Here is a 57,671-nt window from a genome sequence, read left to right on the forward strand (position 1 = left end):
GAGAGCAACTCCACGCAGGTCACCGACGCCTCGGAAGCCCTGGAGCGCGCCTCCGCGAACTTCCAGGCGACCGTCCGCGCCCCCGGTCTGCTGGCGGCGGCGTTCCCGGAGGCACCCGAGGAAGCCCAGGTGCGCCAGGCCATCGCCGAGACGCCCGACCGTCGCGGCGGCACCGAGGCGACCGTGATCGCCAAGCTGCAGGCGTTGCAGACCGCGCTCGCCGGCAGCCACGACATCGCCGCCGAGCAGCACGCGGGCCTGCTGACCGTGACGGTGACCGGCGAGGAGGGCGCGAAGCCCGTCGCCGTCGCCGCCCGCCAGGTGACGACGAAGCTGGCCGAGCAGCGCGGGTTCCTGGACGAGCAGTACCAGAGCGTCTTCGCCGACTACCTCATCCGCGACCTGGCCGAGTGGCTGCGCGGCCAGATCTCCGTCGCCGAGAGCCTCACCAAGCGCATGAACGAGGTGCTCGGCCAGGCCCGTTCCAGCCAGGGCGTGCACGTCAAGCTCGCCTGGAAGTCGTCCAGCGCCCTCGACGACTCGACGCGGCAAGCGCTTGCGCTCGTGCGGCTGCCGTTCGGCGAACGCACGCCCGAGCAGGACGCCACCCTGCGCCGCGTCTTCACCGAACGCATCGAGAACGAGCGGGACGCGCACACCGGCGGTTACGCCGAGATCCTGTCGCGCGCCCTCGACTACCGCACCTGGCACCAGTTCACGGTGACCGTCGCGGACACGGGCCCGGACGGCGGCCCGCGCGAACGGCGGCTGCGCCAGCTCTCGTCCGGCGAGACCCGGCTGATCTCGTACGTGACGCTGTTCGCGGCCGCGGCGAGCTTCTACGACGCCGTCAGCGACGAGTTCGACCCGCTGCGCCTGGTCCTGCTGGACGAGGCCTTCGAACGCCTCGACGACCCGACCATCGCGCGGATGCTGGGCCTGCTGGTCGACCTCGACATGGACTGGGTGATCACCTGGCCGAGCGGCTGGGGCGTGTCGGACAAGATCCCGCGCATGCACATCTTCGACGTGCTGCGGCCCAAGAACGGCCGGGGCGTCGCGTGCACGCAGACCACGTGGGACGGCGCGGCGCTGGACCGGATCGACCCCTAGAAGGGCACTTCGGTGTCCAGCGGGGCGGTCCCGCGGCCGGAGAGCGCGCGGCAGAACTCGACCGCGTCGAACTCCAGTTCCGGACCGCCCTGCCCCCAGGTGCCACCCGCGGGCCCGGTCAGGCGCAGCGCGACCGGCCTGGCCAGCCTCTCGTGCCACTCGCTGACCACGTCGGCGACCAGCACGCCGTCGTGCTCGGCCGTCAGCACCAGCGGCGCGCCCGTGGCACGCGCGATGTCGGTCCGGTGCATCCACGGGTCCCGGGTCATGATCACGTCGGACAGGAACCCGAGCGTCCACGTCTCCTCACGGGCGTTGACCACCTGTGCGGCCGGCATCTTCTGCCTGCGCACGAACCACGGCATGCGCCGCCGTGCCTTCACCGCCTTCGGAGCCACCTCGGCGTAGCGGGCGACGATGGCGGCGGGAGCCATCCCCGCCCGTTCGGCCACCTGCAGGTCCGTCAGCCCGTCGATGAACACCCCGCCGCGTGCCTGAGCCGCCTTGACCTGCCGCATGCTCTCGCGGATCGACGCGGACATCTCGGCCATCCCGAGCAGATGTGCCGCCATCGCGCGGACGTCCCAGGCGGGGCAGTCGGTGGGTTTGGCCCAGTCCTGGGGCGCGAGCCCTTCCAGCAGGGCGACGATCCGTTCGTACTCGGTGGCGGCCAGCCGCATCGCGGTGTCGCGGTCGAGTGCGGACGTGCGGGGTCTGGCGGTGAGCGCGGCGGTCATCGTGAGCTCCTCAGGGACGGTCCGGGCAGGCCGACTTCGTCGGCGAACATGTCGATCACGCGGGGCAGCTGCTTCAGCCAGCGGTCGCCACCGGGCTCGTTCGCGAGTTGCCGGTCGAGCAGGCCGCCGCACAGGGCTAGGAACAGGTCGGCGTCGGCGGACTCTGGGACGCCGAGCCCGCGCAGGCTGTCCTGCAGCAGGCCGATGACCTCGACGGATGGCGCGTAGGCAGCCTCCGACGGCGTGAAGCCGGGGATGGCGTGCTGGTTGAGCAGCTGGTAGCGGGCGGGGTCGGCGAGCGAGAACGCGAAGAAGTGCTCGGCGATCGCGAGCACCGCCTCCCGCGGCCGCGCGGGCAGCGGGCGCTCGCGCATCTCGGCGAGGTAGAGCGTCCAGGCCTGCCCGAACATCGCGTCGTAGATCGCGTTCTTCGAGTCGAAGTGCGAGTACAGCGACGGCGACCGCATCCCGATCATGGCCGCCACCTCCCGCAACGTGACGGCGGCCAGCCCGTCGCGGCGCGCGATCTCCCACGCGGCGTCGACGATCTCCCGCCGAGTTGCCTCACGCCGTTCGGCTTGCCTATCACGATTAGGCAGAACGCTCATGGTTAGGAAGAGTCCGCTTCGGGACTCCCCCTGTCAAGGCCGGCCTCGCCCCTAGGCGAACTTCGGTGTGCCGCGGTGTTCAGGCTCAGCTCACCGGCGCGGCGGAGCAGCCACACGACCTCGTGGGTGAAGTGCAGCACCGCGTCTCCGGGAACCTCGTCGAGCAGCGCGACGGTCCGCCGGACCACGTCGTCGAGCCGCGCGGCGGTGTCGTTCTCCTTGTCCAGCCGGAACGCGACCCAGACCGTCGACGCGAACCCGAGGTCGGACTCCACGACGTTCCACGGACGGGGCTCGGTCCGGCCGACCCGCACCCACGTGCCCTGGCCGACCGCCACACCCTCCAGCAGCTGCCCCAGCGTGACCTCCGGATCGCCCGGCAACGCGGGCAGCCGGCGCGCGACCTGCTCCGGCGGCAGTGTGGTCGGACCTCCTCGTCACCGACGGTGCCCAGAACCGGCATCGGCGCAGAGCGAATCAGGAAACTAGGGTGGTGCCGTGAACATGGACTCTCCCGAGCTCGCCGAGTTCTGGCGTCTCGCCCGCGAGACGATGGAGGGCGGCGGCCGCTCCGCGTTCAGCTTCCGCGTGGAGGACGCCGGCACCGCCACCGTGCTGGGCGAGCTGTTGCGCAAGCCCGTCGCTCATCCGGCGCGCCGGCAGATCTCGCTGGCACGTCTGGACGAGCACGTTCGCGCGCACGGCAGCTCGTTGCCAGAGGTGCTGGAATCCGTGCACGGCAAGCCGATCGGCCTGTCGACGTCCCAGGAGTCCTCGACCGCGGACGCGGTGCTGAGGTTCGCGTTGCGCGAGCACGGGTTGTTGCAGGCTTCCTGGGCCACCGAGTGGATCGAGCACGTCCGCAGGTACGGCAAGATCCCGCAGCCCGCGCTGCCGATGATCGCGAACCAGGCCGCGTCGATCCTCGCGAAGCTGCACCCCGAACCGCGTCGCTGGACCACCCGGTTCGCCTTGGCGGGCAACGATCTCGACGACGGCCGCCCGCTCGCCCGCATCGTGCGGAAGGCGCTGGCGCTGGCCGGCACCGACTGGGAACGGTCCGGCGTGTTGCCCGACGCGTTCAGCAACCCCGTTCTCACCTCGCAGGGTTATCTGACGCTCAACGACTCGTTGGCGGCGCAGGAGATCACGGTCGTGCGCAGTCCGCGACTGCTCGAATCCGGTGTGCCCGGACCGTTGATGGTGCTCCCGGACGGCCTCACCTCGCAGGCTCGGCACCACCTCGACGGCAGGACCGTCCGGTGCCACAACGACTTCACGCCCGACGGCATCCGAGCCACCAACGAGATCCTCGCCTGGACCGGCGGCACCGCGTGGCGGATGTCGGCGGCCGACTACCGCGAGGCCGTCGCCACGCTGATCGCGCGCGGCGTGGAGCTGCCGACGTTGAACAGCAGGCCGGAGACCGCGAGCTGGGACCCCGACCTCGCCGAGACCATGGCCACCACGGGTCTGATGGTCACCGAGGAGCACGTCCTGCCGTCACTCCTCTGAGGGCGCGAACCGCTTCACGTCCCACCGCCCGTGGCCTTCCATCAGCTTGCGGCCGATCCGGCGCAGGTCGGCGAGGTCGCGCTCGCTCAGCAGCTCGGTGAACTCCTCGGCCAGCGTCTCCCGGTACACCCGCGCGGTCGTTCCCACGCAGGCCTCCTCGCCTTCGGGCGTGAGCACGGCGAGGACGAGCCGCCGGTTGTCCGCGGGCTGTTCCCTGACCACCCAGCCGCGCTTGACCAGCCGTTCGATCAGCCGCGTGACCCCGGACGGGCTGACGTCCAACAGCTCGACGAGCTCGGACATCTGCAGCCGCCCGCCGTTGTGGTGCAGCTGGTAGAGCGCCACGTGCTCCAGCAGCGAACACGCGGCCTCGGCCTCCATGCGCCGCCCGATCGCGGCCTTCACGGCGTCCACGCCCTGCTGCACGTACAGCCACGAGTAGATCGGCTCTGTCACCGCGTCAGTCTAAAACAAGTTTGACGACGTTACGTTTTCACGCTCAAATGTTGAGCATGAAAGCTTCAGACGTCACCGTCGTCGGCGCCGGACCGGTCGGCCTCCTGCTGGCGTGCGAACTGGCCCTGCAAGGCGTCCGCACCACCGTGCTGGAACGCCTGACCGCCCAGTCCGGCACCATCAAGGCCGGGATGATCAGCGGCCGCACCCACGAGATGCTCGCCATGCGCGGCTTCGGTCCCGCGATCGACGCCGCGAGCGCCGAGGAGGCCACCCGTCTCGCGTGGCCCGTCCGCCGCTCCACCGGTCACTTCGCCGGACTGTTCAAACTGGACGGTCTGCCGCTCGTGATGCTGTCCCAGCAAGCGTTGGAGCGCGTCCTCGAAGCCCGGGCCCTCGACCTGGACGTGCAGATCCGCCGCGGTGTCGAGGTGACCGGCCTGGACCTCGGTTCGGAGTACGTGATCGGCTGCGACGGCGGCCGCAGCACCGTTCGCAGGCTCGCCGGATTCGACTTCCCCGGCACCGGCCCGACCCTGACCGGCCACCAGGCGATCGTCGACCTCGACGGCGACCTGCCGAACGGCTGGCACCGCACAGCGACCGGCGTGTACGCGTCCGGCCCGCTCGAGGGCCGGATCATGCTCATCGAGTACGACGGCCCACCGGCGACCCGCGAGGTCAGCCGCGACACCCTGGAAGCCGCGCTGCGCCGGGTGAGCGGCCACGACGTCCGGATCAGGCACGTCCACACCGCCACCGTCTGGACCGACAACACCCGCCAGGCCACGACCTACCGCCGCGGCGACGTCCTGCTGGCAGGCGACGCCGCGCACGTCCACTCGCCGTTCGGCGGCCAGGGCCTCAACCTGGGCCTGCAGGACGCCTTCAACCTGGGCTGGAAACTCGCCACCGGCGACTCGGCCCTGATCGACACCTACACCGCCGAACGCCACCCGGTCGCCGACCGCGTCCTGCGCAACACCCTGACCCAGGTCGCCCTGACCCGCCCGGACCCGCGGTCGCGCGAACTCCACTCGCTCGTCAGCGACCTGCTCGACCTGCCGGAGGTCAAAGCCCGGATCTCCGCGATGGTCCAGGGCACCGACATCCGCTACGAGACCGGTTGCGACCACCCGCTGGCAGGCACGTTCGTCCCGGGCCTGGACCTGTCCGCGGGCAAGGGAATCACCACCGTGCTGGACGGCCTGGACACCACCGTCCGCCCGGACAGCCACATCTCCTGGATCGGCCCCCGATGAGGATCACCGTCACCGGAGCCACCGGCACCCAGGGCGGCGCGGTGGCCCGCCTGCTGACCGAGCGCGGCCACGAAGTGCGCCGCATGACCCGCGAACCCAGCCGCCCCAACGACGTCCGCGGCGACTTCGACGACCCGGACTCGCTGCACGCGGCGTTCGCGGACTCCGACGGTGTCTTCCTGATGACCCCGTTGAGCGGCCCGGCCGAAGTGGCGCAAGGCAAAGCCGCCGTCGACGCCGCGAAGCACGTCCCGCACGTCGTCTTCACCTCGGCCACCAACGCCGATCGCGGCACCGGCATCCCGCACTTCGACACGAAAGCGGAGATCGAACGCCACCTGGCCGCCCACCATCCACACTGGACGGTCCTGGGCCCGGCCGCGTTCATGGGCGCGGACGGGCAGGTCGCCCTGCCGATCCCCGCCTGGCTGAAGTTGCACGTGGTCGCACCGGAGGACATCGCCGCGATGGCCGCGATGGCGTTCGAACAACCGGCCCGCTTCCACAACCGTCGCATCGACATCGCGAGCGACCACCTCACGGGCCCCGAAATGGCCGCGTTGCGGGGCACCGAGTTCGTCGAGGTCCCGATGGCCAGGGCGGAGAAGTACTCCACCGATCTCGCCGCGATGTTCCGCCACTTCACCGAGATCGGCCTCGACCTGGACGTGCCCGCGCTGCACGCCGAGTTCCCCGAGGTCGGCTGGCACTCCTACGCGGCCTGGCTCACCCGCGCGAGGACACCTCAGCTGCCAAGATGAGGCCCATGAAGCCGCACCACTGGCCATTCGTCGCGCTGGGCGTGTCAGCGGTCGCCGCGATCACGTTCGTGATCGTCCTGGGCAGCAAGTCGCCGGCGATCAACATGCCGATCATGGTCGGGGTCCCGTTCGTCGCGACCTGGCTCACGCATCTGGTGTCGAAGCGCGCGCCGGGCATGGTGCGGTTCGAGTTCCGCGTCGAGCAGAAGCCCAGCTGGTACGCCGACGCCGTCGACGTCACGAGCAACGGCCTGGAGATCATGGCGGTGTCCGGCGGCGGACGGCTGGACTCCTCCGGACCGGCGAAGGTGTCCTACGCGTTCAACGACCTCCTCGGCATCAGCACCAGAGCCGCGGTGCCCGGCGAGCGGCCGTGGATCACGCTGACCGACGGCCGCAGCCTGCCCGTGCCACAAGGCGAGGTCGTGGTGCTGCGGACCACGAGGGGCGAACAGGTGCTGCCGGTCGAAGAGCCGCAGAAGTTCGTCTCCCTGGTGCGGTCCAAGGTCTCGGGCCTGGCCGAGGTCCACTCCGGCGCCACCGTCGTCTCCGAGACCACCGAGGTCGGAGAAGCTCCCCCTGTTCCCGGCCCCCGGACCACCCCGGTGCAGGGACCTCCCGTGGCGCTCACCGGACCGTCGCTCGCGGTGCGGTGGCTGGCCGGTGCGGCGCTCGCACTGGCCGGAACCGTGGTGCTGCCGGTGGTCGTGCTGTTCCTGACGCCCGGCGAGACGTGGCCGGCGATGGCGTTCGCGGGCGTCGCGGGCGTGGTGTGGGTGCTGAACCGGAACGTGCCTCGGGTGTGGGGACGGGTCGCGTTCCTCGCTGTGCCGATCAGCGTGTTCTGGTTGATCGGCCGCGGCGGTTTCGGGTGGATTCCCGTGCTGCTGGTGCTGTGCCCGCTGCTGGGTCACCTCGGCGCGCGGCTGTTCCGGCTGGGGGCCGATCTCGGTCGCGGTGTCGAGGTGTGCGTGCCGCTGCGCAACGGCGCGTCGTTGTACGTGCAGCGGGATCGTCTGGTGCACAAGCTGAACAAGTCGCACGACGGCGGCGTCCACCCGCAGGCGCTGTGGCTGGGCGACCTCACCCTGGTGCAACCGGGCACGTCGCCCGGCCTGCAACAGTGGCCGGTGCCCGGCGGCATCACGCTGGCCGTCGGCAGGAGTCCGATGCTGCGGCTGGTGGCGGGACCGCAGCAGTGGATCCTGCCGGTGGAGCAGGCCGGTGAGCTCGCCGAACTGATCAGGTCACGTCAGTCCGCACCGGCACCGCCGACGCGTCTGTCCCTCGAGGAGTGGCGTGCACTGCGCCAGTGGGCCGTGCGGCGGACGACCGGGACGGACAGGGGCAACTACAAGACCGTCGGCATCGGGTGGCGGCTGCTCCTCGCTTCCGTCACCGGCAGCTTCGCCTGGATGTTCCTCGGCATCGGCCGCGTGGTGTGGGTCGGCAGCCTGATCGCGGGGCTGCTGACCGCAGGACTGCTGGCCGACTGGTGGCGAGTGCGCGGGCGGATGCGGCTGGCCGAGCACAACGTGCTGCCGCCGGGCAGCCCGGCCTGGGGCGAGATCCGTGCGGATCACGCCCCGTTCCCCGGCTGGCAGCCCTGGCGGTAGCTACTTCTTCGGCGGTGGAGGCGGCGGGTCCGGCAGGTCGAGGTGCCCGACCATCCGCGGCGGGTTCGCCGAGGACTTGACCCGGTAGTCGCTGTCGTGCGGGTCGTTGACGTTGTTCGGCCCGATCTCACTGGGGACCGTGGTCCACCTGCCTGCCCGTTCGGACCTGAACCCCGGCTCGTACGGGTTCCCCGGGATGTTGGCCTGTGCGGTCGACCCGTCGGGCGTCGTGTGGGTGTGCCCCTGGGTGTTCGACCCGGAGGTGTACTGGCCGTCCGGCGACGTGCCGGTGCCCCAGGTCTGGTGGAGCCCGTCGTGCCTCGTCTTCATCCCGCCGACCGCGCCGCCGACGCTGCCGGAGACAGCGCCGGACACGGCCCCGCTCACGAAGTCGCCAGGGCTGACCTTGCCGTGCGCGACGTTGTTCAGGATGTTGCCGGCCGCGCCCGAGACGGCCCCTTCGACCGCGCCACGTCCGGCAGCCTGAGCGAAGTTGCTGGTCGTGGTGCCGAGCGCGCTGCTGCCGACACCGACCGCTCCCGACGCGACACCGGCGGCGACGCCCGCGATGCCCGCGTCGACCGTCTTGCCGACGTCCCACGACTTCCGGTCACCCTTGGCGAACTGGACGCCCTGGATGAACGCGTCGACACCGACGTTGATCGCGACGTTGATGAGGATCTGCTTGACCAGCTGCTGGAAGACCATCTGGACCGTGATCCGGGTCGCCGCCTGCGCGATCGGGATGCCCGCGGTCGACGTGCCGAACGTGGCCACCGCCGAGGCGATCATCGCGGCGATCTGGATGGCCAGGATGATCAGAGCCAGGATGATGCTGTACTTGGTGTACTCGATGCCGAGCGCCGCCTTGTCGCAGCCCGCGGCGAGATCCGTGCAGATCTGCTGCAGGTTGACCAGGTAGGCATCGCCCTCGGTGTACTTCTTCCAGTACTCCTCGAACTTCTCCGCGGTCTGGCCGCTCATGCAGCCCAGTGCGGCCGTCGACGCGTTGTTGCCGTCGCCGAGCACTTCCTCGACGGACTTCGCGGCGGCCGTCCACGCGTCCCGCATGACGCGCAGCTTCTCCTCGTCGCCCTCTGGCCAGTTCGCGCCGACCACGATCGGCATGAGCCACTGAACGGACTCCGGCATCTCCATTCCCACGGCTCACCTACCCCCTAGCGACTTGCGGTTGGCCTGGTCAGCGGCTTCCCAGGTGTCAGCGGAGGCGTCGAGGCCGTCGCGGATCGAGTGGATGCCCTCGGTGAGCGCCGGGAACGCCTGGCGGGCCTGGTCGGCGATGGGCAGGTAGGAGCCGGCGAACTCCTTGCCCGCGTCGTCGCCGCCCCAGCAGCCGTTGTTGGCGTCGAGGACGCCCCGCAGCGTCTCCCAGGCGGTCTGCAGCTTGTCACCCGCCGCCGAGAACTTCGGCGACTGCGAGCGCAGCGCCGTCGGGTCCACCTCGAAGCCGGTCACCAGTTGCTCCCGCGGCGGTCCATGAAGGACTCCGGCGGCTCGTCGTCGTTCCGCGGTGCCTGCGGTGCCGGCGGCACGACCGGCGGCGGAGCCGGGATGAGGTCCTTGATCGACGGCATGCCGGGGAAGAAGTCGGGCAGGTCGGGAAGGCCCTCGGTGAACGGGGTGAGCACGGCGTCGGCCTGCGCTCGGGCGTTGAGGGCGGCCTGCTGGATCGTCGCAACGACGCTCTGGCCGAGCTTCTCCGGTGTGCTGCGGTCGAACGCGGCCGGGGCGAAGGTGACGCCGGTGACGATGCCACCGGCGTTGACCGTCACCTCGACCAGGCCGTCGGGCGAACTCGCGCGGCCGACCTTGGACATCGCCTCGGCCTGCGCCTGCTTCAGTTGGGCGGTCTGCTGTTCGAGGCTTGCCAGCATCGAGTCGACCTGGCCGCGCAGAGCGGCGTTGCGCGCCTCGAGCTCCGGATTGGTCATGCGTAGACCGAACCGGAACAGGCCGATCGGCGCAACCCCACTACACCGAGCGCGACCAGCTCTGCAGCATCCGGAACGCGATCGACGCGCCACCGGCGAGCCCGAGGCCGGGAACGCTGCCCGGTTCGTCGATCGCCTTGCGCACGTCGGACCGCGAGACCCACTTGGCCTCGGCGATCTCGCCTTCGGCCAGCCGCAGCGGTTCGGCGGGGTCTGCCACGGCCTCGAACCCGATCATCAACGACCGGGGGAACGGCCACGGCTGCGACCCGAGGTACCGGATGTCGCGGACCGCGACGCCGACCTCCTCGGAGATCTCCCGCGCCACACAGGCTTCGAGCGACTCGCCGGCCTCGACGAACCCGGCCAGCACGGAGAACCGGCCTTCCGGCCACTCCGGACCGCGGGCGACGAGCACCTGGTCCGCGCCGTCGTGCACGAGACAGATCACCGCGGCGTCGGTGCGCGGGTACTCCTCCCGCTCACAACCGGAGCAGACCGAGGTCCAGCCGGACTTCTCCAGCACCGTCCTGGCGCCGCACTTGGCGCAGTACTTGCCGAGCCGGTGCCACTGGAACAACGCGGCGGCCGTCGTGAAGAGACCGGCCGACGTGTCGTCCAGGGTGGCGCCGGCCTGCCTGAGGTCCAGCCACTGCGGCTCGTCCGTGAGCTCCGGCGGGCCCCAGACACGGGTGGCGGGGACCTCGCCCTCCTCCACGGCGGGCATCAGCACGGCGAACCAGGCCACGCCGTCCTGCTGACCCAGCAGGACGGCGTTCACGGGCGGCTGGTCGCCGAACTCGAGAGCCGGGCGGTCGACCACCCGCGTGCCGCGATCGGCGACCAGCGTGCGGCCGCGCGTGTCCACGACGAGCATCCGTGCCTTGGGCCAGAGCGCGGCGAGCTTCTCCTCGTCGCCGCGCAACGGCTCGCACCGGTCGACCCCGAACCGCGACAGCGCGGGCAGACCGACTAGTTCGAAACTCACTGGAACGAGACCCCACCCAGTGCGGAGAGCTTCGGCTTGAGCTGGTCGGCGTCACCGACGAGCACGCCGGTGAAGTTGCCCGGCGCGAAGAACTCCAGCGCGGCCGCGGCCACCTGCTCCGGCGTGACGGCCGCGAGGCGCTGCGGGTGCGCGACCAGCCAGTCGAGGCCGAGGCCCAGGCCGACGAGGTTCACCAGGAACGACGCCAGGCCGGACTGCGAGGACGTCGACGTCAGCAGCGTGCCGACGGCGTAGCTGCGCGCGGTGTCCACTTCGGACTCCGACGGCGGCACGAGGCCCAGCCGCGCCAGTTCGTACCGGGTCTCCAGCAGCGCCGCGGCCGTGACGTCGGACGCCGTGTCGGCGTCGATCAGCAGCGTCGCGCCGTGCACGGTGAACTCGGGGTGCGAACGGGCGCTGTAGGTGTAGCCCTTGTCCTCGCGGATGTTCTCGACCAGCCGCGACGAGAAGAACCCGCCGTAGACCAGGTTCGCGAGCTGCAGCGCCGGGTAGCGCTCGTCAGTGCGCGGGATCGCCTGTGCGGCAAGGCGGATCTGCGACTGCACGGCACCGGCGCGGTGCACGAGCACCACGTCGCCACCGGACACCGCGGGCAGCGGCGGCAGCTGGACGGCCTCGCCGTCGCCCTGCCACGCCTCCAGGGCCTCGCCGATCTGGGCCACGGCGGCAGCCGGGTCGACGTCGCCGACGACGACCAGCACGGAACCGCGCGGCAGCAGACCCTTGCCGTGCAACGCCACCACGTCTTCGCGGGAGACGGTGGCGACCTCGTCGGCCTCCGGCATCTCCTTGGCGTACGGGTGGTCGCCGTACAGGATCTTCTGCAACGCCTCACGCGCGATGACGCTCGGCTGCGACCGGGCGATCGAGATGCGCTCGACGAGACGGGCGCGCTCGCGCTCCACCTCGTCCGCCGGGTACGAGGCGTTCGTCAGGACGTCCGCCAGCACCTCCAGCACGGTGCCGAGGCCGCTGGCCAGCGCGTTGCCGGTGAAGCTCAGGCGCTCCGGGTCGACCACGGCGTCGAGCTCGCCGCCGACCAGCGCCAGCTCGGTGTCGATCTGCACGCGCGAACGCTTCTCGGTGCCCGTCAGCACGGTGTTCGCGAGGATCTCGGCCACGGCGGAGTGCTGGGAACCGACGCTCGTGCCGGCCGGGTCCGCGAACGGGACGCGCAGCCGCACCTCGACCATCGGCACCGTGGCGCGCTGAACGGCGATGACCCGCAGGCCGTTCGGCAGCGTGGTGTCCACAGTGGACAGCTCGGCGGACACCTTCTGCGAGCCCAGTTCCGGCAGCGGACGCGGGCCGGTGGCGGTGCGTCCGATCTCCTCGGCGGTTCGGTGGGTCTTGGCCGAGGTCACTGGGCTCCTCCGGTGGGCTTGACGAAGAGAAGGGCGCGGGAGTCGGGACGCAGCGCCTTGGCGGCGGCCGACACCTCGTCCACGGTCACCGAGGCGATCCGCTCGGGCAGTTCGTAGATCAGCTCGGCGCGGCCGAACAGCAGCTCCGCGGAGCCGAGGCCCAGCGTGCGGTTCGTGAGCCGGTCGTGCTCCTTGTGCATGGTCGACGCCCAGCGGGCGGTGACCTTCGCGAGCTCCTCGGCCGACGGCGGTTCCTGCGCGAGCTTCTGCAGTTCCTCGTCGATGGCCGCGACGACCTGGTCGGCGGAGACCTCGGCGGCGTGGATCGCGGTGATGCTGAACGTGTCCGGGTCGCGGGCTTCGAGCGGCCCGAACAGGCCGCAGCCGGCGTTCAGGTCGATCACGATGCCCTCGCGGTGCACGAGACGCTGCTGCAGGCGCGAGCCGTCGCCGTCCGCCAGCACGCCGGCGAGCACGAGGTAGGAGAGGTAGCCGTCGATGTCGGTGACCGGGTCCGGCACGCGGTAGCCGATCGCGATCGCGGGCAGCGGGGCCAGCGCGTCGCCGTGCTCGTGCCGCACCTCACCCTGCGGGCCGGGCTCCGCGAACGAGGGACGCTCCGGGCGCGGCCGCGCGGGCACGTCGCCGAAGTGCTTCTCCACCAACGTCTTCGTGGTCTCGACGTCGAGGTCGCCCGCCACCGTCAGCACCGCGTTCGCCGGGCTGTAGTAGGTGTCGAAGAACTCCGCGCAGTCGTCGACCGTCGCGCTCTCCAGGTCGACGAAGTCGCCGTAGCCGTTGTGCGCGTTGGCGAACGTGGTGAACAGCACCGCGGGCAGGAGGATCCAGGGGAACCCGCCGTACGGGCGGTTCAGCACGTTGAGCCGGATCTCCTCCTTCACCACGTCGATCTGGTTGCGGAGGTTCTCGTCGGTGAGCTTCGGGGCGCGCATGCGGTCCGCTTCGAGGAACAGCGCCCGCTCCAGCGCCGCGCTCGGCAGCACCTGGTAGTAGTCGGTGTAGTCGGGGTGCGTGGACCCGTTGAACGTGCCGCCCGACGACTGCACGTGCCGGAAGTGGGCCAGCTTCTCCAGGCTCTCGCTGCCCTGGAACATCAGATGCTCGAAGAGGTGCGCGAACCCGGTGCGCCCCTCGGGCTCGGAGCGGAAGCCGACGTCGTAGTGCACGCTGACGCCAACGACCGGTGCGCTGGCGTCGGGGGCGAGCACCACCCGCAGGCCGTTGGGCAACGTGAACCTGTGCAGTTCGGGTGAGGCCATGGCGCAAGACTACGGGTTCGGCGTCCGGAGCGATCGCAGGTGGCCCGCCTGGGCGAGCACGCCGTCGAGGGCCCCCAGGAACGCGGGGAAGCTGCGCCTGAAGTCGGAGGCGTTGCCGTACCAATAGAGGTCCTGCTGGCCGAACGTCGTGAGCCAGCGCTCGGTCTCGCCGAGCACCACCGCGTACGGCAGGGACCGGGAGAACACCAGTTCGCGGTCGGCCTCGGGCACGTCCTCCGGCCTCACGCCGTGGAGGTAGCCGCGCAGGCCGCGGACGTGCTCCAGCAACTCGCTGCCGCGCTTGGTGCGGGCGGGCATCGACCGGGCGCCGAACGCCAGCGCGACACCACCCACGGCGACGACGAGCCCGAACAGCGCGTTGCCGATCGTCAGCGCCAGCACGACCGTGGCCGCCACGCCCAGCACGGCGATCACGATCCCGGCCCACCAGAACAGGTTCCGCTCGGCGTCCGGGCGGCGCACGAACCAGCGCTTCTCCACGACGTCCGCGTAGAGCCGGTCGCGAACCAGTGCGAGATCGATCTGCCGGCCGCGCAGCTCCGACACGCTCACCGCGTCCACGCCCTGTGGCAGAAGGGCTTCGCAGACGGCCTTCTCGTAACCGGACAACGAGTCGTCGACCGGGTTGCGGCGCACGATCTGCCAGTCGTGGCCTTCTACTTCGGTGATCCACAGGTAGTTGCGGACGGCGAGGTCGATGACCGTGGCGGTCACGTCGACCACGTCCACGTGCTCGTCGACGACCGTGCCGACCTGGCCGGGCAGCACGCCGTCGGGCGAGGCGAACGCGACCCTGCCGCCCTGGTCGCGGACCAGCACGGTGACCGCGCCGACCTCGCTCGCGAGCGCCGCGGCGTCCCGGCCGCGCAGGTACCAGAGCAGGGCGACACCGCCGAGCAGCAACACGAGCAGGCCGCCGAGCGCGGCGCCGCTGACCGGCGTCAGCGCGAACGCGGCCGCCAGGCCGGACTGCTCGACCACGACGGCGTTGGGCGGCACGACCCCCGCGGACAGTCCGATCGCGACGTCGACGCGTTCGCCGGCGCCGAGCTTGATCTCCTGCGCGCGCACGCCCTTGCCGTCCGCGAGGTCGGCGCTGGTGCACGGCTGGGACGAGCCGACGGGGCCCGCGAGGCAGTTGACCGACGTCGGGGAGTCGGGTGCGGAGAAGGAGACGGCGACCTTGTCCAGTTCGGTGTCCCAGCCGCCCGCGACCTGCCAGCGGACCTCCAGCGCGTCACCGACGGGGGCGACCGCGCCGACGACCGTGTAGGTCAGGACGGACTGGCCGCCTTCGAGCGTGACGGAGAAGCTGTCGTCGTCGGTGGAGGTGCTGCCCTTGCCGTCGATCTTGGCGTCGGTGACCTGGTACTGGCGCTCCAGGTCGTTGCCGACCGCGAGTCGCAAGGGGACGGTCCGCTTGACGGTCTTGCCGTCGGGCACCTGGACGGTCTCGGTGACGGAGAGCCTGGCGTCGCGCTCCAGCTTCATCCGCACCTCGGTGCTGACGGTGCCGGGAAGCGGCTGCGCGAGCGCGCCGGCAGCCGTGGTGGACGTCAGCGCGACGGCGACGAAGATCGCCGCTCCCCAGTTCTTCAACACGGCTGCGGACAATAGCGGAGTCCTCATATGCTCCGGCGGACTTTCGTACAGACGCCATCTGGGGGATCTTCGGCGATGACGCAACCACCGCCACCGGGCACTTGGCCGCCGCCACGCCCGGTGGGCCCACCTCCCGTGCCCGCCCCACCGCCGTACGGGCCGCCGATGCCTCCTCGCCCAGTTCACGGACCTCCGCACGGCATGCGCCCGCCCCCGCCGTACAGCCCGCCTCCCGGACGCGCACCACTCCCGCCGCCCCGCCCGATGATGCCGCCGCGTCCGGTCATGCCAGGGCCGCAACCGGGCTGGGGCCCGCCTCCTCCCGGCTACGGGCCGTACCCGGGAATGCCGCCGCGCAAGAACAACGGCCCCGTCGTGGCGCTCGTGCTGGGCGGTGTGGTGATCCTCGGCCTCGGCGCGATCGGCGTCTTCGCGGCGACCCTGAACAACAAGGCGAAGGACACGGGCTACTCGGCGTACACGACGTACAGCCCGACCTACTCCTACACAAGGACGACCACGACAGAGACCACCACGACGACGACAGCGTCCACACGGACATCGTCGACGCGGACGTCGAGCACGCAGCAGACCCCGGTCGGCCCGAAGGCGATCTACAAGCTCGCCGACCACCCGATCTTCGCCACCGGGATCGGCGCGAACGACTTCGCCTCGTGCCCGTTGCCGCAGATGAACTACAACCCCGCGGGCGAGGAGCGGTTCCTCTCGGCCGCGCTGCCGTGCATCGAGAAGGCCTGGCAGCCGGCGTTGAAGGCGGCCAACCTGCCGTACCAGCCGGCCGAGCTCCAGGTGTTCACGGGAAGCGTGCAGACGCCGTGCGGTTCGCGCCAGGCCAACTCGACGGCGATGTTCTGCCGCGGGGTCATCTACTGGCCCGGCGACTTCTACTCGAACGAGGGCGGCTCGACGGTCCGGCACCCCGGCGTCTACCTGGGCCAGCTCAGTCACGAGTACGGCCACCACATCCAGTGGCTGACCGGCATGATGCGCGCCTCCGACCAGGCCCAGTACGACGTGGGCGGGTTCGACACGCCGAAGGGCCTCGAGCTCAACCGGAGGCTGGAACTGCAGGCCACCTGCCTGGGCGGCATGACGCTCGCGCCGTTCTCGCACAAGAACGTCGTGCCGATCGAGGTCGTGAACACCGGCTTGAGCGATTCCAGCAAGCGCGGCGACTACGACCGCAGGCCTGATCACGGCAGCGCGCCCAACAACGAGCGTTGGGTGATGCACGGCCACAAGCAGAACGACATCAAGGCGTGCAACACCTGGGCGGCGAGCTCAGGGGACGTCTCATGAACCGATCCCCCCGCCCACGCGTCTCAAGTACGTGGGTGGGCCGTGTTAGCCCGGTCGGGGGACGCGCGATCTCGGTCCGCCTATGCTCGTACCCGACCCAGGATGACCATTGGGGGGACCTCAGGCGATGACGCAACCACCGCCGGGCACCTGGCCGCCACCGCGCCCGGTCGGCCCGCCGCCGATGCCCGCACCGCTCGGACAGCGTCCGCCGCAAGGCCCACCGCCGCCCTACGGCCCGCCACCACCGCAGGGCCCGCCGCCCGGCTACTACGGCCCGCCGCCACCCGGCCCGGTCATGCCGCCGCCGCAGCCGTCGTGGGGCCCGCCGCCGCCCGGCTACGGGCCGTATCCGGGGATGCCGCCGCGCCGCAAGAGCAACGGCCCGATGATCGCCCTGATCCTGGGCGGCGTCGTGATCCTCGGCCTGGGCGCGATCGGCGTCTTCGCGGCGACCCTGAACAACAAGGTGAAGGACACGGGCTACTCGGCGTACACGACGCAGAGCCCGACGTTCACCGTCCCGACCACGACGGACACACCGACGGAGACGTCCGCCCCGACGCGCTCGTCCACGTCCCGCACGCCTTCGGCCCCAGCGACCCCGGCGGGTCCGAAGGCCGTCTACGCGCTGGCGGACCACCCGTTCCTCAAGCCGGGCTTCGGCGCGAACACCATCTCGGGCTGCAACCTCCCCGCGATGGACTACTCGCCGGCGGGCCAGGACCGGTTCCTGCGCGCGGCACTCCCGTGCATCGAGAGCATGTGGAAGCCGGCGCTGCAGGCCGCGAACCTGCCGTACCAGCCCGTTGAGCTGCACATCGTCACCGAGTCCGTGCAGTACCCGTGCGGCACCGTCCGCCCGGACCAGACGGCGCGGTACTGCCAGGGCGGCATCTACTGGACGGCGAACGCCTACGCCGCCGAACGCAACCCGAACAACCCGAACCACCCCGGCAAGTACCTGGGCCAGCTCGCCCACGAGTACGGCCACCACATCCAGTGGCTCACCGGAATGCTGAAAGCCTCGGACCGCGCGCAGTACGACGCGGGCGGATGGGATACTCCGAAGGGCCTCGACCTGAACCGCCGGATGGAGCTGCAAGCCACCTGCTTCGGCGGCATGTCGCTGGCCCCTTTGTCCCACGGCGCGATACCGATAGACGTGATCCGGGTGGCCCTGACCGACGCGGGCAACCGGGGCGACTACGACATCTACCCGACGAAGGACCACGGCACACCGGAGAACAACGCGTCCTGGGTCGACCGGGGCTACAAGTCCAACAAGGCTTCAGAGTGCAACACCTGGGCAGCCGACCCGGGTTCTGTCTCCTAGGAAGGGGAGAACGTGACCCAACCAGCCAAGAACAACCCGGTCGTGCTCGCGGGAGTGTTCGTGCTGGTGGTCGCGTTCGTCCTGGGAATCGGTCAACTGAGTCGCCCGAGACTGGTGACGGGCCACGCCCTGGCGGGTTCGCGCCCGGCCACGTCGCCGTCGACAGAACCGTCGACCCCGATCCGGCCGCGGGCGGTCTACCGCCTGGCCGACCACCCGTTCCTGGTCAAGCCGGTCGCGCTCCCCCAGGTGACCTGCACGATGCCACCCTTCGGCGTCGCGGACGGGGAACTGGCCGCCTACTACGCGGCGGGCGTCGCGTGCCTGGACACCGCCTGGGGCCCGCTGCTCACGACGGCGAACCTGCCGTTCGACAAGCCGGCCCTCGACGCCTCACCAGAACTGAAGGACGGCCCGTGCGGCGCCGCCCCGGAATCGGACCACGCGGTGGCCTACTACTGCGGCCGCAACCGCACGATCTACATGCCCACGGCCCGCCTGCGCGACAACGGCGGCGGCGACGCCCCAGCCACCCACCTGGCCACGCTCGCACACGAGTACGGCCACCACGTCCAGGCACTGACGGGCCTGCTGCGGGCGGCGGACCTGAAGATCACCGACGCGGGCGAGAAGTCCCCGGCGGGCCTGGAGATGTCCCGCCGAATCGAACTGCAGGCGAACTGCTTCGCGGGCATGTTCCTGACCTCGGCCGCCGGACGGGGCTCCGTAACGGCGAGCCTCGCGCGTCAGGCGCAGGAGGACTTCCAGTTCGCCGTCGAGGAGAAGCCCGAGAACAACGCACACGGCTCCGCCAAGAACCAGGCGCAGTGGGCGGCCGCGGGCTTCAAGGCGAACTCGACGGACGCCTGCAACACCTTCGCGGCGCCCGCGACCGAGGTCGGCTAACTCAGGTAGGTCTGCTCGTCGACGTGACGCGTGGGCGTTCCCAGGAACACCTTCGCGTCGCTCGGCGATCCGTAGACGAGGTTCAACGTGGTCAGCTCGTAGCTCCACTCGCCGCAACAGCCGCCCGACCACCGGTGGTTGATCTGCCAGCGGACCCACTCACCGCGCGCCAGCCGGACCGGTGAGGGCCTGATCCACCGTCGTGGTGCCGCGCGCAGGGTGTCCTGCAGCTGCACGGACAGCACTTCGTCGTCCTCGCGAAGGGTGAGCGCGATCCGGTCGATCTCGCTGCTCTCCTTCGACCAGTGAGGCTCGAAGTCGTACCGCTCCCCCAGCCGCACCTCGTGCACGGCGGGCATCAGGTGCGGCAACGCGAACCCGACCGGCGCGGCGTTGCGCCGGGTCGCCCCGGGCTGACCACGGGACTTCTTGGTCCACTCGGTCTTCACCCACTGCACCACCACGTCGACGTCCACGCGCCGATGGAATCAAACGTGGCTCGGCTGGGCGACTGGATTAACCGCGGGCAGCGTCACGCGGAAGACCGCTCCCTGCGCGGACGGCTCGCAGGTCAGGTCCCCGCCGTGCGCCCGGATCACCCCTCGGGCGATGGCCAGCCCCAGCCCGGATCCACCCGACCGCCGATCCCGCGCATCGTCAAGCCGAACAAGCCGATCAAAGATCCGCTCCCGCTCGGCCTCAGGGACACCAGGCCCGTTGTCGGACACGGTGAACCCGGTCAGGTCAACACGGATCCGAACGGTCCCCTGTGGCCCAGTCGCCTGCCGAGCGTTGTCCACCAGGTTCGCCAACACCTGCGCCAACCGCTGCCCATCCCCAACAACAGCAACCGGCACCCCTTCAACCGCAATGTCGAAGTCAGGCGCCACAAACCGAGTCCGAGCCACCTCAGCCTCGGCAAGCCCCAGCAAATCCACCGACTCCCGCTGCATCTCGTACCCAGCGTCCAACTGAGCCAGCGCGAGCAAGTCGTCAACCAGCCGCCCGGCCCGACGAGCCTCCCGAACCAGCAGGAACGACATCTGATCCCGATCAGGCGAGTCGACGGGAGCCTGCACCAAGGCCTCAGCCACAGCCTGCACCCCGGTGATCGGCGTCCGCAGCTCGTGAGCGGCGTCAGCGACGAACCGCCGAGTCCGCTGCTCAGACCCCTCCAAGGAATCCAGCATCCCGTCGAACGCGGCCGCCGTCCGCCCCAGCTCGGTGTCGGTCCGGGACGGATTCAACCGCCCACCCCGATGCCCGGCAGCAATGGCCTGGGCCAGCGAGGTCATGGCATCGAGCGGCGCCAACGCCCGCCGCACCACCACGATGATCAGCAGACCGGTGACGGCGATCGCCCCGAGACCCAGCAGCACCAGCAGCTTCCGCAACCGGTGCTGCGCCTGCGAGATCGCCTCGGTGTCGGCGTAGAGGGTGACCTTGTTGCGGCCGACGGTGCGGACCTGGCGGGTGAACTGCCCCTCGTCGGGCGCGCTGCCGACGGTCGTGCCGTTGGGCAGCTCGATGGTGACGTGGACGTTGCGCTTGGTCAGCACGCCGACGACCTCGGACGGACGCTTGCCGTTCTTCAGCATCTCCACCGCGCGCGACTCGGTGCTGTTCAGCACCCCGTCGACGTCCTTGGAGGACTGCCCGGCGAACGTCCGGTCGACCGAGATCACCAGTGCCACCAGCACGAGGAACAGCACCAGCAGCACCGACACCGCTACCCGCCTGCGCAGCGAGACCGTGCGGAGGTTCATTCCTCGGCCCGCAGCACGTACCCAAGGCCGCGCACGGTGTGCACGAGCCGTGTGCCGTGTTCCTCGATCTTGCGGCGCACAGCGCTGACGTGGACCTCGACCAGGTTGGGGTCGTAGTCCTCGTAGCCCCACACGGCCGTGAGGATCTGCGTCTTGGACACGACGCGTCCACGTTGGGCGGCCAGGTACACCAGCAGCCGCAGTTCGGTCGCGGTCAGTTCGATCGGCTGGTCGGCGCGCATGACGACACCCGCGTCGGCGTCCACGACCAGGTCGCCGACCTGCACGGTCGACGGTGTCCTGCCCAGTCGCCGCAGCACCGCCGACACCCGTGCCACGAGCTCTGCCAGCACGAACGGCTTGCCCACGTAGTCGTCGGCGCCGCCGGAGAGCCCGCGCAGCCGGTCGGGGACGCCGTCGCGCGCGGTCAGCATGACCACGCCGGCGCCGGACGAGCGGCGAATGACCTCCAGCAACTGGAAGCCGTCGCGGCCGGGCAACATCACGTCGAGCACGACCAGGTCAGGACGGAACCGGCCGAGGTCGGTCTCCAGCTGACGCCCGTCCAGCCGGTGCTGCACCTCGTACCCGGACTCACGCAGCGCGGAAGACACTGCGGCGCCGATCGCCTCGGCGTCCTCGATCACCAACACCCTGGCGGACACCCCACCATTCTGCTGATCATCGGGACTTCGGGCGACTCGCCTTCAGCTTGCGCTCAGATTGCGCGTGCACTCTGGGGCGCATGTCGAAGAAATCAGCGTGGGCCGGCGCCATCGTCGCGGCCGTCGGCCTGACCGTCGGCGGCATTGCTGTCGCGACGGCCGCCGAGGGCCCGGACGGCCCGGCCGCGGCGTTCGCGGAGCGCCACCCCGGCGGTCCCGGCAAGGGCGGCCGCGCGGACAAGGCCAAGCTCAAGGACAGCACTCTGGTCGTCGGACGGGTCAAGTCGGTCGAGACCGGCAAGCTCACGATCACCAAGGACGACGGCAGCGAGGTGTCGTTGACCACTGACAGCGCGACGAAGCTGCGCGGTGGCGACCTCGCCGGACTCAAGGCCGACCAGCGCGTGACCGTGCGCGTGAAGGACGGCAAGGCGCTGAACGTGGCGCTGGCCAAGGCGCAGGTGCGGGGCACCGTCAAGGACGTCAACGGCAACAACGCCACGTTGGTGCAGGTCGACGGCCTCCAGACGCCGCTCGACCTGTCGTCGGTGAGCGAGAAGCCGAAGAACGGTGACCTCGTCGCCGTCACCGGGACCGTGTCCGACGGCAAGACCGTCAAGGTCGACCAGCTGCGTCAGCTGCCGAAGTAAACCTGGGCTCCACGCGGACCGCCGCGTCTGCGAACATCGCAGTGTGGCGGTTCCGCGAAGCCCGGACAGATGGGTGTTCATCCTGCTGGTCGTCGGACTGGTCGGGATCGGGGTCGCGATCGCCCTTTTGGCGCCGGCCAAGGTGCTGGGCGCCGAGGAACCCCCTAGACCCGTGACCGCGACCGTTGTCGAAAGCGGCTCGTGCGGCCAGGGCATGGACACGGTCGAGTGGGATGCCGATGGCCAGAAGAAGCAGGCCAAGCTCGACGGCTGCGGCCACACCAAGGGCGAGACAGTCGAGATCATCAACACCGGCGGCGAGATGGTGTCCTCCGCCGCCTCCGTCCCGGCCGGACTTCCGGTCGGGCGCCGCCTCACCGCGCTGCTGCTGTGCATGGCCGCGCTGGCGGGCGGCTTCTACGCGTTCCTCTTCCGTTACGCGCCCCTGCGAGCGCCTGCGGTGCTGTCTGTTCCGCGCCAGGCGAAACAGACTTCTTGACAATTAGATCGTTTGGGCTATTTCACGCTTTGAAATTTCACAATAACGTGAGCTGCGGACCTGGCCTGGGGGCACCAGGGTCCGCTGGGGTTGAGAGCAGTTCGTAACGCAGCGAAGACTGCGCCCCCTGATGTTCGTGAGCTGCCGTCACTGTTTTCGATCACTTCTTTTGTCACGCCTTTTTCAGTCTGGGGGACTCTTTGAAGCGTGCAAGGATTCGGATCGCGACCGTGTTTTTCGGAGTACTTCTCGCGTTGGTCGGCACCTTTCAGCCGGCCAACGCGGAACCACTGAGTTCGTTGTCGGAGAAGGCCGGTGCGACCAAGGCCCTCACCGTCTTCTGGCTGTTGAACAAGAACAGCGGCAAGTGCGCACTGGTCAGGGGCGGGGCCGACAACACGTCCGTCGTCCAGAACCAGTGCCTGGACTTCGCCGACCAGAAGTGGTTCCTCGTCAGCAAGGGCGGGAATCTGTACCAGATCCGCAACGTGAACAGTGGCAAGTGTCTGCTCGTCCGAGGTTCGGACAACAACGCCCCGGTCGTCCAGAACCAGTGCCTGGACTTCGCTGACCAGTACTGGTATTTCCCGTCGTACCCCGGTGACCCCAACTGGTCTCACGTGAAGAACCTCAACAGCGGCAAGTGCCTGGTTGTTCGCGGAAACAGCGACAACGCCCCGTTGGTGCAGTTCGACTGCGCGCAATTCGCGGACCAGGCCTGGGTGGCCGTGATCGAGTGAGTCACGTACCCCGCCTCGGCGACGCCGAGGCGGGGTACCGGTGCGTGCTCGCTACTCCTCGACCGGGTGAGCCGGTTTCCTGACGTCCACGAGCAGATCGACCACGTCGCACGCCATGGCGGCCACGTCGTCGATCTGCTCGGCGAGGTCCATGTCGGTGAAGGTGAAACAGGCGACGCCGTCGGCGATGTCCACGGCGGGTGGCTCGTACGACCTCAGCTGGGCGAGGACCTTCCGCTCGGTGTCTCCCGACACGAGAGGCGCCAAGCTCCCCAGGACCCCGTAGCGCCTGGGGCTCTGGAGCGGGTTCATCTGCAGGTCTCCCGGCAGTTCCGGCGCGTCCACCGCCACCACGAGGCCCGGGACGACGGCCCACCTGGTCGGGACGCCCTGATAGGTCCCAGCGACCCTCGACGAGGCGAAGACGGCGACCCGCACGGCCCGCCCGTCGTGCGTTCCCGCCACCGCCGCGTGCCGCGCCAGGTCCGCCTCGCCCATCCGCCCCGCTGGCACGTCCTCGTCGTCGGCGAGCCGTCGCCAACGGGAACCGCCCGCCTGGCGCCGGAGTGCGCCCGCGCCGGCCGAGAGCGATCGGGCCTGCGCGTTCTCCTGCCCGACGTTGACGATCGACGCCACGATGATCGCGATCAACACGAGGGTCCCGATCACCATCAGGACCTGCGGCAGACCCATGCGTCCTCCGAGGAGCGTTCGCCGGCACGGCTCCCCGGTCGCGGGGAGCCCCTCATTGGACTACGCGCGCGGAGTGGTTTCACTCTTCTCCGGGCGGGGTCACCTTCTTGACGTAGAGCAGCCGGTCCCCCGGCTCGATCGCGTCCGCCTCGGGTGCGTCCACCCGGAACAACGTCTTGCCCCGCACCACACCGAGCACGATGTCGGACAGGTGCCTCGGCGACCCGCCGATCTCGCTCTTCTCAACGTCGCGCTCGGCGATCGCGAGGCCCGCGTCGGGCGTGAGCAGGTCCTCGACCATCGCCACGACGGACGGCGTCGCGGTGGCCATGCCGAGCAGGCGACCGGCCGTCTCCGACGACACGACCACCGAGTCGGCGCCGGACTGCCTGAGCAGGTGCTCGTTCTCCCGTTCCCGCACCGACGCGACGATCTGCGCCTTGGGGGCGAGTTCGCGGGCCGTCAACGTCACCAGCACCGCCGTGTCGTCCCGGTTCGGGGCGACGACGATCGCACGCGCACGGGCCGCACCGGCGACCCTCAGCACGTCGTTGCGGGTACCGGACCCATGCACGGTCACGAGCCCGATGGCGGACGCCGCGTCGAGCGACTCCTGCACGGTGTCGACGACGACGATCGAGCCGGGCTCGGTCCCGTCGCCGAGCAGCGCGGCGACCGCTGAGCGTCCCTTCGTGCCGTAACCGACGACCACCACGTGGTCCCGCACAACCCGCCTCCACTTTTGAATGCGCAACGCCTGACGGGAGCGCTCGGTGAGAACTTCGAGTGTCGTGCCGACCAGCACGATCAGGAACAGGACCCGCAACGGCGTGATGACCAGGACGTTGACCAGCCGCGCCGACGACGACGCGGGCGTGATGTCGCCGTAGCCGGTCGTCGAGAGAGACACCGTCGCGTAGTAGAACGAGTCGAGCAACGAGACGCCGTCCTCGTTGACGTCGCGGTAGCCGTCGCGGTCCAAGTAGACGATCAGCACCGCGAGCAGCAACGCCGCCATCGCTCCGACGACGCGCTTGAGGATCGCGCGGGCAGGACTCTGCGCCTGGTCCGGCATCCTGATCACGCCGACGAGCGAGTGCGACGCTTCCTCAGACAGGCTCATCGGGACAACCTCTTCGCGATTTCTGCTTTCGCAAGCATCCGCCACAGGTGAGCGGCCGCCTCCGCGCCTTTGAGGAGCAACGGCACCACTACGCGCTCGTTCGGCGCGTGGACGCGATCATCCGGCAAGGTCGCACCGAGGTAGACGAGGGGCACCCCGAGGCGCTCCCGCAGCACCGCGGCGGGCCCCGATCCGCCGGCCCGCGCGAATCTCACGGGCTGGTCGAAGGCGAGTTCCATCGCCTCCTTGACCGCCGCGTTCGCCGGGTCGTCCGGACTGATCGCGTACGGCGGGACGCCCTCGCCCCGGAAGGTGACCTCGGCGGTGATGCCGTTCGGTGTGTGCAGGGCGACGAACTGCTCGAGCTGTTCCGCGACCCTGTCCGGCTGCTGGTCGGGCACGAGCCGGAAGCTGATCTTCGCCGTGGCGGACGCCGGGATGATCGTCTTCAGGCCGGGGCCGGTGTAGCCGCCGCTGATGCCGTTGATCTCGGCGGTGGGCCGCACCCAGATCCGTTCGAACGTGCTGTAGCCGGTCTCGCCGTGCGTCGCCTGGGCGCCGCCTCCGTTGTGCGCCAGCCACTTCCGCTCGTCGAACGGCAGCGCCGCGTAGTCCTCGCGTTCGCGGTCGGTCGGTTCCCGGACGTCGTCGTAGAAGCCGTCGAGCTGGATCCGGTTGTCGTCGTCGTGCAGCGCGGCGATGAGTTTCGCGAGCGCCGTCGCCGGGTTCGGAATCGCGCCGCCCGCACGTCCGGAATGGACGTCATCGGTGCCGCCGAAGAACGTGATCTCACCGCCGAGAACACCCCGTTGCCCGGTGTTGACCGTCGGTGCGTCGCGTTCGTGCAATGCGGTGTCGGTGAACACCACAAGATCGCAACCGAGTTCGTCGTGGTGATCTTCGAGCAGCTTTCGCAGATGCGGAGAACCCGATTCCTCCTCACCCTCGACGAAGAGTTTCAGCGTGACGCTCGGCGCATTCTGTCCGGTGGCGGCCAGATGTGCTTTCACCGCGAGCAGGTGCATCGCGACCTGTCCCTTGTCGTCGCTCGCGCCCCGCCCCCTGATCTCGTCGCCGCTGATCACGGGCTCGAACGGCGGATGCTCCCATCGCTCGATCGGATCGACCGGCTGCACGTCGTGGTGCCCGTAGACGAGCACGGTCGGTGCGTCCGGATCGGCTGCGGGCCAGCACGCGAACACGGCGGGAAGCGCGGGCCCGTCACCCCAGACCGCGACCTCCGGCCACCCGTCGCCGCGAAGCTGATCTGCGAGCCATTCGGCAGATCTCCGCACGTCAACGTGATGCCGGGGATCCACCCCGATGCTCGGAATCGTGATCCAGTCGCAGAGCCCGGCGACGAAGGAATCGGTCAGCGCGGCGACAGCGGCGCGTTCGGAATGACGAGAATCACCTGCCACGCCCGTGGAGAATAGGCCAGCCCCACCTCGCCTACGCGGCGTAGGCATGACAGGGTGACGCCATGGAACCAACCCGTTCCCGAGCGCGGTCGGCGCTGGCGCTCGCCGCACTGCTCGGTCTGGCTGGAGCAACCCACTTCACCAGGCCGAAGTACTACGACGCGATCGTCCCCCGCTCGTTGCCCGGCACCCCGCGGCAGTGGACGTACGCGTCCGGCGTGGCCGAACTGGCCGTCGCAGCCGCCGTGGCCACTCCCCGAACGCGCCGTCTGGGCGGCTTCGCGGCCACCGTGCTGTTCGTGGCCGTGTTTCCGGCGAACGTGAAAATGGCTCTGGATTTCCGGGACAAATCCCCCAAAGCCCGTGCCATCGCCTACGGTCGCCTGCCGCTGCAGATCCCGCTCGTCGCATGGGCGTGGAAAGTCGCGAAACGCTCTCCATGACCACCCTGGGTAATCCTTAACCAAGTGTCCCGCAAACGCTGTCATTTTCCGCGCGAGGAACCTTAGGATGCGCCCTGTGCAATCGCTCCTTGAACGCGCCGCAACCGCGCTCGGCTGGGACGGAGTCGTCGTACCCGACGTCGCCGTCCTGGGCCAGCAGGTGTCCGCGGTGGTGCGCTTGCTGCCCGAAGTGCACGAGTGGAGAACCGCGAACGGCTGGCCCCCGAGAGCCGACCCGTCGTGGTTCCGCTCGTGGTTCGAGCCGGACGCGCACGACCGCCTACCGGTGGCCGCGGTCGAACTGGTCGGCGTCCTGGTGAGCGAGTCCACCACGGACCGCGCCCTCCAGTCGTGCGGCACCCTCCTGACCCTGGCCCCGTGCGCGGTGATGCTCCCCCGCACCGAAGAGTCCCAGGCCTGGTCGTACATCGAACTCGACTACTACGGCATCGGCGTTGTGGTCGGCGACGACACCACCGCCGACCTCATGGTGCCGCCGGAGGACCGCTCACCGGAGTTCGGGCCGTCGCTGTTCGGGCGGTGGCTGCTCGAGGTGCTCTACGAGCGGGTGCTGAAGGCCTCGCACGCTCCCGCCAGCAGCAGCCCTCAGGCCTGATCACGACTCCACGGACCTGATCAGGTCCTTCAGTCCCTGCTCCTCCAGCAGGTCCGCAGGCCGCACCGTGTGGTCGTGCCGCACGTAGTGGAAAGCGGCCCGCACCTGTTCCAACGGCGCGCCGACCAGAGCCGCCCAGGCCAGCCGGTACGCGGCGAGCTGCACCGACAGCGCGGGCAGGGCGTCCGAGTCCGGGACGGCGCCGGTCTTCCAGTCGACGACGGTCCAGCCGTCCGGGTCGCGGTACACGGCGTCCATGCGGCCGCGCACCGAGATGCCGTCGAACTCCGCCTCGAACGGCACCTCCACGTCGTGCGGGGTGCGATCGGCCCAGGCGCTGGCCAGGAACGACTCCTTCAGACGGTCCAGGTCGGCGTCCGGAGCCGCGTCGGCGTCGCCGGCTCCCGGGAGTTCGTCGATGTCGAGCAGGCGGGTGGCTCCGAAGCGGTTCTCCAGCCACGTGTGGAAGGCGGTGCCCCGGCGGGCCAGCGGGTTCGGCGGGAACGGCAGCGGGCGGCGCAGGCGGCGGGCCAGCAGGTCCGGGTCCTTGGCCAGCTCCACGAGCTGGGAGACCGAGAGGTGGTCCGGCAGGGCCACCTGTTCGCGGCGGTTCTGCGAGGCCGCGCGTTCGGCCAGCAGCACGTCGACGTCGCGGGCCCAGCCTTCCGGGTCCTCGTCGAGAGGCATTTCCGGGTCGTCCGGGACCACGTCGTCGGGGAGCGGTTCCGGCTCCGGCGGGAAGTCGTCGTCCGGGGGCTCGTCGGTGGGAGGCGGGTAGTCCTCGTCGACGAGTTCGGCGGCGGGCTCGTCGAAGATCAGCGGCAGGGGTGCCGGTGGGGCGTTGCGCAGGGCGTCCAGAGCCGCCAGGACCATCGTCGCGCCTTCGACCACGGCGTCGCGGCGCTTGCCCAGCGGGTCGGCCGGCCATTGCGAGGTCTTGACGTCCTCGGCCAGCGGGTTCGGGGTGTCGGCGTCGGGTTCCGGGGTCCAGACGGAGATGTCGCCTGGCGCGGTGTCGCGTTGCAGGACCTCGTGCATCTCCTGCAGGAACACCGACGGGCCCTTCGGCTTGTCGCCGGCCTCCGCCCACCAGTGGCCCGACATCAGCAGGCTGTGTTCGGCCCGGGTCACGCCCACGTAGAAGAGCCGGCGTTCCTCGACCAGGCGGCGCTCCTCGAACTCCTCCGCGTGGATCGTCAGCGCCTCGTCGACCTCCTTGCGGTTGTAGCCGGCGGACAGCTTCAACTTCGGCAGGTCGGCCGAGTCGCCGCGCAGTGGAGCCGGGAGCTCGGTCACGGACTTGAGCCAGCACGAGGACTTCTTGCGGCCCGGGAACACGTCGCGGACCAGATGCGGCAACGCCACGATCCGCCACTCCAGGCCCTTCGCCGAGTGGACGGTCAGGATCTGCACGCGGTCCTCGGAGACCTCCACCTCGCCGGGTTCCAGACCGTCTTCCGCGTGCTCGGCCGTGTAGAGGTAGTCGAGCAACGACGGGAGCGTCGCGGACGGAGAGGCGGCGGCGAAGTCCGTCACGACGTCGGAGAACGCGTCGAGGTGCGCGCGGCCGACCATGCCGGGGCGGGACATCGACTCGATGTCGAGCAGCAGCGTGCGTTCGACGTCGGCGACCAGTTCGGACAGCGGCTGGTCGAGCCTGCGCCGCAACGTCGCCAGCTCGCCGCCGAGCCGCCGGATCCGCCGGTAGCCGTCGGTGGAGTAGGTGTCGGGGTCGCCGGGATCGTCCAGAGCGTCGGCGAGACCGGCCTGTTCGGCGTGTTCGCCGGGCAGCGCGTCCGCCAGGACCAGCAGCGGATCGTCCACAACGGACTGTCGCGGTGCGACGCCCGCCAGTTCGCGGGCCCGCGACCACAGCGCGGCCAGGTCGACGGCGGCCAGCCGCCAGCGCGACCCCGTCAGCAGGCGGGCGGCGGCGGTGCCGGCCAGGGGATCGACGAGCACTCGCAGCGCCGACACCAGGTCGCGCACCTCGGGTTCGTCCAGCAGGCCACCGAGGCCGACGACCTCGACCGGCAGGCCGCGTTCGCGCAGGGCCGCGGCGATGGCGGCCATGTCCGAACGGCGGCGTACCAGCACGGCCGCGGTCGGCGGGACGCCCTCGGCGTCGAGGTGCGCCTCCCACTGCGCGGCGACGTTGTCCGCCATCCAGTCGAGCTCCGCGCGGATGTCGGTGTGCAGGGCGAGCCGGACGTCACCAGGGCCAGCACCCGGCCGGGCCCGCAGCTCGTCGACGTCCAGACCGGCCTCGCGCAACGGCAGTGACACGGCGTTCGCCAGTTCCAGGACCTCGGGCGGGTTGCGGAAACTGGTCAGCAGCCCGAACTTCCGCGTCGGAGGGAAGTCGTCGGCGAAGCGCGGCAGGTTCGCCGCGGACGCCCCGCGCCAGCCGTAGATGGCCTGCGCCGGGTCGCCCACCGACGTCACCGGCATCGGCTCGCCCTCACCGAACAACGACCGCAGCAGCACGCGCTGCGCGTGCCCGGTGTCCTGGTACTCGTCCAGCAGCACGGCGCCGTACCGCTCGCGTTCCCCGGCGGACACCTCCTCGAACGAGGCCAGCTGCGCCGCCAGCGACATCTGGTCCGCGAAGTCCAACGCGGCCTCTTTGCGCTTGCGCTGCTGGTACGCGTCCAGCAATGGCAGCATCGCGACCCGCAACCGTTGCGCCGCAACGATTTCCTTCAGCTTCTCCGGCAACGCGTCCCGCTGGCGAGGCGCGCGCGGAGCGTTCTCGATCAACGCGCACAGCTCGAGGGCGTGCGCCTCCAGCGCCTCGGGCGTCACCAGGTGCTCACCCAGCTCACCGGCCAGCGACAACAGGTACCCGGTGACCGTCGCCGGCACCTTGTCCGTGTCCAGGTCCTTCGCCCACGTCGACACCACCCGGTGCGCGAGCTGCCACGACGCCGTCTGCGTCAGCAGCCGCACGCCGGGCTCCACCGGTAGCCGGAGCCCGTGCTCGGTCACCAGACGCCCCGCGTAGGCGTGGTACGTCAGCACGACGGGCTCACCGGTCAGCACGGCCATCTTGCGTTCGCCGCTGGGATCGAGTTCGTCCAACAGGGACGATCCCGCGAGCCTGCGCAGCCGGGCCCGCACGCGGTCCGCGAGCTGGCGCGCGGCCTTGCGCGTGAACGTCAGGCCGAGCACGCGGTCGGGCAGCACGAGACCGTTCGCGACCAGCCAGACGACCCGCGCGGCCATGGTCTCGGTCTTGCCCGCTCCGGCGCCCGCGATCACCAGCGCGGGCTGCGCGGGTGCGGCGATCACCTCGGCCTGCTCGGGTGTCGGCTTGTTCAGCCCGAGCGCCTCCGCGATCTCAAACGGGCTGACGGTCACCAGTACATCTTCCTACCCGGGCCGGACGGGGCCGCACCACCCGGGACGGTGTGTTCGCCGACAGTTCGAGAACGAGAAACGCGCAGGTCAACAGTACTTACTCACTGACCTGCCGCCCGGACGGGTGCACCGGGCACGTCGTGCGCGCCGGGCAACGATCGCAGTCCGCGTTCTCCCGAGCCGTGTACAGCGGGCCCAGCACCGACTCCGCGGCACCCTGCACGACCTCCAGCCACGCCCGCACACCCTGTTCGTCCAGCGGCGCCTGGCTGCGTTCGACAGCTCCTGTCTTCTTGTCCTCCTTCGCCACGTAGAGCAGGCGGGCACCGCCTGGCTCGGTTCCCAGTCCGATGTGGGTGAAGCCGCCCAGCGACGACGCCAGCTGGTAGACGGCCAGCTGCGGGTGTTCCTGCGACGCCTCCCGCGACACCGGGCTCTTGCCGGTCTTGAGGTCGATCACGACGGGGCGGCCGTCCTCGTCGTGTTCGAGACGGTCGACCCGGCCCCTGACCTGCAACCACGGCCCGCCGTCGCGCTTGGGCACCTCGACGACCATCTCCTCCTCGACCGCGACCTGCGTGAGCTGGCCGCGGCTCATGGTCAGCCACGCGAGGAACGTGTCGAGCATCTTCTCCACCCGCAGGCGTTCGCGGCGGGAGAACCACGGGGCACCGGCGTCCACCGCGGCCCACGCCTCGTCCAGCTTCACCCTCAGCTGCGCGGAGTCCGCTCCCGAGGCCGCGGCCTGCGCCAGCGCGTGGACCAGCGTGCCCGTGACCGAGGCGAGCTCGGCCGGGTCCTGGCCGCCGTGCCGCTCCACGACCCAGCGCAGCGGGCACTTCGTGATCACCTCGATGGTCGACGGCGTCACGCTGACCTTCTGGTCCTCCGTCCACAGTGGAGCGTCGATCGACACCTCCGCCAACCCGTACCAGGACTCCGGGTGCGCACCGGGCACACCGGCCTCGGCCAGCCGCGCCAATTGCTCGGCGGCGCGGAAACGGCGATCGACGTCCTCGGTGTCCGAACACACCACCCGGCGCAGCTCGCCGACCAGTTCGCCCAGCACCAGACCGCGCTGCGGGCGGTGCAGCTTCCGTTCGTCCTCAGCGGACGACTCGATCTCGTCCAGGAACCGCGACGGCTGCTCGTCCTCACCCCGCACGGCGCTGATCAACAGCTTCGACCGGGCCCGCGAGGCCGCGACCAGCAGCAACCGGCGTTCCTCCGCCAGGATCGGCGCCACCGCCGACACCGAGGGCTCCAGGCCCGCCAGCACGTCCACCATGCGTTCGACGCCCAGCACGGTGCCGCGCAGCCGCAGGTCCGGCCAGCTGCCCTCCTGCACGCCGGGCACCGCGACGACCTCCCACTCGCGCCCCGCCGCCGAGTGCGCCGTCAGCACGGACACCGCCTCCCCGGTCGGGGCGGAGGCGGCCAGCGTGTCGCCCACGATCCGTTGCGACTCCAGGTAGTCCGCGAACCCGGCGACCCCCGAACCCGGCAGCCGGTCGACGTACTTCGCGGCCGCCTCGAACAACGCCACGATCGCGTCGAGGTCGCGGTCCGCCTGCATGCCCGGCATGCCGCGCCGGGACGACTGCGCCACCCACCGGTCCTGCAGACCGGTCGCCGTCCACAGGTCCCACAGCACGACCTCGACGGACTTCCCCGCCCCGATCGCCTTGCGCGCCAACGCCAGCAGGTGCCCGATCCGCCGCGCGGGCAACGACTCCGCGTCCTCCAGGGCCGCCAGCCGGTCCGCGGTCTCCACGACCTCGACCAGCAGTTCACCGCTCGGCCGGTCGCCGCCCGCCGCCATCTCCAGCCGCCGCAGACCACGCCGCAACCGCCTCAGCGCCAACGGATCCGCACCGCCGTAGGACGACGACAGCAACATGGCCGCCGTGTCCTCGTCCAACGTTCCCGGCGCAGCCGCGGCACGGACCAAAGCCAGCAACGGACGCACGGAAGGCTGCTGCGCCAACGGCAACTCGTCCGACGCCACGGACACCGGCACACCCGCGGCGAGCAAAGCCCGTTGCAGCACCGGCAACGACAACGTCGCCGACCGCACCACCACGGCCATCTGCGACCACGGCACCTCGTCGGCCAGGTGCGAGCGCCGCAGCTGGTCCGCCACCCACGTCGCCTCCTGCGCGGACGACGCGAGCAACCGCACCTGCACGGACCCCTCGCCCTCGACCGGCTCCACCAGGCGCGACGGAGAGGCACCGGGCAACCGGGCGGCCAGCCGGGCCACCGCGTCCCGGACCTCGGGCATCATCCGGTGCGACTGCCGCAGCACCACGGTCTCGCCGTCGACGTCCCGCAGGATCTCCGGGTCGGCGCCGCGGAACGTGAAGATCGCCTGGTCCGGATCACCGGCCAGCACGAACCGCGCGGCCCCCGACCCGAGCGAGCGGATCAGCGAGTACTGCATCGGATCGAGGTGCTGCGCGTCGTCGACCAGCAGGTACCGCACGCGCCGCCGTTCGCCGAACAGCAGGTCCTCGTCGTTCACGAACGCCGCGTAGGCCGACGACACCAGCTCCGCCGCGTCGTAGGCCGGGGCGTACGCCGTCGCGGAGTCCATGCCGGACAACAGGTTCACCGCCTCGTACTGCGCCCCGAACCGCCCGGCGGCCACCCACTCGTCCCGCCCGTGCTGCTCGCCGAGCTCGATCAGGTCCTCCGGCCCGAGACCGCGTTCCGCCGCCCGCAGCAGCAGATCCCGCAGCTCGTGCGCGAACCCAGGCAGTTCGAGAGCCGGCCGCAACCGCTCCGGCCACTTCAGCGCGCCCAGCTCGACGTCGCCGGCGAGCAGTTCGCGCACCATCGCGTCCTGGTCCGGCCCGGACAGCAACCGCGGCGGCGGCTCGTCGAGCAGCACCGCCTGGTTGCGCAGCACCGCGAACGCGTAGGAGTGCACGGTCCGCACCAACGGCTCGCGAATCGCCGACAGGTGCCCCGTCAGCAACTGCGTGATCTGCGCGCGCAATGCCACCGAAGCGCGCCTGTTCGCCGTCAGCACGAGCACGTTCTCGGGGTCGGCCCCGTGCTCCAGCACGACGTGCGCGGCCAGTTCGGCGAGCAGCGTCGTCTTGCCGGTGCCGGGGCCGCCGAGCACCCGGACGAAGCCCTCGTGCTCGAAGACCCGCTGGGCAGCGGCGTCCCACCGGGGACGCGGGCGCGTCTCCGGCTTCCGGCGGACCAGCTGGGGTGGAAGTGCCACGACCCGATTGCACCACGCGGCACCGACAAGATCGTCAAAGCCTGCCGGACAGGCCTCGGCCGATTTCGTCTACCTTCTTGACAGATAGTGGTGGTCTAGTCCATTTTTGAAGACGTTGTGAGCCCCCTCACTGCCAGCTCCGCCGCCCTGGACCGAGCAGTCTTTGGAGGACTGATGAAGCGGTTCCTCGTCGGCGCTGTCGCTGCCACGTGCGCGGCGATCATGCTGCCCACGACCGCACAGGCGGCCGTCAACCCCGTGCTCGCGGCCCCCTACCTCTATCAATGGGGCGGTCAGCCCAACCCCGCCACGGTGATGCAGCAGACGGGCATCAAGTCGTTCACGCTCGCGTTCATCCTGAGCAACGGCACGTGCAACCCGCAGTGGGACGGCAACCGCTCGCTGACCGGGTCGGACAAGACCCTGATCAACAACATCCGCGCGGCCGGCGGTGACGCGGTGCCGTCGATCGGCGGCTGGTCCGGCAACAAGCTCGGCCAGTCCTGCACCTCCGTGAGCGCACTCGCGGGCGCCTACCAGAAGGTGATCGACGCCTACGCGCTCAAGGCGATCGACATCGACATCGAGGCGGCCGAGTTCGAGAACAACACCACGCAGGACCGGGTGCTCGGCGCGCTGAAGATCATCAAGCAGAACAACCCCGGCGTGAAGACGGTCATCACCATGCCGACCGACCGCACCGGCCCGAACTCGTGGGGCAAGCGCCTGGTCACCCGCGCCAAGGAACTCGGCACGCCGATCGACACGTGGGCCGTCATGCCGTTCGACTGGGGCACCGGCGGTGACATGTTCGCGTACACCAAGAGCGCCGTCGACGGCCTGAAGAACCACGTCAAGTCGACGTTCGGCCTCACGGACGACGCGGCCTACCGGCGCAGCGGCCTGTCGTCGATGAACGGCAAGACCGACACCGGCGAGACCGTCACCCCGCAGAACTTCCGCGACATCGTGGGCTGGGCGAACTCCAAGCACCTGTCGCGCGTCTCGTTCTGGGCCGTGAACCGGGACCGCGGTAACTGCGGGGCAATGAGCTCCTCATGCAGCGGCATCAACCAGCAGACCTACGAATTCACCAAGGCGCTGGCCGGTTTCACTGGTTAGACCACGAACTCCTCCGGTGGCCGGACGTGACCCCGCCCCCGTCCGGTCACCGGAGATCCAGCTTCTCCAGGAACTCACCGGGCTCCCGGGCCACCCCGAAGTGGTCGCCGGTCGCGAAGTCCGCACCGGCGTCACGCCACCACGCGGCCAGCTCGGCGCTGTCGATCCCCTCCACGGCGACCGCCACGCCCCGCTCCCGCAGCAACGGCAGGAGCGCGGCGACGTACTCGGACCGGCTCTCCACCAGTCCACGCGCCACCCGGACGGCGCGCAGCGGGACGTCGGCGGCGAGCAGGCCGAAGTCCAGCGGCCCCATGCCGAAGTCGTCGATCGCCGTCAGGACGCCCATGCGCGCCAGCACCGAGACGTTGTCCGCGGCGTCGGCCCCGGCCAGCACCGCGCCGGGCACGCTGATCATCAGCTTCTCGCCGGGCATCCCGATCTGGTCGAGCGCGTCCACCACCCGTGAGACCAGGTCCGCGTCGGACGCCTGGTGCGCGGTGAGCCGCACGGCCAGCGGCTTGTCGAACTGCCCGCGCTGCCGCCACCACGTCGACTGACCGCCGGCGACCTGCAGCAGCCACCCGCCGATCGGCAGGATCAGCCCGGTTTGCTCGGCGAGCTCAGCACATCGGTCGTGGCCCAGCACGCCGGATCCCGGCCTGTCCCAGCACAACTCCGCTTCGACGCCGACGACCGAACCGTCCGTCAGCCGGACGATCGGCTGGTACCGCACGGTGATCTCACCGTTCTCCCACGCGGCCGGCATCTCCACGGCCAGCGCGTCGTCGCGGCGTTCCTCGGCGTCCTGACCGGCGTGGAACAGCTCCCACTGTCCGCGCCTGCCCTTCTTGGCCCTGCGCAACGACCTTTCCGCCGCGCGCAGCACGTCGAGCGGTTCCACGTCGCTGCCCGGCCGGTGCACGACGCCCGCGCTGACCGACGCCGACACCCCGTGGCCTTCCACGAAGGTCGGTTCGAGCGCCAGGTCGTCGTTGATGCTCCTCATGATCGCGTCGATGCCCGGCGTGGTCGCGGTGTTCTCCACGAGGACGCCGAACTCGTCGCCGCCGAACCTGGCGATCATGACCTTCTCGCCCGCCAGCAACGCCTGCAACCGTTGCGCCACGTGCTGCAGGTACCGTTCGACGACCCGGCCGCCGAAGGTGTCGCGCAGCATGCCGAACGCGTCGAGGTCGATGTGGAAGACCGTGATGCCGTGCTCGGAATCGCTCTTGCGCAGCGCGATCTCCAGCTGCGTGGTGAAGAACTGGCGGTTCGGCAGACCGGTCAGCGCGTCGTGCAGCGACTGCCGCTTGAGCTCGTTCTGCAGCAACGCCAGCTCGGTGCCGTCCTCGACCACCACGACGAAGTGGCTCGGTTTGTTGTCGGCGCCGCGCAGCAGGGACGCGGTGAGCGTCACCCGCGCGGACTCGCCGTCGTTGCGCAGCAACCGCTGCGACTGCCGGACGCGGTCGGTGCTGCCGGCGGCGAGAGCGGTCATCGCGTCGCGCAGCATCTCGGTGAAGGCGGGCTCGATCAGGTCGAGCAGCGGAGTGCCGGTGAGCTCCTCCGAGGTGCGCCCGAGGATCTGACCGATGGCCTCGTTCACCTGGAGCAGCCTGCCCTCGAGGTCGACGATCAGCACGCCGTTCGTGGACGACGTGACGACCTCGTTGAAGCGGGCCTGGCTCTCCTTGAGGTTCCAGTTCGCGTCGCGGACCGCCTTGAGCAACGAGCGCTGCATGCTCTCCTGCTGCGCGAGCACCGACTCGGCGTTGGCCGCGGTGAAGCCGGCGCCGAGCGCGCCCATCGCGAGCGCGATCCGTTCCGCGTAGAGCTGCACCGGCTGGAACTCCGGCAGCGCGAGCAGCCCCTTGCCGAGCACCTCGCTCGTGCACCGCAGCCCGAACTTCCCGAGGTGACCGAGCGTCGCCAATTCGGCGCCGGCTGCCTCGATCGAGGTAGTCACGAACGGCTCTTCGTGCAGCATCGAGCACAACGCGTCCAGGCGGATGCGCAGTTCCTCGTCCAGATCTTCTCGCCCCAGCGGAATCGCCACCGCACCAAGCAGGCGATACGACCATTTCCGGGCAAGCGTCATCCGCGCCCGCGCATTGTCCTGCGACGAGGGCGTTACACCAGATATTCGACCCGGGTTGGACATTCGAGGACAGCCTCGCAATGACTCAGAAGGTCCCGGCAGTTTACCCACGCACAGTCGGTCACGCCTCAACCGGCCGCGTGAATCAACTTCACACCATCGATAATCGTTATGGCTTCCGTCCGACGCCGGCGAACGCGATCCTGTTGACCGCCGGATCGTCCGAGATGTCACCGGGTCCGGAGGGTCGCCATTCGGCGTACTTGACCAGTCCGGGCTCGACCAGGTCGAAATCACCGAAGAAGGACTCGATCTCGGCGCGGTCGCGATAGGTGACGTCGCCGCCGCCCGACTTGCTCATCCTGTCGGTCACGGCCCTGGCCTCGTCGTTGACGTGGTCGCCCGCCATGTGCGAGATCGCCAGGTAGCTCCCGCTGGGCAGGGCCTCCCGGTAGCGCTTGAGCAGGCTCTGCGGATCGGCCTCGTTCGGCACCCAGTGCACCATGAACAGCATCAGCAGGCCGACCGGCTGGTCGAGGTCGAGCAACCGGTTCAGCTCACCGCTGTTCAGGATGCTCTCCGGGTCGCGCATGTCGGCCTGCAGCACGCCGACCCGGTCGTTGCCCGCGACGATCAGCTCGCCGTGCGCGACGGCGACGGGATCGCGGTCCACGTACAGGACGCGGCACTCGGGCGCCTCCTCCTGCGCGACCTCGTGCACGTTGGCCACGGTCGGGATGCCGGAGCCGATGTCCAGGAACTGGCGCACGCCCTGGTCGGTCATGAAGCGCACCGCGCGGCGCAGGAAGGCCCGGTTGAGCCTGGCCGCGCTGCGGGAGTGCGGCATCATCTGCTCTGCCTTGTCCCCCATGACGCGGTCCACCGCGAAGTTGTGCGCGCCCCCGAGCAGGTAGTCGTAGACCCGTGCCGCACTGGGCACGGAAACATCCACGCTCTGTGGAATCCAGTTCTGCTCGCTGGACACGCTGACCACCTCTTCAGGTTGCGGACGCACTAGCTTAGTCATGCACAAAGCGCACTCGACTACGCCGCAAGTGTGAACGCACGCCACCCGATCGGGCACTGTCACTCTGCCCCGAACGACTCATAGGGTGGCTCGATCTCTTTCCACCTCGCGAGGAGCGATGATGTCCGTCCCGGTGGCACCCGGCAGGCTGCCATTTCTCGGCCATTCGTTGCCCATGCTCAGGAAAAGATTCGCATTCACCGGGAATCTGCGAGGTCAGGGTGATCTCGTCGAAGTCCACTTAGGCCCGATGCGGACCTATTTCGTCGCCAGCCCGAAGTTGACGCATCAGGTGCTGGTCACCGACGCGCCGAAGTTCCACAAAGGGCGGATGTACGACAAGTTCCGCGCGTTCGTCGGGAACGGGCTGGCGGTGTCGAGCGGCGCGTTCCACCTGCGCCAGCGCCGGATGATGCAGCCCGCGTTCCACCGCGACCGGATCGCGGGCTACGCGAAGATCATGTCCCGCGCGGCGCTCGACCTGCTGGACGGCTGGCGGCCCGGCGAGGTGCGGCAGCTGGAGGCCGACATGCAGGGCCTCGCCGTCACGATCGTCGGCGAGTCGCTGTTCTCCGCCGAGATCGACCGCAAGGCGATCGACGAGGCCCGCCGGTCGGTCTTCGTGATCATCAAGAACGGCATCCTGCGCGCGCTCTCGCCGGGGTTCGTCGAGAAGCTGCCCATCCCGGCCAACCGCGAGTTCGACGAGGCCATCGCCCGGATGCGCGCCATCGTGCACGAGGTCATCGAGAGCCGTCGCGACGACGAGACCGACCACGGCGACCTGCTGACGATGTTGCTGGCCGCCAGGGATCCCGAGTCCGGCGAACCGATGACCGACGAGCAGGTCTTCGACGAGGTCGTCACGCTGCTGACCGCGGGGATCGAGACCACCGCGCTGGCACTGGCCTGGATCTTCCACGAGATCGCCGCCAACCCCGAGGTCGAGAAGCGGGTCGTCGCGGAGATCGACGAGGTGCTGGCCGGGCGTCCGGTGACGATCGACGACGTGCCGAAGCTGACCTACCTCAGTCAGGTGGCGCACGAGGTCCTGCGCAAGTACCCGCTCTGGCTCGTCATGCGCCGCACGGCCGAGGAGGTCGAACTCGGCGGCGCTGTTCTTCCTCCGGGCACCGAGGTGATCCTCAGCCCGTACACGATGCACCACGACCCCACGCACTTCCCGGACCCCGAGCGCTTCGACCCGGACCGCTGGACGCCCGAACACGCCGCGCTGCTGCCGAAGGGCGCGTACGTCCCGTTCGGCGGCGGTGTCCACCAGTGCATCGGAAACCACTTCGCCCTGACCGAGATCGCCATCGTGGTGGCGACGGTCTGCTCGCGCTACCGGCTGGTCCCCGACCGGCCCGTGCGCACCAAGTTCACCAATGCGGCCTACCCCAACGACCTGATGATGAAGGTCGTCCCCCGCTAGCTGGAGGTTGTTCCCCCATGCGTTTCCGTCGGCTCTGTGCCGCCGTGCTGCTCGCCGCGTTCATACCGGTACCCACGCCGGCGAGCGCTGCGCAGACCACTTGCGAGGACGTGTACACGCCCGTTCAGTTCGGGCTCATCCGGCAGACGATGTACGGCAGGCTCTGCGTTCCGCAGGGAGCGAAGACGGTTCAGGTGCTCGTCCCCGGCGGCACGTACACCGGCGGGTACTGGGACATCCCGGTCGGCGGCGAGACCCGTTCGGTCACGCGGGCGATGAACGGCGCGGGCGTCGCGACCATGGTCGTGGACCGGATCGGCTCCGGTAAGAGCACCAAGCCGCTCAGCATCCTCGTGGACGTCCCGAACCAGGCCGACGCGGTGCACCAGGTCATCCAGAACCTGCGGCCGCGCTTCACCAAGGTGCTCGTGGGCGGGCACTCGATCGGCTCGGCCATCGCGATGGCGGAGGCGGGCAAGTACCGCGACGTCGACGGCGTCCTGATCACCGGCATGACGCACCAGTGGGACTACGTCAGGGCCGTGCCCGCGCTGACCAACCTGATCCCCGCCCCGCTCGACGCGAAGCTGAGCCTGCGCGGTCTCGACGTCGGCTACCTGACGACGGTGCCGGGAAGCCGCTACACCATGTTCCACGCGCCGGGCCCGAACGTGCCCGCGGTGGTGGACCTCGACGAGGCCACGAAGGACGTCGTGTCGGCCGGTGAGTTCGTCACCACCGCCCTGATGTCCAACCTCGTGCTGCCCGTCAGCGCCCTCATCAACGTGCCGGTGATGACCATCCAGACGTCGGCCGACTACTTCTGCGGCACCCCGCCGCTGGGCGCCGACTGCTCGTCGTCCGACGCGCTGGTCAGGTCCGAGAAGCCGTTCTACCCCAAGGCACCGCGAGTGGACGGCTTCGTCGTCAACGGGTACGGGCACGTCTTCAACTTCGACACCGCGACCGCCGTGCGCTACCACGACGCCGTGGTCGCGTGGCAGCGCACGATCTAGACCAGCTTCTGCAGGAACTCTCCCGCGTCGAGCGGGGAACCGAGGTGGGCGCCGATCGCGAGGTCGGCGCCCATTTCCGTCCACCACTTGGCCTGCTCGGCGGTCTCGATGCCGTCGACGCACAGGGCGATGCCGAGTTCGCGCACGGCGGGAACCAGTGCGGCGGAACGAGGATCCTGCCTGCGCACCAGGTCCTGTGGCACGAGCACGGACACCACCGGCAGCTCCGAGAGCCACGCGAGGTCGCGCGGGCCGAGGCCGAAGTCGTCGAGCGCGATCCGCACGCCCATGTCCGCCAGCGTGCTCAGACTGTCCGCCGCGCCGGCCACGCCCAGCACGCCGACCGGCATGCTCAGCGTCAGCCTGCCGCGCGGCATCCCGGTCTCCTCCAGCACCTTCGCCACCCGTGACACCAGGTCCGCGTCGGTCGACTGGTGGTGCGTGAGCCGCACGCCGAACTGCTGGTCGAGCTCGCCGCGCTGACGCCACCACTGCGCCTGGCCGGCCGCGATCCTGATCAGCCACTCGCCCATCGGCAGGATGAGGCCGCTCTCGTCCGCGAGTGCGGCGCAGCGGTCCGAAAGATCCCAGTGCAGCAAGGCTTCGACGCCGGCCAGGTCGCCGGTCGCCAGCTCGCGCACAGGGCGGTAGACCACGCCTATGTCGCCCTGTTCCCACGCTCCCGGCATCACCACGGCCAGCGCGGCGTCCCGCCGTCCGTCGGCGTCCTCGCTGGTGTGGAACAACTCCCACTGCCCGCGGCGGTCGCGCTTGGCCTGCCGCAACGCCAGATCGGCCGTGCGCAGCAGTTCCACCGGGTCGACGTCGGGCAACGGCCGGTGCACCACGCCCGCGCTCACCGACACCGCCAGGCCGTGACCGTCCACATAGGTCGGTTCGCCCAGGTCGGCGTTGACGGCCGCCATCGTGGTCGCGATGTCCGGGGTCAGCGCGGTGTTCTCCACGACGACGCCGAACTCGTCGCCGTCGAACCGCGCGATCATGGTCTTCTCGTGCGACAGCACGGCTCGCAGCCTGCGCGCGACGTGCTGGAGGAGGTGTTCGCCGACCCGTGCGCCGAGGCTGTTGCACACCAGGCCGAACGCGTCGAGGTCCAGGTGGAAGATGGTCACGCCGAACTCGGGGTCGGCCCTGCGCAGCACGGTTTCCAGGTGGGTGGTGAAGAACTGCCGGTTCGGCAGTCCCGTCAGCACGTCGTGCAGCGACTGGCGGCGCAGTTCTCCCTGCAGCAGCGCCAGTTCCGTGTCGTCGTCGGCCATCACCAGGACGTGGCTGGGCTTGCCCTCGTCGTCCCGCAGCAGCGACGCCGTGAGCGTCACCTTGGCGAACTCGCCGTCACCGCGCACGAGGTGCATCGGTTCCCGCTCGAACTCGTCGCGTTCGGACAGAACCCGTTCCATCATCTCGCGGAACACGACGATCGACGTCGGCGCGATGAGCTCGACGAGACGGGTGCCCGGCTCCGGCGGACGTCCGATGATCACAGCGATCGAGTCGTTGCCCCACGCGAGGCGCCCGTCGAGGCCGACGATCAGGACGCCGTTGGTGGACGAGGACGCGATGCCCTCGAACTTCGCCTCGCTCTGGCGCTGATCCCGTTGCGCGTCATGGGCGGCCTTGAGCAGCGACCGCTGCATGCTCTCCTGCTGGTCCAGGATCGAGCGCGCCCGTGCCGCGGTGAAGCCGCACGTCAGCGCACCGATTCCGCCGACGACGCGGACGGTGTGCTGGTCGCTCGCGCTGAACTCCTCCAGCGCCAGCAAGCCTTTGCCGAGGACGTCGACGGTGCGCTTGAGGCCGGGCTCGTTCACGTAGCCGAGAGCGACGAGCCGCTCGCCCACCTCCTCGAACGGAGCAGGGTCGAACGGTTCGCTGTGCAGCGCCGCGCACAATGCGTCGAGCTGGGCGCCCAGTTCGGCGTCCAGCTCATCCCTGCTCAGCGCGACTACGACGACACTGCTGAGCAGGTAGCTCCACTTGCGCGACAAGGCTTCTCGCGCTCGGACGGCGGCGGTGTCCGTGGGTGGAGCGGCATCGGGTCTTCGGCTTGGATTCGTCATTCCCGTTGCCCTGTATGGGTTGGAGAGTGTCCGGCAGTTTACCCACCGGCAGTCGACGCCCATTGCGCCAACCGTGTGATCCTCCGACACTACAGCGTGGTTTCAGTCCTTACGACCGACCCCAGCGTACAAGAACATGTTCATCGACGCCTCGTCGGCGAAATCCCCAGGTCCGAACGGGCGCCACTCCCCGCAGCCGACCAGACCGGGCTCTACCAGGGAAAACCCTTCGAACAACGCGCTGACCTGCGCGTGCGTGCGCATGTGCATCTGGTCGGCGCTCTTGCTGCTGTTCACCACCGCGGCGGCCTGGTCGACGTTGTCGTCGATCTGGTCCCTCGCCACGTGCGTCAGCGCCAGGAAGCTGCCGGCGGGCAGCGCGTCGCGGTAGTGGGCGACGAGCTTCTCCGGACCGTCCTCGTCGGGCACCCAGTGCATCATGAGCAGCATCAACAGCCCGACCGGTTCGTCGCGGCGCAGCAACCGCCTCACCTCGGGGCTCGACAGCACGGCCTCCGGGTCGCGCATGTCGGCGTGCACCACGGCGGCGTTCCTGTTGTCAGCCAACATCAATTCGCTGTGCGCGACGGCGATGGGGTCCTTGTCGACGTAGACGACGCGCGCGGCCGGGTCGCGTTCCTGCGCGACCTCGTGCACGTTCGCGACGGTCGGGATGCCGGAACCGATGTCGAGGAACTGGCGAATTCCCTGGTCCATCAGGAAGTTCACGGCGCGCCCGAGGAAGCGCCGGTTGAGTCTGGCGACGCTGGGCAGTCCTGGCACCAGCTTCTCGATCTGCCCGCCGACCTGCCGGTCGGCGGCGAAGTTGTGGGCGCCACCGAGGATGTAGTCGTAGACGCGGGCCATGCTCGGGACGTTCGTGTCGATGCCGAGCGGCACCCAGTTCTGGGTTTCTGCCACGGTGAACACCTCTTCGGTCGTTCGTGGCGGTGCGGGATGACGCACGAGCTTAGTCACCCGAGCGGCGTGCGCACTGAACCATCAGAGTGATGGGGAACCACCCGTTCAGGCACTGTCGTCTTACCCCAAACGGCTCCTAGGGTGGTCCGTCCCCATTCGGCCCAACTCCTCAGGAGTCCGAATGCCCGTCCCGGTGGCTCCCCGCCGCTGGCCGTTGCTCGGGCACACCCCGTCCATGCTCGCCCACCGCGCCAAGTTCACCGACGCGTTGCACGAACACGGCGACGTGGTGCGTCTCGACCTCGGCCCACTGCACGCGCACTTCGTCACGAGTCCTTCGCTGACTCACGAAGTGCTTGTGTCGCAAGGATCGAAGTTCCGCAAGGGCGCCATGTTCGACAAGTTCCAGCCGTATCTCGGGACAGGCCTGCTGCTGTCGAACGGCGAGTACCACCTGCGCCAGCGCCGGATGATGCAGCCGGCCTTCCACCGGGAACGGATTGAAGCGTATGCCTCGACGATGGCTCGTGCTGCTGCTTCGCTGGCTGCGCGTTGGCAACCAGGCGAGATCCGCACGATCGAGAACGACATGCAGGAGCTCGCGGTCACGATCGTCGGCGAGACGCTCTTCTCGACGGAGATCGGCAAACGAGCGGTCGCGGAGGTCCGCCGGTCCATCTTCACGGTCATCCAGCAGGGGATGATCCGCGCGCTGTCCCCCACGTTCGTCGAGAAACTCCCGCTGCCGGGCAACAGGGAGTTCGACGCGGCCATCGCCCGCATGAAAGCCGTTGTGCTGCAGGTGATCGAGAGCTGGCGCGCGGACGGCACCGACAACGGCGACGTCCTCTCCATGCTGCTGCTGGCAGAAGAAGACGGCACCCGCATGACCGACCAGCAAACGTACGACGAGGTCCTGACCCTGCTGACGGCAGGCATCGAGACCACAGCGATCGCGCTGGCCTGGGCTTTGTACGAGGTCGGCAACGACCAGGAGATCGAACGCCGCCTGCACGCCGAGGTCGACGAGGTCGTGGGCGACCGCCCGGTGACCTACGCCGACGTCAAATCTCTCCACCACACAGCCCAGATCGTGCAGGAAACGCTGCGCAAGTACCCGATCTGGTTCGTGATGCGCCGAACGCTGACCGAAGTCCAGCTGGGCGACGCGTCGTTACCCGCGGGCGCCGAGGTGATCGTCAGCCCCCACGCGCTGCACCACGACGAGCGCTACTTCCCTTCCCCGGAACGCTTCTGGCCCGACCGCTGGACCCCGGAGTTCACCGCCTCCTTGCCGCGCGGCGCGTTCATCCCGTTCGGCGGCGGCAACCGCCAGTGCCTCGGCAACACCTTCGCCCAGACCGAGATCGTCATCACCCTCGCGACCATCGCGCAACGCTGGCGCCTGGTCCCGACCCGTCCGGCGCGCGTGAAGTTCACCTCCGCGCCGTACCCCAGCGGCCTGCTCATGAAGGCCGTCCCCCGCAACTAGCCGGAAGGTAGTTCTCCCATGCGTTTCCGCAGGCTCACCGCCGCGGCTCTGCTGGCCACCGGAACCTTGTTAGCCCCGCTCCAAGCCCACGCCGCCACGTCCTGCCAGGACGTCGCCTACCCCGTGCGAATCGGCCTCACCCCACTGGTGACCTCGCAGGAGACCATGGCGGGCAGACTCTGCGTCCCGGCGGGCGCCACCACCGTGCAAGTCCTGATCCCAGGCGGCACCTACGACCGCACCTACTGGGACGTCGGCTTCGAACCGTCGACCCACTCGTTCACGCGATCGCAGAACAGCGCGGGCTTCGCCACCCTCGCCCTGGACCGAATCGGCACCGGCAAGAGCTCCAAGCCCCTCAGCGCCTTCGTGACCGCGTCCACCCAGGCCAGCGCCGTCCACCAGGTCATCGACACCCTGAAACCCCGCTTCACCAAGGTGATCGTCGCGGGCCACTCCATCGGCTCGGCGATGGCGATGATCGAAGCAGGCACCAACCGCGACGTGGACGGCGTCCTGGTCACCGGCTTCACGCACAAGATGAACTACATAACCGTCGTCCCGGTACTGGCCAACATGATCCCGGCGGGCCTGGACCTCGGCTACCTCACGACGATGCCCGACACCCGCTACAACTCGTTCCACAAACCGGGCCCGCTGATCCCGGGCTCGATCTCGTTCGACGAGGCCACCAAGGACGTCTTCGCCGCAACCGAAGCCGTGGACACGATCCTGCTCAACACGGTCATCATCCCGATCTCCCGCAGGATCAACGTCCCAGTCATGATCGTCGTCGGCAACGACACCCACTTCTGCAGCGCGGGCGTCCCCCTGATGGGCAGCGACTGCTCCTCCCCAGCCGCCCTGAAGGCAGACGAGGCCCCGTTCTTCCCAGCAGTCCCCCGCCTCGACACCTACGTCCTCAACGGCTACGGCCACTCCATCAACTACGCCCCGAACGCCCCGGACTACCACGCCGCCGTCGCCAACTGGTCCAAGGGCATCTAGCTAGAATCGAAAGATGGACGAAGAGATCCACGAGCGAGTCCGCGAGTTCATCAAGGCAATCCCACGCGGACGAGTCGCCACGTACGGCGACATCGCAGATCTCGCAAAGGCGCCGTCGCCACGGCTGGTGGGCCGAATCCTCAACGAGGACGGCCACGACCTGCCGTGGCAACGCGTGCTCAAGGCAGACGGCACCTGCGCCCCGCACCTCCGCGACACGCAACTCCAAATGCTGCACGAGGAGGGCGTCCCGAACCTCGACGGCAAGGTGAACCTGCGGGAGTACCGCTGGGAGGACGCCCGCAAGGAGGAGCCCGAGGTACCGGGCCTCTGGTAGCGCTGCCGCTCGGGGCAAGGCAGGGCTGAAAGGATCGAGTCGAGGCCAGCGGAGCCGAGGCGGAACAGGCAGGCGCGGGGACAGGGCAAGGCCAACGCGAGGCAGGGCAGAACCGAGTCGGGTCGAAGCGAGGCGGGGTCGGCGTAAGGCAACCACCCGCGCCCCGAGGGAACCACCCTCGCAAGGCGACGGCCCGCACGGCAGGCGACCCCTCCGCTGGAACGCGACACACCAACGCACCCCGCCCCGCGCGGTGCCACCCGCACTCGCCAACGCAGGGCAACCACGTACGAAGGCCCGGCGCGCGGTGCCACCCGCACTCGCCAACGCAGGGCAACCACGTACGAAGGCCCGGCGCGCGGTGCCACCAGGAAGCCAGCAACGCAAAGCAACCACGTACGAAGCCGGGCGTGGCGATGCGAAGCGAGCCGTCTGAACCTAGACCGCCGGGTAGCGGTGCACCCCGCTCACGGCGATTGGGGCTTGACCTTGAGGGGGCGGGATGCTCCCCTCTCGGGCACGGCCGGGCGCTTTTCAGCCCGGCCTTTTCCGGCCGTCCAAGCATCCCGCCAGAGGCTCAAGGTCAAGCCCCAATCGCAACCCCGCTCTTCGTCACGACCTGCGCAAGCACCCTCGCAAGGCGACCTCTCGCACGGGAACGCGACCAACCCCGCTGGAACAGCAACGGCCCGCACGCAACCCGCACCGCAACCCGACGGACCAGCGAAACTCAACCCCTGTCAAACCACCCAATGGAACAGTTCCATTGAGGTCGTTGACCATCCGCCCTCATGCTGTTCGCAGCAAAACCGCCCGAGCCTCGCAGTACTTGCGCAACAAAGCATCGACCACAAGAGGATGCGCCCCGACCGGTTCGGACACCACATCCGCACCGCACTCGGCGAGCGACCCGTGGAATGCCCCAGGTGCCAAGAGCCACGAGGCAACGGCCACGCGGCGCCCCCGCAGCCCGGCAACGACGTCGGGCACGCGGGGCGTCGCGGTCGCCACGTACCCAACGGCAGAAGCCCCGATCAACGCAGCCGCGGCACGCACAGTCGCCAACGCCCGCGCATCAGACGATCCCGCCGCGGCGAGCACAACTGCATCGCCGCGGCGGACACCTGCCTCCCGCAACCGATCGCGCACAGCCGGCACCGCGTCCAACCCAAGAGGCGACGTCAACACCACCCCAGCACGTCGCCCGATCTGCGCGGGAATGTCCACCCGAACGTGATACCCAGCCGCCAAAAACACCGGCACCACAACGCAAGGCCCGTCCACGACTGACCGAACGTCCGGCTGCACCACGTCCGCGTAAGCAACCTCCACCGGAACGTCCACACAGGAACGGACGAGATCCGCGATCTCCGAACACACCGCAATCCCACGAGGATCACGCGTCCCATGAAACGCCAGCACAAGTTTCACGCGGGCTCCATCGCAAGCCGATAACCACGCTTCACCACAGTGCACACCATCTGCGGCGACCCCAAAGCAGTACGCAACCGCCCGATCGCAGTCTCCACAGCATGCTCCTCCCCACCAGAAGGCAATGCAGCCAACAAATCCTGGCGAGAAACCACCCGCCCACGAGCAGCGACCAACGTCCGCAACACAGCCATAGGAGCCGGAGCAACCGGACGAAGCTCCCCGTCGATCACCACAGCCTGCGCCCGCATCTCCATGTCCAGAGAAGCGATCCGCAACCGCAACGCCCGAGAAGGCAACTCCAATGCCAACTCCCGAACCATCGACCCGATCCGAGACCGAGCAGGCTGCACCACAGGAATCCCAGCGGCAACCAACGGCCCAGCAGTGATCGCCCCAACCCCAACAACAAGAACATCCCGCCGCAAACAAGAAACCAAGGCACCAAAATCAGGAGCCGTCCGCAACACAGAAGAAGCCGCAGGCGCCGAGGTGAACGTCAAAGCATCCACCTGCCCAGCGACCACAGCCTCGATCAACCGCTGCAACGGCCCCAAATCGGCCGGCGGCTCCCACCGATAAACAGGAATCTCGACAACCTCAGCCCCAGCAGCAGCAAGGGTGTTCACAAAATCCGGCAACGGCTCACCGTGCAACTGAACGGCAACCCGCTTCCCGGACACCCCCATCCGCAACAGGTACTGCAAAAGCTCAGCATTCGACTCGGACGAAGGCGACCAGGCCTCAACCAGCCCAGCCGCCCGAACCGCCCCCTTGGCCTTGGGCCCACGAGGCAACACCACAGCGCCTTCCAACGCACGGTGCAGCCGCCCAGCCAGCCCCCACCCCTCAGCGGCCTCGAACCACCCACGAAAGCCAATGGCCGTAGTGGCGACGACGACATCGACAGGCGACGCCACCAGCTCCAACGTCGCAGCGTGCAAAGTGGCGTCGTCAGGCAACGGAACAATCCGCAAAGCCGCACCGTGCAACACCGAAGCACCCTTGCGCTCCAGCATGGCGATGAGCTCATCGGCACGCCGAGCGGCCGTGACCCCGATGGTGAAGCCCGCCAACGGCCCCGTCATGTCAGCTCCACAACCCCGTCGCGCACCCGGACACCGTGCACCGCAACGGAAACGGAAGGCTGATCCAGGCACTTGCCGGTGGCCAGCTCGAACGCCTGCTTGTACACGGGCGACACGACGACGGGAACACCGCCCCGATCGCCCACGATGCCGCGCGACAACACCGCGGCGCCGCTGAACGGATCGATGTTGTCCAGGGCGTGCAGAGCACCGTCCGCGGTCAGGAACACCGCCACCTGCGAGCCGTCCGGCAGGAGCGCCGCGACGCCCTGCTCCGGCCGCAACACGTCGAAATCACAGACGATCACCTGACGACCTCCGGAATGCCGAGTTGGACGGGAACGCGCTGACCACGCTCGGAACGGAACTCGATCGTGGGATCAGGAGTGCCGGGCGCGTTGACGAACGACGTGAAGCGAGCGAGCTTCTCCGGGTCCTCGAGTACCCCGCGCCACTCGTCGGCGTAGTCGGAGACGTGCTCCGTCATCGCCGCTTCCAGCTCCTCGCAGATGCCGAGCTTGTCGTCGACGACGACCTCGCGCAGGTGGTCGAGCCCGCCGTCGAGCCCCTCCAGCCACACCGAGGTGCGCTGCAACCGGTCCGCCGTCCGGATGTAGAACATCAGGAACCGGTCGATGATCCGAATCAGCTCCTCTGTGTCCACATCGGACACCAGCAGATCCGCGTGCCGGGGCGTGAAGCCACCGTTGCCGCCGACGTAGAGGTTCCAGCCGTTCTCGGTGGCGATCACACCGAAGTCCTTGCTGCGGGCTTCGGCGCACTCACGGGCGCACCCGGAGACGGCCGACTTGAGCTTGTGCGGCGACCGGAGGCCCCGGTAGCGCAGCTCCAGCTCGATTGCGAGCCCGACCGAGTCCTGAACACCGTAGCGGCACCAGGTCGTGCCGACGCAGGACTTCACCGTGCGCAACGCCTTGCCGTACGCGTGCCCGGACTCGAAACCCGCGTCCACCAACCGGCGCCAGATCAACGGCAACTGGTCCACAGTCGCGCCGAACAGGTCGATCCGCTGGCCACCGGTGATCTTCGTGTAGAGCCCGTAGTCGCGAGCCACCTCACCGATGACGATCAGCTTCTCGGGCGTGACCTCGCCGCCGGGGATGCGCGGCACGACCGAGTACGTGCCGTTGCGCTGCAGGTTCGCCAGGAACTTGTCATTGGTGTCCTGCAAAGAGACCTGAGCCTCGCCGAGGATGTGCCCGTTGTTCAGCGACGCCAGGATCGACGCCACCGCCGGCTTGCAGATGTCGCAGCCACGGCCGCTGCCGTGCTTGGCGACCAGATCGCTGAAGGTGGTGATCCGGGTGGCACGGACGATCTCGAACAGCTCCGCCCGCGAGTGCGTGAAGTGCTCGCACAACGCCTTGGACTGCTCGACACCACACTCGGTCAGCAGCTTCTTGAGCATCGGCACGCACGAGCCACAACCCGTGCCTGCCTTGGTGCACGCCTTGAGCTCCGCGACATCGCAGGCGACGCCGGACTGAATCGCGTCGGTGATCGTCTGCTTGGTCACCGCGTGACAGGAGCAGACCTGCGCGTCAGCAGGCATTTCCACGTCCACGGCCCCGCCCGGCTGCAACAGCGAAGCCGGAACTTCCTTGCCCACCAACGGCCGCAACGACAAGTACGACGACGCGTCACCTACGAGCACGCCACCCAGCAAGATACGAGCGTCATCCGACACCACGAGCTTGCTGTAGGTCCCGGCAACGGCGTTGTTCACCACGACTTCCAGCGCACCTTCAGTGGCAGCGTGCGCGTCGCCGAACGACGCCACGTCCACCCCGAGCAGCTTCAGCTTCGTGGACACGTCAGCGCCGGGGAACACCCGTGCGCCACCGGAGATCTGGTCCGCGACGACCTCGGCCATCGAATACCCCGGAGCAACGAGCCCATAGGTGACGCCCTCGACCGCGGCGCACTCCCCGATCGCGAACACGTGCGGGTCAGAGGTCCGGCAGGCCGCGTCGACCAGGTACCCGCCACGCGGCCCCAGCTCCAGCCCCAGATCGAGGTCGGTGCGCGGCCGGATGCCCGCGCTGAACACCACCACGTCCAGGTCGAGCTCGAGCCCGGAAGCCAGCCGGGCGATCAACCGCGTCCCGTCGCGTTCGATCGAGGAGGCGGACGTCCCGGTGTGCACGGTCAGGTCGAGCTTCTCGACCAGCCGCTTCAGCAGCCCGGCGCCCCCGTCGTCCACCTGGATCGGCATCAGCCGCGGCGCCAGCTCCACGACGTGCGGCGACACCCCCATGCCGCGCAACGCGTTGGCCGCCTCCAGTCCGAGCAGACCGCCACCGAGCACCATGCCGGAACGCCGTCCTGGCCGGGCAGCGGCCTCCACCGTCGCCCGGATCTCGTCCAGGTCGTCGATGGTCCGGTAGACGTGGCAACCCGGCAGGTCACGACCGGGCACCGGCGGCACGAACGGCACCGAACCCGTGGCCAGCACCAGAGCGTCGTACGAGACCTCGACACCCGAGGCACCCACCACGACGCGGCGGGCACGGTCCACGGACACGGCCTTCTCACCGAGGCGAAGCTCGCAGCCGGTCAGCGCCGGCAGTTCCAGGTCCGCGGAGCTCCAGGTGTCCACATAGGACGACAGGGCGACGCGGTCGTAGGCGGGACGGGACTCCTCGCCGAACACGACGATCCGCCAGGACGAATCACGGAGGATCTCGACGAGCCGGTGGCCTACCATGCCGTTGCCGATCACGACCAGGGTCTGGGTAGTCGACGCAGTCATCGGGCATCCCTCCTTCCGCCCGGTATGCTCACCGGGCGGCGTGTCATCCCAAGGTCCGCAACATTTCGCGGTTGTTAAAGGAAACTCTCTTCGCAGTTCAGAGCGTTGTGCGTCACACGCCGGCGTAGGCGAGCGAAGGGCGTGCCGCGAACACGTTGCGCCGCAGGTAGAACCACCACGTGGTGCCGACGCAGAGCCCGTAGAAGACCAGGAAGGCGGTCAGCGCGGGCGTCAGGCTCTTCGAAGCCCCTTCGAGCGAGAACTTGAAGACGAGGTTCACCAGCACCCCACCGGCCGCGCCGATCGCCCCCGCGATGCCGACGACGGCGGCGGCCTGCCGCTTGGCCGACTTGTCGCAGTCCGACTGGGTGCGGAAGATCGCCGGGATCATCCGGTAGGTCGAGCCGTTGCCCACTCCGGCCAGCACGAACAGCGCGATGAACGAACCGAAGAACAGCGCGAAGTTCTGCAGGTCGACGCTGAGGATCACACCGACCGTGCCCACCCCGAGCCCGACGAACGTCCCGAGCGTCACCTTCGCGCCGCCGATCCGGTCCGCGAGCCAGCCACCGAGCGGCCGGGCCACCGAGCCGATCAACGCGCCGAGGAACGCGAGCGCCACCCAGCCCTTGTAGTCCACGAAACTGATCTTGATCAGCGACGGGAACGCGAACGAGAACCCGATGAACGACCCGAAGGTCCCGATGTAGAGGAACGACATCACCCAGGTGTGCGGGTTCGACAGGGCGAGCTTGTACGACTGCCCGTCCGGCTTGGCCTGGGTGAGGCTGTCCATGAAGAACCACGCGCACGCCGTGGCCAGCACGATGAACGGCATCCAGATCAGCGCCGCGTAGGCGAGGTGGATCCCGGTACCGATGGTGATCACGATCGGCACGATGAGCTGCGTGATCGCGACACCGAGGTTGCCACCGGCCGCGTTCAGGCCGAGCGCCAGGCCCTTCTTGCCCTCGGGGTAGAAGAACGAGATGTTCGCCATCGACGACGAGAAGTTGCCGCCACCGAGCCCCATCGCGGCCGAGGTGAGCAGGAAGAACCAGTAGGGAGTGCCCGGCGTCGACACCGCGTAGGCGAGCATCGCGCACGGGATCAGCAGCAACCCGGCGCTGATGGTCGTCCACACCCGGCCGCCGAAGCGCGGCACCGCGAACGTGTACGGCACCCGCAGCGCGGCACCGACCAGGTTCGGCACGATCAGCAGCCAGAACTGCTGGCCGACGCTGAAGGTGAAGCCGACGGAGCCGAGGCTCACGACGACGATGCTCATCAGCACCCAGACGCTGAAACCGAGGTTCTCCGCGAGAATGGAGAACGCGAGGTTCTTGCGGGCGATCCGCTTCCCCTTGCTCTCCCAGAACTCGGGCTTCTCCGGCTCCCAGTGGTCGATCCAGCTCATTGAAGTCCTCCGCGGGGTCGGCGTTGCCGGGAAACCTAGGAACCGCTCATTACCAGGGGGTTCTGGCCGATGACGGCGACGGCAACTCCACCGCACATCACGCCGAGGCGGGCTGTGAGGCCCCGAGCCAGTCGATCAACCCGCACACCGCGTCCTTGCACCCACCGCAGCCGGTCGTCGCGCGAGTGGCCTCCGCGAGCTGCGGCAACGACTCCGCGCCCGCCCGCCAGGCCGACACGATCTGTCCTTTGGAGACGGTGTTGCACCGGCAGATCACCGCGCTGGACGGCAGATCGGCCGGCGACGCGGCCTCGGACGGCAACGCCCTGCCCAGCAACAACGCCAGGCGATCGGTCGGCGCGGGGATGCCGCGGTCGTAGAGCTGCGTGATCGTGGCGGCGGCGTCCGGTGCGCCGAGCACGATCGCGCCCGTTACCCGGTCGTCGCGCAGCACGAGCTTCGCGTACCGGCCGCGCGAGGGTTCCTGGAAGCACAGCACTTCGGAGTCCGGGCAATCGACGTCGGTGTGCACTTCGCCCAATGCTGCCAGGTCGACGTCGCGCGCTTTCAACCGCGTGACAACGGAAGTCCCCCGGTAGCGAGCGGCGGGATTCACGCCGGTCAGCCGGTCCGCCAGCACGGCAGCCTGGTCCCACGCGGGTTGCACCAGCCCCGACACCGTGCCGGGGTGCTGGGCGCAGTCCCCGATCGCGTGGATCCGCGGGTCGCTGGTGCGCAACGCGTCGTCCACGACGATGCCGCGATCGACGGTCAGTCCGGCCTTCACCGCCAACGACGTCTCGGCGCGCACCCCCGCCGAGACCACGACAAGTTCGGCGGGAACGTGCGTGCCGTCGTCGAGGATCAGGCCGTCGCCGGGGAGGTACTTGGCGGCCATCGCGTTCAGCCGGAACTCGATGCCGAGCTTGCCGAGCGTGCGCGCGAGAACGCTGCCGGCACCGGGGTCGAGCTGGCGTTCCATCAGATGGCCGACGGGATGCACGACGGTGACCAGGCAACCACGTCCGGCCAGGCCACGAGCGGCCTCGATGCCGAGCAGGCCGCCGCCGAGCACCGCGACGGGAGCGCCCTTGTGTGCCTTGGCCTCGATCTCGGCGCAGTCGTCGAGGGTGCGGAAGGCGACGACACCGGGAGCGAGCCTGCCGTCCTCCACCAAACCCTCGGCGGGCGGCACCCAGGGCACGCTGCCGGTGGCGATGACCAGTGAGTCGTAAGGAATTCCGTCGACCGTCCGGCCGGCGCGGTCGATCTCGCGGACCTGGGTCCCCAGCCGCAGGTCGATGTCGTGCTCCGCGGCCCACCTGTCGTCGTGCAGCCGCGTCGACTGCGGCGTCATCGAGCCCGCCACGACGGTCGACAGCAGCACCCGGTTGTACGCGGCGTGCGGTTCCGCACCCACGACCGTGATGGAGATCTCGGGGTCCCGCCGGCGCAACTCGTCCGCCAGCCGCGCCCCTGCCATGCCGTACCCGACGATCACCACTCGCCTCATGCCGGCTCCAATCGCACAGCGCAGACCTTGAACTCGGGCATCCGGCTCGTGGGATCGAGCGCGGGGTTGGTGAGCAGGTTCGCCCGGCCGTCACCGGGAAAGTGGAACGGCAGGAACACCGCGTCGGCACGCATGCTCGGCACGCACCGGACGACCGCCGTCACCGTTCCCCGCCGGGACACGACGTGCGCGGACTCGCCAGCGGCAAGCCCCGCCCGCGATGCCGTGTCGGGGTGCACTTCCACGTACATCTCGGGAACGGCCTTCACCAGTTCTCCGATCAGCCGCGTCTGCGCGCCTGACTGGTAGTGCTGCAACACCCGTCCGGTGGTGGCCTGCAACGGGAACTCCGCGTCCGGCGGCTCGGCGGGGCCGCGGTGGTCGACGGGGATGAACCGCGCCATGCCGTCAGGATGCGCGAACTCGTCGAGGAAAAGCCTTGGCGTACCAGGATGATCCACCGACGGCACCGGCCAGTGCAGCTGCTCGGACTCCAGCCGCTCGTAGGTGATGCCGGAGTAGTCGGACAGACCGCCGGCGGACGCCCGTCGCAGTTCTTCGAAGACCTCGACGGGCGCGACGGGGAACTTCGAACCGACGCCGAGCCGTGAAGCCAGTCCGTGCAACAACTCCAGGTCGCTGCGGACGCCGGGAGGCGGGTCGAGTGCCTTGCGGCGCCTGATGATCCGGCCTTCGAGGTTGGTCATCGTGCCGTCCTCCTCGGCCCACTGCGTCACCGGGAACACGACGTCGGCCATCGCGGCGGTCTCCGACATCACGAAGTCCGCCACCACCAACAGGTCCAGCGCCTTGAAGCGATCGACAACACCGGACGCGCGCGGCGCCGACACCACCGGGTTGCTGCCGAACACCAGCATCGCCCTGATGTCGTCCGCGACCAGCAGTTCGTACGCGCTGCGTCCAGGACCGGGCAGCCACGACACGTCCCAGACATCCATGATGTGCTGCCGTGCGACGGGATCGTCGATCTTGCGGTAACCGGGCAGCTGGTCGGCCTTCTGCCCGTGCTCGCGCCCGCCCTGGCCGTTGCCCTGCCCGGTCAGGCAGCCGTACCCGGAGCCGGCCCGGCCGGGAAGTCCCAGCGCCAGCGCCAGGTTGATCCACGCCGAGACGGTGTCGGTGCCGGACGCGTGCTGCTCGGTGCCGCGCCCGGTCAGCACGTACGACCGCCCGGCCAGCATGTGCACGGCGGCGCGTTGGTCAGCGGCCGAAACACCCGTCACGCGTTCGACGCGCTCGGGCCACCACCCCGCCGCCACCCGCCAGGCCTCGTCGAAACCCGAGGTCCTGGAGGTGATGTACTCCTTGTCGATCACGCCCTCGATGACCGCTGTGTGCAGCAAACCCAGTGCCAGCGCCAAATCCGTGCCCGGCGCGGGCTGCAGGTGCAACGTCGCTCGCTCCGCGGTCGGCGTGCGGCGCGGGTCGATGACGATCAGCCGCGCGCCCTCCAGGTGCCGCAGGAACGGCGGCATGGTCTCGGCCGGGTTCGAGCCCGCCAGCAACACCGTGTCCGCGCCGCGCAGATCGGTCATGGGGAACGGCAGGCCGCGGTCCAGCCCGAACGCCCTGTTGCCCGCGGCGGCGGCCGACGACATGCAGAACCGGCCGTTGTAGTCGATCTGCGAGGTCTTCAACGCGACGCGCGCGAACTTCCCGAGCGCGTACGCCTTCTCGTTCGTCAGCCCGCCGCCACCGAACACGGCGACCTCGTCGGGTTCGTAGCCGGAGATCCGCGCCGCGACGAAGTCCAGCGCCTCGTCCCAGGACACCGGCTGACCGTGCAGAAGAGGCGTGGTGAGCCGGCCGGGATGGCGCAGCAGTTCCCCCGCCGTCCAGCCCTTCTGGCACAGCCCACCGGGACCAGGTGCCACCTGGCCGTCGATGACGCTCATGGAGCACTGCAGCGCGCAGTAGGGGCAATGGGTCACGCCGCTGACGCTAAGAAGCCCGCGTTAACCCGATGCTCCCCAATGTTTCGTCGGTGGAAAATGGCCCGCTCAGAGCAGTGCCGTCACCTGGTGAGCAGCTCGTTCCAAGCCCGCAAACGACTGTGGCGTTGACAACGGGTGCAGCGCGTGCACGGCCAGCCGGAACAGCATCGCACGCACGAGCGCCTGTTCCCACTCGGCCTGGTGACTCCACCGGTGGAACAGGCCGGAGTCCGCGCCACCCCACGCGACGGCGTCCACCGCGATCACGGCGGCGGCCCACTCGGCGGGACGCCAGTAGGCGGTGAAGTCGATGACGGCCGGCGGCGCGTTGCCCGCGAACAGCACGTTGCCGAACAGGTCGCCGTGCACGACCTGCGACTTGAGGTTGAGGGGCTTCTGCGCGTCCTTGAGCAGGTCGAACAGCCGGCCACCGAGGTCGGCGTCGAGCGGCACGTCCTCCTCGCCCCACGCCTTGCGGTCGGCGACGGCGAACACGTCGGTGCGCGCGTCGAGGAAACGGGGCTTGGGCAGTTCGGCCGTGGCCTGGTGCAGGCGCTGGGCGACGGCGATGACCTCGTCGTGACGCGCCTCTGCCCGGCCGGCCAGGAACTTGGTGGCGGACCAGCCACCGACGACGTACCTGCCGTCCGTGGAACGCAGGGGTCTGCCGATGCGCAGGTGGTGGACGTCCAGACCGTCGAGGGTCTTGGCGATCCAGGTGGCTTCAGCGGGCCTGGGCGCGGGCCTGATCGTGGCGTCGCCGCAGCGCCAGGCGGGGCCGCCGTCGATGAGCTCTGGCTCGGCGTCACGTGCCCCGAACGCCGCACGCACGTGCGCTGGGGGCGGTTCGGGGGACCGGGTCACGGTCGGGCACGCTACCTG

General features: G+C 69.5%; 50 protein-coding genes (1 of these 50 running past the window's edge). 19 read left to right on the forward strand and 31 right to left on the reverse strand.

Annotated features, from left to right (window positions below; genetic code table 11):
- On the forward strand, nucleotides 1–1,113 hold the end of the coding sequence (locus tag ACH413_RS21975) for a TIGR02680 family protein (RefSeq protein WP_360037417.1). It extends 2,916 nt beyond the left edge of the window; 1,113 of the gene's 4,029 nt are visible here — the last part of the coding sequence; the start codon falls outside the window, past its left edge; its stop codon occupies nucleotides 1,111–1,113.
- Here the strand turns inward: ACH413_RS21975 and ACH413_RS21980 are convergent.
- From ACH413_RS21980 to ACH413_RS21990, 3 genes are read right to left on the reverse strand one after another with little or no spacing between them, the layout of a single operon-like run.
- Nucleotides 1,110–1,850 (reverse strand): maleylpyruvate isomerase family mycothiol-dependent enzyme, encoded by a 741-nt coding sequence (locus ACH413_RS21980; RefSeq protein WP_360037420.1) that lies wholly within the window; start codon nucleotides 1,848–1,850, stop codon nucleotides 1,110–1,112. The genes ACH413_RS21975 and ACH413_RS21980 overlap by 4 nt on opposite strands.
- Nucleotides 1,847–2,458 (reverse strand): TetR/AcrR family transcriptional regulator, encoded by a 612-nt coding sequence (locus ACH413_RS21985; protein WP_360037423.1) that lies wholly within the window; start codon nucleotides 2,456–2,458, stop codon nucleotides 1,847–1,849. Before ACH413_RS21985 ends, ACH413_RS21980 begins: the two co-directional genes overlap by 4 nt.
- A 2-nt stretch (nucleotides 2,459–2,460) precedes the next feature.
- On the reverse strand, nucleotides 2,461–2,877 hold the full coding sequence (locus ACH413_RS21990) for a SitI3 family protein (protein ID WP_360038183.1): 417 nt from the start codon (nucleotides 2,875–2,877) through the stop codon (nucleotides 2,461–2,463).
- Between the two features lie 85 nt (nucleotides 2,878–2,962).
- On the opposite strand from ACH413_RS21990, the gene ACH413_RS21995 reads away from it, so the two are divergent.
- The gene (locus ACH413_RS21995) at nucleotides 2,963–3,973 is read left to right on the forward strand and encodes a DUF2399 domain-containing protein (protein ID WP_360038186.1); all 1,011 of its coding nucleotides are present in this window, start codon (nucleotides 2,963–2,965) and stop codon (nucleotides 3,971–3,973) included.
- Here ACH413_RS21995 and ACH413_RS22000 read toward each other — a convergent pair.
- The gene (locus ACH413_RS22000) at nucleotides 3,962–4,429 is read right to left on the reverse strand and encodes a MarR family transcriptional regulator (protein ID WP_360037426.1); all 468 of its coding nucleotides are present in this window, start codon (nucleotides 4,427–4,429) and stop codon (nucleotides 3,962–3,964) included. The two genes, ACH413_RS21995 and ACH413_RS22000, sit on opposite strands and share 12 nt — an antisense overlap.
- Nucleotides 4,430–4,485: 56 nt before the next feature.
- Between ACH413_RS22000 and ACH413_RS22005 the strand changes: the two genes are divergently transcribed.
- Genes ACH413_RS22005 through ACH413_RS22015 form a run of 3 tightly spaced genes read left to right on the forward strand, consistent with a single transcriptional unit; the run spans nucleotide 4,486 to nucleotide 8,068 of the window.
- Nucleotides 4,486–5,691, forward strand: a complete 1,206-nt coding sequence (locus ACH413_RS22005; RefSeq protein ID WP_360037428.1) for an FAD-dependent monooxygenase — start codon at nucleotides 4,486–4,488, stop codon at nucleotides 5,689–5,691.
- Nucleotides 5,688–6,452: an NmrA family NAD(P)-binding protein gene (locus tag ACH413_RS22010; RefSeq protein ID WP_360037430.1), complete on the forward strand. Its 765-nt coding sequence runs from the start codon at nucleotides 5,688–5,690 to the stop codon at nucleotides 6,450–6,452. Before ACH413_RS22005 ends, ACH413_RS22010 begins: the two co-directional genes overlap by 4 nt.
- Before the next feature lie 5 nt (nucleotides 6,453–6,457).
- Nucleotides 6,458–8,068, forward strand: coding sequence for a hypothetical protein (locus tag ACH413_RS22015; protein WP_360037431.1), 1,611 nt, complete (start codon nucleotides 6,458–6,460; stop codon nucleotides 8,066–8,068).
- Here the strand turns inward: ACH413_RS22015 and ACH413_RS22020 are convergent, their stop codons facing one another.
- Genes ACH413_RS22020 through ACH413_RS22050 form a run of 7 tightly spaced genes read right to left on the reverse strand, consistent with a single transcriptional unit; the run spans nucleotide 8,069 to nucleotide 15,296 of the window.
- A complete protein-coding gene (locus ACH413_RS22020) occupies nucleotides 8,069–9,220 on the reverse strand; it encodes a hypothetical protein (protein ID WP_360037433.1) in 1,152 nt (383 codons plus the stop codon).
- 15 nt (nucleotides 9,221–9,235) lie between these two features.
- Complete coding sequence (locus ACH413_RS22025; RefSeq protein ID WP_360037434.1) at nucleotides 9,236–9,544, reverse strand: WXG100 family type VII secretion target; 309 nt, start codon at nucleotides 9,542–9,544, stop codon at nucleotides 9,236–9,238.
- Complete coding sequence (locus ACH413_RS22030) at nucleotides 9,541–10,020, reverse strand: YbaB/EbfC family nucleoid-associated protein (protein WP_360037436.1); 480 nt, start codon at nucleotides 10,018–10,020, stop codon at nucleotides 9,541–9,543. Before ACH413_RS22030 ends, ACH413_RS22025 begins: the two co-directional genes overlap by 4 nt.
- Before the next feature lie 40 nt (nucleotides 10,021–10,060).
- The gene (nudC, locus tag ACH413_RS22035) at nucleotides 10,061–11,008 is read right to left on the reverse strand and encodes an NAD(+) diphosphatase (protein WP_360037439.1); all 948 of its coding nucleotides are present in this window, start codon (nucleotides 11,006–11,008) and stop codon (nucleotides 10,061–10,063) included.
- Nucleotides 11,005–12,393, reverse strand: a complete 1,389-nt coding sequence (locus tag ACH413_RS22040) for a pitrilysin family protein (RefSeq protein ID WP_360037442.1) — start codon at nucleotides 12,391–12,393, stop codon at nucleotides 11,005–11,007. The genes nudC and ACH413_RS22040 overlap by 4 nt, the downstream gene beginning before the upstream one ends.
- Nucleotides 12,390–13,673 carry a pitrilysin family protein gene (locus tag ACH413_RS22045; protein ID WP_360037445.1) on the reverse strand — a complete coding sequence of 428 codons (1,284 nt, stop codon included), beginning with the start codon at nucleotides 13,671–13,673 and terminating at the stop codon, nucleotides 12,390–12,392. The genes ACH413_RS22040 and ACH413_RS22045 overlap by 4 nt, the downstream gene beginning before the upstream one ends.
- A 9-nt stretch (nucleotides 13,674–13,682) precedes the next feature.
- Nucleotides 13,683–15,296, reverse strand: a complete 1,614-nt coding sequence (locus ACH413_RS22050; protein WP_360037447.1) for a DUF2207 domain-containing protein — start codon at nucleotides 15,294–15,296, stop codon at nucleotides 13,683–13,685.
- 285 nt (nucleotides 15,297–15,581) lie between these two features.
- Between ACH413_RS22050 and ACH413_RS22055 the strand changes: the two genes are divergently transcribed.
- The 3 genes from ACH413_RS22055 to ACH413_RS22065 all read left to right on the forward strand — a co-directional run bounded on the left by ACH413_RS22055 (nucleotide 15,582) and on the right by ACH413_RS22065 (nucleotide 18,858).
- Nucleotides 15,582–16,616 carry a neutral zinc metallopeptidase gene (locus ACH413_RS22055; RefSeq protein WP_360037449.1) on the forward strand — a complete coding sequence of 345 codons (1,035 nt, stop codon included), beginning with the start codon at nucleotides 15,582–15,584 and terminating at the stop codon, nucleotides 16,614–16,616.
- Nucleotides 16,617–16,743: 127 nt separating this feature from the next.
- On the forward strand, nucleotides 16,744–17,952 hold the full coding sequence (locus ACH413_RS22060) for a neutral zinc metallopeptidase (RefSeq protein ID WP_360037452.1): 1,209 nt from the start codon (nucleotides 16,744–16,746) through the stop codon (nucleotides 17,950–17,952).
- Between the two features lie 12 nt (nucleotides 17,953–17,964).
- A complete protein-coding gene (locus tag ACH413_RS22065; RefSeq protein WP_360037454.1) occupies nucleotides 17,965–18,858 on the forward strand; it encodes a neutral zinc metallopeptidase in 894 nt (297 codons plus the stop codon).
- Here ACH413_RS22065 and ACH413_RS22070 read toward each other — a convergent pair.
- Genes ACH413_RS22070 through ACH413_RS22080 form a run of 3 tightly spaced genes read right to left on the reverse strand, consistent with a single transcriptional unit; the run spans nucleotide 18,855 to nucleotide 21,289 of the window.
- Entirely contained in the window at nucleotides 18,855–19,334 is a 480-nt protein-coding gene (locus ACH413_RS22070) for a hypothetical protein (protein ID WP_360037457.1), read from the reverse strand. The two genes, ACH413_RS22065 and ACH413_RS22070, sit on opposite strands and share 4 nt — an antisense overlap.
- Nucleotides 19,335–19,346: 12 nt before the next feature.
- Complete coding sequence (locus ACH413_RS22075) at nucleotides 19,347–20,579, reverse strand: HAMP domain-containing sensor histidine kinase (protein WP_360037460.1); 1,233 nt, start codon at nucleotides 20,577–20,579, stop codon at nucleotides 19,347–19,349.
- Between the two features lie 41 nt (nucleotides 20,580–20,620).
- Entirely contained in the window at nucleotides 20,621–21,289 is a 669-nt protein-coding gene (locus tag ACH413_RS22080; RefSeq protein ID WP_319980126.1) for a response regulator transcription factor, read from the reverse strand.
- 80 nt (nucleotides 21,290–21,369) lie between these two features.
- On the opposite strand from ACH413_RS22080, the gene ACH413_RS22085 reads away from it, so the two are divergent.
- The 3 genes from ACH413_RS22085 to ACH413_RS22095 all read left to right on the forward strand — a co-directional run bounded on the left by ACH413_RS22085 (nucleotide 21,370) and on the right by ACH413_RS22095 (nucleotide 23,178).
- On the forward strand, nucleotides 21,370–21,939 hold the full coding sequence (locus ACH413_RS22085; protein WP_360037463.1) for a hypothetical protein: 570 nt from the start codon (nucleotides 21,370–21,372) through the stop codon (nucleotides 21,937–21,939).
- Nucleotides 21,940–21,982: 43 nt separating this feature from the next.
- The gene (locus ACH413_RS22090) at nucleotides 21,983–22,438 is read left to right on the forward strand and encodes a hypothetical protein (RefSeq protein ID WP_360037466.1); all 456 of its coding nucleotides are present in this window, start codon (nucleotides 21,983–21,985) and stop codon (nucleotides 22,436–22,438) included.
- 230 nt (nucleotides 22,439–22,668) lie between these two features.
- Nucleotides 22,669–23,178, forward strand: a complete 510-nt coding sequence (locus tag ACH413_RS22095; RefSeq protein ID WP_360037469.1) for an RICIN domain-containing protein — start codon at nucleotides 22,669–22,671, stop codon at nucleotides 23,176–23,178.
- Between the two features lie 51 nt (nucleotides 23,179–23,229).
- Here ACH413_RS22095 and ACH413_RS22100 read toward each other — a convergent pair whose 3' ends face one another.
- The 3 genes from ACH413_RS22100 to ACH413_RS22110 form a co-directional block, all read right to left on the reverse strand.
- Complete coding sequence (locus ACH413_RS22100; RefSeq protein WP_360037471.1) at nucleotides 23,230–23,871, reverse strand: hypothetical protein; 642 nt, start codon at nucleotides 23,869–23,871, stop codon at nucleotides 23,230–23,232.
- A 79-nt stretch (nucleotides 23,872–23,950) separates the two neighbouring features.
- Nucleotides 23,951–24,994: a potassium channel family protein gene (locus ACH413_RS22105; RefSeq protein WP_360037474.1), complete on the reverse strand. Its 1,044-nt coding sequence runs from the start codon at nucleotides 24,992–24,994 to the stop codon at nucleotides 23,951–23,953.
- Complete coding sequence (locus ACH413_RS22110; protein WP_360037477.1) at nucleotides 24,991–26,415, reverse strand: M20/M25/M40 family metallo-hydrolase; 1,425 nt, start codon at nucleotides 26,413–26,415, stop codon at nucleotides 24,991–24,993. The genes ACH413_RS22105 and ACH413_RS22110 overlap by 4 nt, the downstream gene beginning before the upstream one ends.
- Nucleotides 26,416–26,477: 62 nt before the next feature.
- On the opposite strand from ACH413_RS22110, the gene ACH413_RS22115 reads away from it, so the two are divergent.
- Nucleotides 26,478–26,858, forward strand: a complete 381-nt coding sequence (locus ACH413_RS22115) for a hypothetical protein (protein ID WP_360037479.1) — start codon at nucleotides 26,478–26,480, stop codon at nucleotides 26,856–26,858.
- Between the two features lie 76 nt (nucleotides 26,859–26,934).
- Nucleotides 26,935–27,474, forward strand: coding sequence for a hypothetical protein (locus tag ACH413_RS22120; RefSeq protein WP_396425137.1), 540 nt, complete (start codon nucleotides 26,935–26,937; stop codon nucleotides 27,472–27,474).
- On the opposite strand, the gene ACH413_RS22125 is transcribed toward ACH413_RS22120, so the two are convergent.
- On the reverse strand, nucleotides 27,475–30,834 hold the full coding sequence (locus ACH413_RS22125; protein ID WP_360037485.1) for an ATP-dependent DNA helicase: 3,360 nt from the start codon (nucleotides 30,832–30,834) through the stop codon (nucleotides 27,475–27,477). It lies immediately after the preceding gene.
- Between the two features lie 97 nt (nucleotides 30,835–30,931).
- Nucleotides 30,932–34,069: an ATP-dependent DNA helicase gene (locus ACH413_RS22130; RefSeq protein WP_360037488.1), complete on the reverse strand. Its 3,138-nt coding sequence runs from the start codon at nucleotides 34,067–34,069 to the stop codon at nucleotides 30,932–30,934.
- A 174-nt stretch (nucleotides 34,070–34,243) separates the two neighbouring features.
- On the opposite strand from ACH413_RS22130, the gene ACH413_RS22135 reads away from it, so the two are divergent.
- The gene (locus tag ACH413_RS22135; RefSeq protein WP_360037491.1) at nucleotides 34,244–35,191 is read left to right on the forward strand and encodes a chitinase; all 948 of its coding nucleotides are present in this window, start codon (nucleotides 34,244–34,246) and stop codon (nucleotides 35,189–35,191) included.
- Nucleotides 35,192–35,237: 46 nt separating this feature from the next.
- On the opposite strand, the gene ACH413_RS22140 is transcribed toward ACH413_RS22135, so the two are convergent.
- Nucleotides 35,238–37,253 (reverse strand): EAL domain-containing protein, encoded by a 2,016-nt coding sequence (locus tag ACH413_RS22140; protein ID WP_360037494.1) that lies wholly within the window; start codon nucleotides 37,251–37,253, stop codon nucleotides 35,238–35,240.
- 211 nt (nucleotides 37,254–37,464) lie between these two features.
- On the reverse strand, nucleotides 37,465–38,280 hold the full coding sequence (locus ACH413_RS22145) for an SAM-dependent methyltransferase (protein WP_360037497.1): 816 nt from the start codon (nucleotides 38,278–38,280) through the stop codon (nucleotides 37,465–37,467).
- A 163-nt stretch (nucleotides 38,281–38,443) separates the two neighbouring features.
- Between ACH413_RS22145 and ACH413_RS22150 the strand changes: the two genes are divergently transcribed.
- On the forward strand, nucleotides 38,444–39,757 hold the full coding sequence (locus ACH413_RS22150; RefSeq protein WP_360037500.1) for a cytochrome P450: 1,314 nt from the start codon (nucleotides 38,444–38,446) through the stop codon (nucleotides 39,755–39,757).
- A gap of 17 nt (nucleotides 39,758–39,774) precedes the next feature.
- Nucleotides 39,775–40,773 (forward strand): alpha/beta fold hydrolase, encoded by a 999-nt coding sequence (locus ACH413_RS22155; protein WP_360037503.1) that lies wholly within the window; start codon nucleotides 39,775–39,777, stop codon nucleotides 40,771–40,773.
- Here ACH413_RS22155 and ACH413_RS22160 read toward each other — a convergent pair.
- Nucleotides 40,770–42,782, reverse strand: a complete 2,013-nt coding sequence (locus tag ACH413_RS22160; RefSeq protein ID WP_360037506.1) for an EAL domain-containing protein — start codon at nucleotides 42,780–42,782, stop codon at nucleotides 40,770–40,772. The genes ACH413_RS22155 and ACH413_RS22160 overlap by 4 nt on opposite strands.
- Nucleotides 42,783–42,956: 174 nt before the next feature.
- Nucleotides 42,957–43,775, reverse strand: a complete 819-nt coding sequence (locus ACH413_RS22165; protein WP_360037508.1) for an SAM-dependent methyltransferase — start codon at nucleotides 43,773–43,775, stop codon at nucleotides 42,957–42,959.
- A gap of 181 nt (nucleotides 43,776–43,956) precedes the next feature.
- Here ACH413_RS22165 and ACH413_RS22170 point away from each other — a divergent pair, with 181 nt between their 5' ends.
- The 3 genes from ACH413_RS22170 to ACH413_RS22180 are packed head-to-tail and all read left to right on the forward strand — an operon-like array spanning nucleotide 43,957 to nucleotide 46,612.
- A complete protein-coding gene (locus ACH413_RS22170) occupies nucleotides 43,957–45,267 on the forward strand; it encodes a cytochrome P450 (protein ID WP_360037511.1) in 1,311 nt (436 codons plus the stop codon).
- Nucleotides 45,268–45,285: 18 nt separating this feature from the next.
- Nucleotides 45,286–46,275 (forward strand): alpha/beta hydrolase, encoded by a 990-nt coding sequence (locus tag ACH413_RS22175; RefSeq protein WP_360037514.1) that lies wholly within the window; start codon nucleotides 45,286–45,288, stop codon nucleotides 46,273–46,275.
- Nucleotides 46,276–46,288: 13 nt separating this feature from the next.
- Nucleotides 46,289–46,612, forward strand: a complete 324-nt coding sequence (locus ACH413_RS22180; protein WP_360037517.1) for an MGMT family protein — start codon at nucleotides 46,289–46,291, stop codon at nucleotides 46,610–46,612.
- 789 nt (nucleotides 46,613–47,401) lie between these two features.
- Here ACH413_RS22180 and ACH413_RS22185 read toward each other — a convergent pair.
- From ACH413_RS22185 to ACH413_RS22220, 8 genes are all read right to left on the reverse strand, one after another.
- Nucleotides 47,402–48,043, reverse strand: coding sequence for a CbiX/SirB N-terminal domain-containing protein (locus ACH413_RS22185; RefSeq protein WP_360037520.1), 642 nt, complete (start codon nucleotides 48,041–48,043; stop codon nucleotides 47,402–47,404).
- Entirely contained in the window at nucleotides 48,040–49,131 is a 1,092-nt protein-coding gene (locus ACH413_RS22190) for a uroporphyrinogen-III synthase (RefSeq protein WP_360037524.1), read from the reverse strand. Before ACH413_RS22190 ends, ACH413_RS22185 begins: the two co-directional genes overlap by 4 nt.
- The gene (gene nirD, locus ACH413_RS22195) at nucleotides 49,128–49,439 is read right to left on the reverse strand and encodes a nitrite reductase small subunit NirD (protein WP_360037527.1); all 312 of its coding nucleotides are present in this window, start codon (nucleotides 49,437–49,439) and stop codon (nucleotides 49,128–49,130) included. Before nirD ends, ACH413_RS22190 begins: the two co-directional genes overlap by 4 nt.
- Nucleotides 49,436–51,904, reverse strand: a complete 2,469-nt coding sequence (gene nirB, locus ACH413_RS22200) for a nitrite reductase large subunit NirB (protein ID WP_360037529.1) — start codon at nucleotides 51,902–51,904, stop codon at nucleotides 49,436–49,438. Before nirB ends, nirD begins: the two co-directional genes overlap by 4 nt.
- A gap of 112 nt (nucleotides 51,905–52,016) precedes the next feature.
- Complete coding sequence (locus ACH413_RS22205) at nucleotides 52,017–53,321, reverse strand: MFS transporter (protein ID WP_360037532.1); 1,305 nt, start codon at nucleotides 53,319–53,321, stop codon at nucleotides 52,017–52,019.
- Nucleotides 53,322–53,418: 97 nt separating this feature from the next.
- On the reverse strand, nucleotides 53,419–54,834 hold the full coding sequence (locus ACH413_RS22210) for an FAD-dependent oxidoreductase (protein ID WP_360037535.1): 1,416 nt from the start codon (nucleotides 54,832–54,834) through the stop codon (nucleotides 53,419–53,421).
- Complete coding sequence (locus ACH413_RS22215; protein ID WP_360038189.1) at nucleotides 54,831–56,750, reverse strand: molybdopterin oxidoreductase family protein; 1,920 nt, start codon at nucleotides 56,748–56,750, stop codon at nucleotides 54,831–54,833. The genes ACH413_RS22210 and ACH413_RS22215 overlap by 4 nt, the downstream gene beginning before the upstream one ends.
- Nucleotides 56,751–56,855: 105 nt before the next feature.
- Nucleotides 56,856–57,653 carry a TIGR02569 family protein gene (locus tag ACH413_RS22220; RefSeq protein WP_360037537.1) on the reverse strand — a complete coding sequence of 266 codons (798 nt, stop codon included), beginning with the start codon at nucleotides 57,651–57,653 and terminating at the stop codon, nucleotides 56,856–56,858.
- Between the last annotated feature and the right edge of the window lie 18 nt (nucleotides 57,654–57,671).

Source organism: Lentzea sp. NPDC020367, from assembly GCF_044387305.1.
Lineage (GTDB): Bacteria > Actinomycetota > Actinomycetes > Mycobacteriales > Pseudonocardiaceae > Lentzea.

What these genes read in the sequence shown, in the direction of transcription:
- nirB (WP_360037529.1), bottom strand. Translation starts at nt 51,904, where the DNA reads ATGACTGCGTCGACTACCCAGACCCTGGTCGTGATCGGCAACGGCATG.
- ACH413_RS22135 (WP_360037491.1), top strand. Translation starts at nt 34,244, where the DNA reads ATGAAGCGGTTCCTCGTCGGCGCTGTCGCTGCCACGTGCGCGGCGATC.
- ACH413_RS22205 (WP_360037532.1), bottom strand. Translation starts at nt 53,321, where the DNA reads ATGAGCTGGATCGACCACTGGGAGCCGGAGAAGCCCGAGTTCTGGGAG.
- ACH413_RS22190 (WP_360037524.1), bottom strand. Translation starts at nt 49,131, where the DNA reads ATGACGGGGCCGTTGGCGGGCTTCACCATCGGGGTCACGGCCGCTCGG.
- ACH413_RS22215 (WP_360038189.1), bottom strand. Translation starts at nt 56,750, where the DNA reads ATGAGCGTCATCGACGGCCAGGTGGCACCTGGTCCCGGTGGGCTGTGC.
- ACH413_RS22170 (WP_360037511.1), top strand. Translation starts at nt 43,957, where the DNA reads ATGCCCGTCCCGGTGGCTCCCCGCCGCTGGCCGTTGCTCGGGCACACC.
- ACH413_RS21980 (WP_360037420.1), bottom strand. Translation starts at nt 1,850, where the DNA reads ATGACCGCCGCGCTCACCGCCAGACCCCGCACGTCCGCACTCGACCGC.
- ACH413_RS22105 (WP_360037474.1), bottom strand. Translation starts at nt 24,994, where the DNA reads ATGAGCCTGTCTGAGGAAGCGTCGCACTCGCTCGTCGGCGTGATCAGG.
- ACH413_RS22100 (WP_360037471.1), bottom strand. Translation starts at nt 23,871, where the DNA reads ATGGGTCTGCCGCAGGTCCTGATGGTGATCGGGACCCTCGTGTTGATC.
- ACH413_RS21995 (WP_360038186.1), top strand. Translation starts at nt 2,963, where the DNA reads ATGGACTCTCCCGAGCTCGCCGAGTTCTGGCGTCTCGCCCGCGAGACG.
- ACH413_RS22060 (WP_360037452.1), top strand. Translation starts at nt 16,744, where the DNA reads ATGACGCAACCACCGCCGGGCACCTGGCCGCCACCGCGCCCGGTCGGC.
- ACH413_RS22005 (WP_360037428.1), top strand. Translation starts at nt 4,486, where the DNA reads ATGAAAGCTTCAGACGTCACCGTCGTCGGCGCCGGACCGGTCGGCCTC.
- ACH413_RS22085 (WP_360037463.1), top strand. Translation starts at nt 21,370, where the DNA reads ATGTCGAAGAAATCAGCGTGGGCCGGCGCCATCGTCGCGGCCGTCGGC.
- ACH413_RS22045 (WP_360037445.1), bottom strand. Translation starts at nt 13,673, where the DNA reads ATGGCCTCACCCGAACTGCACAGGTTCACGTTGCCCAACGGCCTGCGG.
- ACH413_RS22180 (WP_360037517.1), top strand. Translation starts at nt 46,289, where the DNA reads ATGGACGAAGAGATCCACGAGCGAGTCCGCGAGTTCATCAAGGCAATC.
- ACH413_RS22020 (WP_360037433.1), bottom strand. Translation starts at nt 9,220, where the DNA reads ATGCCGGAGTCCGTTCAGTGGCTCATGCCGATCGTGGTCGGCGCGAAC.
- ACH413_RS22175 (WP_360037514.1), top strand. Translation starts at nt 45,286, where the DNA reads ATGCGTTTCCGCAGGCTCACCGCCGCGGCTCTGCTGGCCACCGGAACC.
- ACH413_RS21985 (WP_360037423.1), bottom strand. Translation starts at nt 2,458, where the DNA reads ATGAGCGTTCTGCCTAATCGTGATAGGCAAGCCGAACGGCGTGAGGCA.
- ACH413_RS22015 (WP_360037431.1), top strand. Translation starts at nt 6,458, where the DNA reads ATGAAGCCGCACCACTGGCCATTCGTCGCGCTGGGCGTGTCAGCGGTC.
- ACH413_RS22010 (WP_360037430.1), top strand. Translation starts at nt 5,688, where the DNA reads ATGAGGATCACCGTCACCGGAGCCACCGGCACCCAGGGCGGCGCGGTG.
- ACH413_RS22150 (WP_360037500.1), top strand. Translation starts at nt 38,444, where the DNA reads ATGTCCGTCCCGGTGGCACCCGGCAGGCTGCCATTTCTCGGCCATTCG.
- ACH413_RS22210 (WP_360037535.1), bottom strand. Translation starts at nt 54,834, where the DNA reads ATGAGGCGAGTGGTGATCGTCGGGTACGGCATGGCAGGGGCGCGGCTG.
- ACH413_RS22030 (WP_360037436.1), bottom strand. Translation starts at nt 10,020, where the DNA reads ATGACCAATCCGGAGCTCGAGGCGCGCAACGCCGCTCTGCGCGGCCAG.
- ACH413_RS22055 (WP_360037449.1), top strand. Translation starts at nt 15,582, where the DNA reads ATGCCAGGGCCGCAACCGGGCTGGGGCCCGCCTCCTCCCGGCTACGGG.
- ACH413_RS22115 (WP_360037479.1), top strand. Translation starts at nt 26,478, where the DNA reads ATGGAACCAACCCGTTCCCGAGCGCGGTCGGCGCTGGCGCTCGCCGCA.
- ACH413_RS22155 (WP_360037503.1), top strand. Translation starts at nt 39,775, where the DNA reads ATGCGTTTCCGTCGGCTCTGTGCCGCCGTGCTGCTCGCCGCGTTCATA.